This is a genomic window from Nocardia sp. NPDC002869 (genome assembly GCF_046764065.1).
In the GTDB taxonomy this organism is placed as follows: Bacteria; Actinomycetota; Actinomycetes; order Mycobacteriales; family Mycobacteriaceae; genus Nocardia; species Nocardia rhamnosiphila.
The window spans coordinates 1-55,009 of sequence record NZ_JBKOOL010000002.1 but is presented as its reverse complement, the minus strand read 5'-3'; the positions used below and the strand labels follow the sequence as shown (position 1 = coordinate 55,009).

Here is a 55,009-nt window from a genome sequence, read left to right as displayed (position 1 = left end):
GCTCATTTCGCGCCAAATTTCTTCGGTCGTAATCGCTGAATCACACGTCGGGAGTCGAACAACCCAGCCGGCGGCGCAATTCGACCACGCACGGAATCCCGCTGGAGATGTAGGAAAACCGTTGCGCTGCTATCGTTGGCGGTCACCATATCCAGAAAGACGGGCGATCCCGCACGCCACCAACTCCAGGACGAGCGGCGGTGTATCCGTATCTATTCGGGCTCGACCCTGTCGTCAGTGATCGGAAAAGCTCATCGTGAGTATTCATCGCGTCATTGCTGATCGTATTCAGCGGCGTGTCGACAGGTTCCACACCGAGAGAATCGCCGGTGACTGGGGCGGACAGAATATTTTGTACGGCCGCGCCGCCGGGACATCCGATGTGATCTTGATGAGCAACGACTATCTTGCATTGGCACGGGATCCGCGGGTCACCGGTGCAATGTCCGCGGCGCTGGACGGAAGCGGGGGAATGTTCGCCTCGGGTGCGCTCCTGCACGGTGAGCACCCACAGCTGTTCCTGGAGAAGGCCCTGGCCGGACATATGCGCGCGCCAGCGGGTGTCCTGTGTCAGTCGGGATGGGATGCCAATGTCGGCTTGCTGCAATCGATCGCGGACGCCGAAACGCCGGTTTACCTCGATCATTTCGCGCATATGTCGCTGTGGCAGGGCGCCAGGATCGCCGGTGCGCGAATACATCTGTTCCGGCACAATCTGTCCGACCACCTGCGCCGGCAGATCGGTAAGTACGGACCGGGAGTCATCGCGGTCGATGCGATCTACAGCACCAACGGCAGCCGCTGTCCGTTACCGCAGTTCTGCGATATCGCGGACGAGACCGGAAGCGTGCTGGTGGTCGACGAGTCGCATTCGCTCGGTATCGACGGCCCGGACGGCGCCGGCATGGTGGTGGACCTGGGACTGAGCGACCGCGTGCACTTCAGAACTGCCAGCCTGTCCAAGGCGTTCGCGGGCCGGGCCGGGTTCGTCGCCGCGAATTCCGCGGAATTCGCCGCGTACTTCAAGATGGAGTCCTACCCGGCGATCTTCTCCTCCACGCTGTTGCCGCACGACATTGCCGGATTGGCCGCCGCCCTCGATGCCATCCGGACCGATGAGTGGCGGAGGAACCGGCTCCGGGAGGTGTCGACCGTGCTGCGGCAGGAAATGAGCGCGCTCGGCTTCGACCTCGAGGGATCGGCGAGCCATATCGTGGCGCTGCAGACGGGACCCGACGTGCGTGCCATCGCCATCCGGGACTTCCTGCAGGAACGCGGGATCTTCGGCGCGGTGTTCTGCCCGCCGGCCACCGCTCGCCACCGCACGCTCATCCGCTTCTCGTTGCACGCGGAGCTGCGGGACTCGCAGATCGCCCGAATCGTCAGCGCCTGCGCGGGTGTCCGTGACACATTCGGTGTCGCTCCCGCCGCACCCACCGGAATCTGAGACGCACGCCACCTCCGGCATCGGCGGTTTGGAGATTCTCGGCTCGCCGGCGCGCGCGGTGTGGCACTGCGGGCTGCGATGGCGGCTGGCCGCCTGCTGCTTCGACGCGACGGGCGTGAGCAGGCTGTCGACGGTCCAGCCACCGTCGGATCAGGAGTAGATCGCTGCCATCTTTTCCTGGTACCACTGGCCGGGCGTGGTACCGGGTCCCGATTTCTCGTCGACCGATCGGAGCCGCGGCAGCGGCTCGATCCGCGCGTCGTGGTTGGGGAGGTGGAAGAACGGGATGGATACCCGAGCGTTGGAGGCGCCCTGCGGGGGGTTACACACCCGATGCATCGTGGAGACCCACCTGCCACCGGTCCAGAACGCCATCATGTCACCGATATTGATGACGAAGCTGCCAGGGACGAACGGTACGTCTTGCCAGCTGTCGCCGTGGCGTACCTGCAGGCCGCCGATGTCGGCCTCGTAGAGGATGGTGAGGCTGCCCCAGTCCGTGTGTGCGCCTTTTCGCAACTGACCGGGCAGCGGGGCGCCGGTCGGGGGGTAGTAGTAGTTCGCGACGATTGTGGAGATGTGCTGGTCGATCTTGTCGGCGAAGAATCCGCGGTCCAGGCCGAGGGCCAGGGCGAATAGTTCCATGAGGTCTGCGGCCAATCGCTCCATGGCGTCGGTGTACTCCGACCAGGTCTCGCGAAAATCAGCGGGAGTGTTCGGCCAGAGATTGGTTCTGGTCCACGGCAGGGTGTCGTCGCCGAACTGTGCCCGGAACTCGGGGCGGCGATCGCCGAGTACGTTGCAGCTGAATATTTCGCAGAGGTCGGTGGGGGTATCTTCGCCGATGCTCTTGGCGGCGCTGCCCGCTTGATACCGCAGGCCACCTGTCCCGGCGGCGGCCGAGACTTGATCCTTCTCCGCGCGGGGTAGTTGGAAGAATTCCAGCGTGGTCGCGTACATGCGGTCGATGAGTTCGGGGGCGATGCCGTGTTCGGTGATGACGAAGAACCCGGATGTCTCACACGCCGTTCCGATGGCCTGGGCTATCGCTGCCCGGCCGTCGGTGGTGTGCCTGGCGGACAAATCGATTACGGGTACGTAGCCGTCGGCGATGGTGATCGGTGACGAGTTACCGGTATCGGTATGCACTGATGTCTCCTTGTGGGTTGAAGGGTCGGGAGTAGCAGTGGGTTCAGTTCTGCAGGGTCTCGAGCTCCCTTCCGTCGGGATCGGTCGTCGGTCGGGTCTTGTCGGTGTCGAGGGTCAGCCATCCGATCAGCGCGGCGGCGATCAGGACACCGACGGCGACGGTCAGCGCCACCGAAAAGCCCTGCACCGTCGCGGAATCGGCAACTTCGGCCTGACCGCCGTGCCGGATCAGTGCGGCGGCGGCGACCGAGGCGGCCACTGTGTTGAGCAGCGCCGTGCCGAGAGCTCCGCCGAGTTGCTGCGCGGCATTGAAAGCCGCGGATGCGATACCCGCTTCGGCACTGGAGACCTGTGCGGTCGCCAAACTGGTCGCGGGAGTCATGACGCAGCCGAGACCGAGACCGATCAGCAGTTGCGCGGGCAAGAGGTACAGCAGGAAGACATCGTCGGTCTCAGCGGTGAGACGGGTCGGGATCAGCATTCCCGCCGCGGTGGCCAGCAACCCCGACACGAGCAGCACCCGCGGTGTAGTTCTGGGTAGCAGAGATCCCGCGACGACCGTAGCGCCAACGGCGATACCTGCTGCGGTGAGCAGAAATATCACACCTGCCTGCACAGGTGAGTACCGCAGAATTCCCTGCATGTAATAGGTCATGAACAGGTAGAAGCCGAACATGGCCACCTGGGCGAGCCCGATGGTGAGAAGCGTGCCACCGCGAATGCGGTGCGCGACGATCCGCAGTGGTAACAGCGGATGTCTCGTGCGTGATTCCACCAGCCCGAACAGCGCCGACAGGGCCGCGCCGCCGGCCAGTAGAAGCAGCACGACGCGATCACTCCAGCCCCGTCCCTCCGCCAGCGTGAACGCGTACACCAACGCCACCAGGCCGGCGGCGCTCGAGATCGCACCGGGTATATCGAGACTTCCCGTACTGGACCGCGGCGCATCACCCGGCAGGAAAACGGACCCGGCCAGCGCCACCGCCGCGATGGGCACATTGACATACAAGCACCACCGCCAGTCCGCATGCTCGGTGAGCAGCCCGCCGGCCACCATGCCCACAGCCGATCCACCGGCACCGACGGCAGCGAACACCCCGAAGGCCCTGCTTCGTTCGCGCGTCTCGACGAATGTCATGGTCAGCAACGACAGCGCTGCGGGGGCGAGCAGCGCGGCGAACATCCCCTGACCGGCCCGGGCGGCGAATAACAGTGCCGCACCGTTGGCGGCGCCACCGAGTACCGACGCGACCGCGAAACCGATCAGCCCGATCACGAAAGCGCGTCGGTGACCGATCGATCCACTGATCCGTCCCCCGAATAGCAGGAGGCCCCCGAAAGCCAGCGCGTACGCGGTGATCACCCACTGCCGATTCGCGTCGGACAAACCGAGCTCCGATTGCACCGACGGCAGCGCGATATTCACGATCGTCGCGTCCAGCACCACCATCAGTTGTGCTACTGCGATCACCGCCAGAGCCCACCAACGATGCTCGCCGTCAGTACTCCCGCCTGGTCTTGCTGCTGGTTCCATCTCCACCTCTCGAACATTGGTCTATGTCTGAAACGTTGGTCTAGTGATTGATCAACGTACTAGAGTGGAGGCATGGACGCGGCCATCAATGAGACACAGATCACAAAAAGCGCGAGGGGCGCTGGCCGGAAGGCAGATACGGCCGCCCGCAATGTGTGGCTCAAGCCCGCTCGCACACCACGAGACGAACCCACGCTCAATCGGGCCCGGATCGTAGAAGAAGCACTCGCGCTACTCGACAACGAAGGCATCGAACGGCTGACCATGCGGCGCTTGGCCGAACGCCTGGGACACGGCTCGACAACTCTGTATTGGCACGTCGACACCAAAGACGATGTGCTCGACCTGTGCCTCGATGCCATCTACGGCGAGGTGTCATTACCCGAGCACACTCGAGATTGGCGCAGCGACATCACCGTCATGCTCACCGGCTGGCGCACGGTCATGTTGCGGCACCGATGGTCGACCACCCTGGTAGGGCGTCCAATGATCGGACCGAACATCCTGGCGCACATGGAGTTCCTGCAGGCCGCACTGCTACGCGCCGGACTCACCGACGCACACCTGGCCGCGGCGACCTGGGGGTTGTACAACCTCGTCATGGGCTCGGCAGTTTCGCGTGCCGGCTGGCTCATGCCGGCCGAAGAGCAGGCTCGAGCGCAGCAGTACCTGTCCGCGCACGATGACCGCTATCCGACCCTCGCCGCACACGGCTACATGCTCGACGACGACTGGGACGGTGCGTTCGCCCGGAGCCTGGACTACCTACTCGACGGCATCCAAGCGCAAATCGAGCGCGGCGGAGCCTGAGCAGCGCGTGCCTTGCGAAGGCCGGCTAAGCGCTCGGACTGGCGTAGACGTCCGCTACGTGTGCCGGTATCTCATCGCCGCCGCTGAACTGACCTCAGATAAGTTGTTATCTGCTCGGTTATCCCAGTTGTCGCATTCATTGCGCTCGAGCTCGGCGGGCGACGGGCGGGGGAGTGGTCTCCACCGACCCGCGGATTGTGGCCCTGCGTCCACAGGGTGAAAGGGCGCGTGTGGTCGATGGCGGTGCCGCTGCGGGAATACGTTGACAGGTGACGAGTTCGATCGACGAGCGAAGGGGGCTCCCGGAGCCCTGCTCCGGGAGCCTCGCCGGTTCGCCGCCCGCCCATTGGGAACCATTCCCGATATGGCGCCGGTCCATGCCAACACGCGACTATCAAACAAGATCGAGATCTCTAGTGGTGTCTCGCGGCTGACGTCAGCGAGTTTGCTGGTGGCCAGCATTTCTCGTAGTTTCGACAGGCTCCAGGTCGAGAACGGCCGGCCGAGATCACGAGGGCAGCACCGGGCGATGCAGGCGATGCGTTCACCCGTCGCCCGATCCACCTTCGACGACCTGCCCCCGCTCCATTTTGGGTCCAATGCCTCGAACCCCCCGTTCGTTGAAGTCATGGATCACGTGCCGCACATAGCCTTCCGAGACCTGCATCAACCTTGCTATCGCCGGGACGGGTTGATGCTGCGCTGAGGCCATCACCACAATCGCGCGACGGGCGCTGATCGGCTGCCGGCTCGTTTTGGTGATCTTCTGCAACCGGCGTCCCTCCGCCGGAGACACCTCCCGCACAAACACTTCTGGCTTCCGAGCCATCGACACCACCTCCACCGGCAGCATCGCCGTCGGCGAACGCACGATCAAACCGATACCCCGGATTACCGACACGACCTATCTGGACGGGGCACTAGGTGGGCACGCCAGGGCGGGCCAGTGTGGCGTGCGGCGCAATTGCGAGCGCGCCGTGGCGATCATTCCGGGTGCCGCCCATCGGGTGAGGTGGTCCCATGCCGAGGCCATGTCGGGTTCCAGGATGAACAGTCGGCCATCGCAGCGGGCGAGTTGCGTTTCGTATCGGTCGTTTTGGAACTCCAGCCGCCAACCCGGCCACAGCCGTGGCCAGCCGGAGCGCAGACCGGCGAGTTCGCGAATGGTCCACACCATCGCGTGCCGCGCACCCAGGTCCAAGTGCAGTCCGCTGGTAGGTGGATATGGCAGCTCGGTCACCACAGCGGTGGAGGACAGTGCGGTCGTCAGCGTCACACCGATCCCGAAGGCGGAGTTGTCGAAGTTGTACAGGTGGTATGCCCGTAACGGCGCACCAGGCTCCACGGCAAGCGTAACGAGCAGGGAATCGTCCGGCTCGTCCGATTCGGGGTCGAAGTAGACCGGTGACCTGTCGTGCCAAGGCTCGCTGAATGTCGGTCCTGAACCGTAGTTGTCACCGCGGTACCGATCTCCGAGATACCGCACAATGTCGTCGATACCTTCGTAGGCCCATCGGAGCTCCCATCCCGGCCATGCTTGTGCAAGCAACGCATAGTATGCGGCGCGGTAGGCATACTGCAGCTCGCCTGAACTCGGAGTCAGCACGTCCTCGAACCACGACATGCCCAGCCGCCCGGACAACGCAAGCACCCGACGTCGCACATCGATCAGCACCACGGCTTCGCACCAGGGGTCGAAGTCCTCGACCGACTTCTCTGCCCGAGCCCACCGAATCGTGTTGTCCGGCCCCACAAGCAGGATCTGACCTATATGCCTGGCAGCGTGCGGCCCGCAGTACATCGTCGCCGTAGGTCCGTCGACAATAACGAAATCGGCGGGATCTCTCACCCATCTGATGGTATGCGCTCCGTGCCACACCAGCACAAGCCTGGATCCACGCCTGGAACGAAGACCCGAAACCGTTTGTATGGACCAAATCTGCCGACCAGATCCTCCGACAGCCTCGCCCACTACTGCCAGAAACTTACGGCGCTGAACAACGACTCAGATCACTAGCAGAGTTGAAGCCTCACCGTTCCGATGAAGCTCACGAGTGCCGAATTGCTTCGAAATCATGGATCGGGTGGGGGAAGTCGTTCGTTGTTACCTTGACGATGGCGAAGGGCTCAACCTCGGCAGTCGACCGGAGTTCGGCTGCGCGAGGATCGGCGGCCGGGCTCGGCCACCCATCGGGGAAGTCGGGATGGACTTCCTGGAAGTACCGCCTGTCCAAGACGTGCACATACCCCGTGTATTCGCCCAGGCTCGCGGTATCTGCGCCCTCGACGCCGTAGGAGACACCGCCGTCCTCGGTGGCACGGTATACACAGCGCGCCCGTCCCTTGAACAGCGACAAAAACATCGGGATGTCATAGCCGGTGTCGACGCAGATGGCAGGTTCGCCATCGGGATACCGGCGCCCCCCGCTGTCCACCCAGGCCATCTGCCGGGGTTCGAGCCGGTGAATCGGTTCGGCGCTGCCGTGGAAGACGATACGGTCGCCGTACCGTGAGATGAGACCGTCCAACGCCTGCCGGCCGCCGAGCATGACCGGCCCGTCCTCTCCAGGCCGGGGCACCTCAGGATCAGAGGTCGCTATGCCGTGAAAACTGTGTGGTCCCAGGCCCTCCGGGAAGGCCGGCCGTCCCGAAAAGTCTCGGTCGACAAGGATCTGCCCGACTTTCCGCGAACCGTCCGCCGCCCCGGCGGTGATCTCATGAAGCCTGTCGGCCAGCTGACGGAAATCACCGGCCAAGCGGGCGGCAATCTCCTTGCAAGCAGGGGGGAGCCCTGACATCTACGTACGCGGCTTCCTGCTTCAAAGTTCAGCTCGGACCTTGGCGCTGAAAGTATATTCCTCCGCCCGACCCCCTCAATCAGTTCAGAATAAGCTTCCGGAGGCAGATGACCGAGCAGGCCAGGCTCAGTAGTGCTTGGTGGATATCGGCGCGGCGTTCGCAGCGGGTTCGTAAGCGCTTGAAGGCGTTCAGCCATGCGAAACCGCGCTCGACCGGCCATCGGAGTTTCCCCGATCCGGAGCCGTGGCCGGTGCTGCGGCGGGCGATGACCGGGTGATGCCTCGGGCCCGGAGCATGCGGCGGTATTTGGCGTGGTCGTAGCCGCGGTCGGCATACAGATGCCGGGGCCGGCGCCAGGGGCGGCCACGACGGCCGCTGATCGCGACCAGCAACTCACTGCCCTACACCTATGTCTGACGGCCCGATTGCGTTGCGGTCGCAGGTAGGGGAGCGTCTGTCGATGTTCGAATTCGACTGCGCGGCGTCCGCTCTACACATGGGCGCAGGTGCAAGGCCATATCCGTAGGGTTTTCGGGCGACTACCATTTTCGCCATCATTTTCATGGGACACGAACTGACGACGAGATGCACATCGATCGGTTCGAGGGTGGGCAAATCCGGCCGATGTGAAGGTGCGCTGACGCCGAGTCTCATCGGCGACGGTGTTCACCGGAACTCCGGCCCCGGCGGCGTGCGGTGGCGTGGATGGTGCTTATCGAGGGCAGCTCGGTCCAGGGATCGCCGCTGCCGACCGACACCCTGGACCGGGGCCGGCAGCAGAACAGCAGTGAGCGCTGAGGGCTGTTCCAGTGCCGTCCGCGCAGAGCGCGCCAGCGCCGGCCCCGGGCAGATGGCGGGCACCGGGTGCGGCGACGTGCGGCGAACTCGGTTGCGGTCATCCTCATCGTCACCGTGTACTTGATCGCACCGCGCGACACGTCGGTATCGCGCGAGCGGTCGATTTCGCGGAATCCCAGGACCCCGTGCAGGCACAGGGAACCGAGATTGCCACTGTGGACGGTTACCTCACATCGACGGAAACGGTCCTGGTTGAACATGTTTCCGAGCAGCACGGTGATCGCGTCGGCGGCGTAGCCGCAGCGGACCGATTCCAATGCTGTAGCCGAACAGGCCGGCAACCGGATCGGTGTGCACAGACATCGACCCGACCAGCATCCGGCCATAACGGGTTTCGATCGCCAGCTGCGGGTGCTCGCAGTCGGTGGCCGCAGTGCGGTGCGCCGCCCCATGCCGCTGCCCGCCGACCTCGGGGACTGCGCGCCCCGCGGCAGAGTGCCGATCGAATCGGGCCAGGGTACGAACATCAGCGGCGTCGACCCTGCGCAATCGGATCGTGTTTCCCGTCCGGCTCGACGAACCTGATGATACCCGGCGGCCGTGATCCACCGGATCGCTGTAGCATGGCCCGGTCGACATCGGTTCCGCCATACCGGGGTAGAGCTGACGCACTCAACACAGCACCGACGCCGGCAAGCGACAAGCATGGGCCGGGCCGGCCGTCGACACAGATCACGTAGAGGTCGCCGCGGCGGCAAGATACGATCCCGGCCCCGCGGTGCCTGCCCCGAGCCCGGAGATGCTCCGCGACCTGCGGAGCTCCCGGGCTGCGACCTCCCGGCCCGCCGTGCAGGGCCGCATCCACCCTGTCCGTCATCAGCGAGCTGCCAGGTCGAGTAACCCGTGCAGCCGGGGTCGGTTGCGGTTTCGCCGCCGCGCGCGCGATCGGGTCACAGGAAATCGGCGAGCACCTGGTTGAACCGTTCGGGCTCCTCGGAGAACGGGGCGTGACCACTGTCCGCGAAGCGCGTAACGGTCGCGTTGGGCAGTTGCGTGGCCATCCACTCGTCGAGCGGGCCGGGGAAGATCTTGCTCTGGGCGCCGTACACCAGCAGGGCCGGCACCGTGACCTCCCGCAGGACCGCCCGGAGATCGACGAAGGCCATGTCATACCAGATGGCACAGGCGGCAGCCGTGGACATCTTCATCGTTTCCGCGTAGATCGCATCGATCACGTCCTCGGGCGGTGTCTGCGCGAAACACGCGGCGATGAACGGCTTGATCACCAGCGGGCGGGCATGCCGGACGGCTTGGACGAACAGCGCCAGGTCATTGTCCGAATAACCGCCCTGCAACGGGAACTCCCAGTCCGGACCGTCCAGGAAACGCGGCGACTGGTCGATGAACACGACCGAACGCAGGCGCGCGCAACCGAACTGCTGCACATACGCGAGCGCGACGGCGACCCCCATCGACCATCCGGCCAGCGAGACCTGTTCCAGCCCCAGGTGTGCGATCAGGCCGTGCACGTCCCGGGCGTACTGGGCGAGCGTATGCCCGTCCTCGGTTTTGCCCGAGGCACCGTGCCCGCGCAGATCGACCGTGATCACCCGGTGCTGCTCGGCCAGGGCAGGCACATTCTGCGCCCAGAAGGTGGAGTTCATGGTCCAGCCGTGGATGAGCACGACGGGTCGGCCGGAGCCGTGGTCCTCGTAGTACAGCGGCACTCCGTCGGGCAGTTCAAGGTACGGCATCGATACCTCCGGTTCGTGGGTGGGCTCCTACGATGACCGGACCCCGACCTCCGGGCCAGCCCCGGCCGCACGGTTGCAGCAACGTTGCAACGTCGTTCCGGGTGTTTGTCCACCATCCCGCTCCGTGATATTCCTCGGAGGAGGCCCCGGCAACGCGATCGCCGCCGGGCGCGGATCGCACTATCCCGAGGCAGGCGCATGGTGGGGACAGAAAAGAGTCGGGCGGTGCGGCCGGACGTGCGGGCTTCGTGGGACCGGGCCCGACATCGCGGTCTGCATCCGGACCGACATCTGCCCGAAGTGCGGCTCAGCACAGACGAACTCAGATCCGGGCCGCGTGACCGGCGGCTGGCCGCGGCATGGCCGGTGTTGTTCGCGAGCCTGGAGGCGGTGGCCACCGAACCGGGCCATGTCCTGTTCGGCGGCGACGCGGAGGGGCATCTGCTCTGGGTGCACGGTGACCCCGCGGCCCGCCGGACCGCCGAACGCGCCAATCTCGTACCCGGCGCGCGCTGGCACGAAGCCGAGGCGGGCACCAACGGAGTAGGTACCGCGCTGGCGCTCGGCCGGGCATTCCAGGTACGCGGACCCGAGCATTATCTCTCGGTCGCCGCCGATTTCACCTGTACGGCCGCCCCGATTCGCGATCCGCGCAGCGGCGCGGTGATCGGTGTCGTCGATGTGACCTGCCGGACGAGCAGTGCGAATACATTGGCCCTGCCTCTGGTGACCGCCGCCGCGCGGCTGGCCGAGGCCCATCTGCGTGAGCTGGCAGGACGCCGCGACGCCGAGCTGCGGACCCGCTATCTCGACCGAGTACTATTGCGGTCCGGTGACCTCGGGGCACTGATATCGCCGGACGGCCATGTCCTCTACGCCGCTCCCCCGGGCTGGCTGCCGTCGGTGTGGCCCGAACCGGTCCGGGACGGTGAGACGGTGCTGCCCGGCGGTCGCCGGGTCGCGGTGGAACGGCTGGCGCCGGGCGGACCGTACGCGGTCCATGCACTGCCCGAGGACGCCACCGAGCAGGTGCCGCAGGTGGTCGCGCTGGGCCGCAACCGGGTCGCGCTGTGGATGGACGGCACGGTACACGAACTCAGTCCGCGGCACAGCGAATTGCTGGTGTTGCTGCTGGCGCACCCGGCGGGTTCGACCGCGGCGGACCTTGCCGGGGGTCTGTACGGCGACACCAGCAAGACGGTGACCGTACGCGCCGAACTCGCGCGCCTGCGCCGAATTCTCGGATATCGCCTGTCCTCCGATCCCTACCGGCTGGACCCGCGGATCTACTGCGATCTCCTTGCGGCGATATGCGACAACAGTTCCGCCGAACCGTTCCGAGGCGGCACCGATATGCTCCCGGGCTCCACCGCACCCGGCATCCAGCGGCTACGGCAGCGGCTCCAACACTGGGCCCCGGCCCCCGTCAGGACGGCACCAACGAACTGAGCCGGACAGCAGGGCTCACCCCAGCGTGATTCTCTGTATGCCGAGGAGGCCGCCCTGAAATGCCGGTCTCGATGATCTGCCCGCCGAAGGTGAGCTCGAAGATCCGCTTGATCGTGTGCCGCTGCTTGCGGAGCGCGTCCAGGTCCGCCCGCAGTGTCTCGTCGATGAATGGTTTGAACGGATCCAGCTTCGACGCCCGCGCCGGATATTCCTTGCGCTTCTCAGGGAACGCCGAGGTCAGCGCAGCATTGACCGTGTGATAACCGATAAACCCACTCACTACAGGCGAGTCACCATATTATTTTCGGTCAGGACAGCGGTTTCTCGAAGGGGATCAGACCTTTGTCGCGGGCCTCAGCGCCGCGACTGTCTGTGATTTGAGAGAATCCGTTGGCTCGATACAGCGCGATGGCCTCGGGTTGCTTTGGGCCGGTAGTCAGGTAGAGCCGACGGTATCCGTGTTCACGCGCAGCGGCTTCCAGCTCGAATATGACTTTGCGCGCCAGCCCTTGGCGCCGGTATTTTTCCGACGTCCACATACGCTTCAGTTCCGCTGTTTCGCTGTCAAATCGCTGGAACCCTCCGCTCGCTACGGTCGTACCGTTTGGATCCACTAGCACCAGCATCCTTCCGTGCGGTGGTTCAAGACTCTTCGCAGGATGGCGTTTGAGATGGGCTAGCACCTCGGGGGTGGTAGAGCCTGGGTAACCGAGCCCGAGTAGCGTGTCTCCGTAGCGTTCCGAGTATTCCTTGGCCAGCGCTTCCAGAACAGGCTCAAACAATGGGTCGGTCTGGCTGACATATCGTGTTTCGACCCTGTCGGCAAGCCTGTCCTTCTCCGTGCCCTGTTCCGGCGTTCTCGGTCTCTCACCTGGTTCATTGGCCTCGTGCGGACCACTCCTGTCGAGCTCGGATACGATCTGCTCTTCTTTGTGCGTGACCCGTTCGAGGCCGCCCCGTATCTCGTGCGGGAATTCTTGGTGCATTTCGCGGACTCGCGGGGCTCCTCTGCCGACAAGCGCGTCGACGAGACGCTTGGTTGCCTGCAGCATTTTCGCGATTGCCTCGCCGCCGCCCAACCCGGTCATCGATGTTTCCCGTCGCCGTGACTGTCAGGCAGCCAGATCAAAGGTGGTGAAGTCGACCTCGGTGAGCGCCGGGTCGAACGGGTCGGGTTGGCGGGTGAGTTCGTCGGTGGCGTAGGCGCCGAAGCGGCTGATATGGGCACGCAGGTACGGCGACAGCGCCGCCAACTGGTCGGCGGTGATGGTCCAGCCCTCGGCGACCAGGCTGTGGACGACATCGGTGATATCCAGGGTGTTATGGAAGATGACCAGGTTGGCCAGCAGGGTGTTGAACTTGATCAGCTTCTCCGGGCGCAGCCATGGGCTCACATCCACCGCCAGCACGATCCGCCCCTCACTATCACGCGGCACCGGCAACCCCGCCACAGTCCGCCGCAGCCGAGCCGCATCGATCCGGCCGACGGACAACCCGTCGTACAACCCACCGTGACCACGGCGATGCTCGGCGGTCAGCGATAACCCGACCAGCGTCGGCACCGGCCCCTCGGCGCACAACACCGCATCACACAACTCGAACAACGCATCCGCCCGCACCGACAGGTCCCCGCCCACACCCACGCAACCGGCATCGTGCACACTGGTCAATTGAAGCCCTTGGTTATTGATTTTTCTTCTGTTGCGGGATGCATCATCAACCAATGGCTTCACCCATGATCAACCGGGGTGCAATCGACCCCGCTCAAACCTTAAATCTCAAGCTGAGAATGCCCCGGAGTGACCCGCTCCCAATAGATGTGACCAGTCGGAATTAGAGTCCCATTGGCCCTGGTGAGGGCCGGAAGGGACGATAGAGACCTGGATCACCACCCGCTCGCGACTGTGGGCCGACGGTCCTGTCGTCTACGAGGCCGCTTTCTCCACGATCCAGGCAGCACGTGGGCGCAAAGGGGGCCGAAAATCGGCCGAGGTGCGAAAAAGCCGTGTCGCCGACTGTGCCGCGATGATCACTGTGAGGGACGAATGAGCGAACCGATTCGTGGCCGGCGCACAGAGTCGGCGCGCGAACTGGCCGCCCGCCTGGGGGTCAGTCCGCGCACCATTCAGCGGACCGCGGCCGAAGCCGGGGAGGATTTCGAGGCCCGGGCCAACGACCGCCGCGAACGCATCATCGAGCTGGCTCTTGCTGGTATGACCTACGCCGAGATCGCTGCGGAGCTGAGGATCGCTCCGGCACTCGTTGCCACTCGGGTCGTCGAGGCCCGAGCCGCGGGAATCGACATTCCCCCACGCCGCCGCGGCCGCCGGCCGAAGAAGACAAGCGGCTAGCCACGGCCCTGTTCGCTCATCTCACCGCTCCGCCGTAGACAAGCCGTGGGATTCCGCAGCCGAACATCGGATGCAAAAGGATCCGGGACCCCGAGGTGTCACCAGGAGTTCGTTCCGGACCACCTCAGCACCATCACATCTCTTGCATTCTGTCCGTTCACTTCCGCATCCGCACGAACGCTGCGCCGCGGCGCCGGCACATTCCGGATGACGCCGAGGTCTGCCCGCGCCCCTCGAATCTCGCGCGCTGTACCGGTCATACCTCTCGCATCCGCGATAACTTTTCGATAACGGCGGACGTGTACCGGCTGCATATCTGCCGATCTGCCTCACTCGGGACATGCCCCGGCCCGGAAGTTAACGACCAGAATGCAAGAGATTTGTCGTGCCTGAAGTACTGCCTGCGGTAACTCCCGGAAATCCGCGACCCCATACGGGAAGTTGTAGGCGGGCAATACGCTCACGGCGTGAAACTCACCGGAGACCTGCTGGACTCGCGGGCGCGCTGATCACCGCGTGCGGCCTGCTGTTGCCTGGCAGCAGATGACGGGCCATTGTCGATAGCCGGCGTCGGCAGCTTGTGAAGTTCGGCGAAGACTTGAAGGCCAAGATCACCGGTCGGCGGTCGGTAACCGTTCCTGCCGCTGCGGCCACGGCTTCGGCCGGGGTACTCACGGCGACTGCGCGGGCCGAATATCCGGTCGATACGGCCGCACCCCTGGAAGATCAGGTCGCACGGGCTGATCGAGGTGACGAAGTATCTGCGGCGCGATGTCGAATCCACCCAGCGGAACATCGAAGAGGTCCGCGGCAATCCGGCCGTCACAGCGGACGACGTTGAGACCGCGATCGCCGAAGCATTGTCAGGCCTCGAGGACACCCGGAAAATCTCGGCGATTCGAGACCTCCGTTTCGCGCTGTTCGGCATCGGTGTCACCGCTGTCGGACTCTTCCTGGGTCTGTTCGGGTAGCCGCAGCTCTGCGGGATCCGGGGTGGCTTCGGTCGTGAATTCCGGCATCAGGTAATCGCGAATCTCGGCATCGGCCCGGGCAGCTACAGCTCGTCTTCTGATCGCGAAATTCGGCACCACTCGAGCGGGGCATCGACCGGGTGATGCCTGGTCGGTTTCGATTCTCATCGCCCGGGCATGAGAAGGACGAGAAGCCCGGTCGAGGGCTCGGTGTCAGTAGGATCCTCGGCAACGATAGGAGTTGCATGTCGGAGGTTTCGCAGCTGACGGCGGTTGATTCTGCGGGCGTGCTCTGGCCGGTCCTGCTTCGTCCGGGGGAGCTGTCGGTGACGCGGGTCGAATTGGTGGGTCAGGGCGTGTTCGGATCGGTCGATGACGACTACCTGAGCCGTCTGCTCGCGGTCCGCGAGTACCTGGAGGAGCGGGGGCAGCTGTTGTGTTGTCAGGGAGCTCGGCCGGATGTGTGGCCGTCGGGCATGTTGCGGCAGTTCGATAATGGTCGGCGGGCATACGTTCTCGGCCACGATCAGCGTGGTGACGAGCTCGAGACAGTGGACATCTTCGCGCCGGCGCCGGCCGAGATGGTCGTGAGCGTGGCTGAGCAGGGCAAGGCCGTCTTCGCGTTCTATGGTTTGCCCTGGCGGGGAGAGTAGCTGCTCGTCTGGACTGCCATGCTCGACGCTCCGATTGCCTGACGGTGATGTTCGGATTCGTGATCGTAAGAATCGCTCACTCGGCGGCGGTGTCGAATTCGCGATCAGCCGCCGCCGAGATTCACGATCAGAGCCACCGGGGAGTTGAGCACGGAGGAAAGCGCTGCCGCGTCGTAGTCCGGCGTATCGGGCCCAGCGATTTCGACCCCTCTCCTCCTCGGCGGCCGTTCATACCCCCGATCCGTGACTGTTCAAAAACATGTCGTTGAGCCTGGTTGTTCAACAACAGATGAACGCCCTTTTATGTACGATTGCCGAGTGACGAAGACCGATGCGCTCGAACCGCTTTCCCTCGACGGCGATGCCCTGGATCCGATCGGCGGGGGAGGGGCCTTGATCGGGTACGCCCGCGTCTCGACCCGCGACCAGACCCTCGATCGGCAGACCCGGGCCTTGAAGGCCGCCGGGTGCAAGAAGGTGTTCGCCGACAAGAAGTCCGGCAAGGATGTCGAGCGCGAACAGCTGTCGGCGTGCCTGGACTATATGCGCGTCGGCGACACCCTCGTCGTCGCCTCCCTGGACCGGCTCGGCCGCTCCCTGCAGGACCTGATCTCGATTGTGGCCGATCTCCGCCGCCGCGGTATCGGGTTCCGGTCGCTGCACGAATCCCTCGACACCACCACGCCGGGTGGGCGATTGGTGTTTCATGTGTTCGCCGCGCTGGCCGAGTTCATCCGCGAGCTGATCGTCGAGGGTACCCATGAAGGCCTGGCCGCGGCGCGGGCCCGCGGGCAGCGCCTCGGCCGGCCACCGGCCATGAGCGAGGAGCAGGTCCGGCAGGCCCGGGCGCTGCTGACCCGGCCGGATGAGTCGGTGTCCTCGATCGCGCGGCTGCTGGGGGTCTCGCGGACCACGTTGTACAAGTACGTGCCCGAACTGGGGCACGCTTCACCGATCCGGTGAAGGGCGCAGGCGACAGTGCCTGGGAGCTGATCGCGCGCCTGCGTGATGATCTGCGGGGGCTGCTTCGCCTGCGGTCCGAAGGTCACAGCGACTGGATACACCGTCGAGCCGATGGCGTCCGAGAAGCCGACCGTGTCACCGAGCGCGCCGCCGCGGAGGGAAGCGCTGGAGCCACCGGGCATGCGGATGAACTCACCGACAGCCCGGCTCTCACTGCCTCGCGGTCTGCGCGGACATCGCTCACCGACCTGTCGCATATGCCGCCGCTGGGAAACCTTTACGACGGCGCCCACCGCGGTGACCTCGACGACTACGACCTGACCGATATGCTGCGAGGGCTACAACGCCGATACGGCCCCTACCAGGTCGAAGACCTCAGCGCCTGGTATGAACGCCCGTGGGTTCGAGAGGACGGAAGCATCCACCCCGCGAACGTGGGATTCACCGCGGAGATCCGAACTCCCGACGGAAAAGACGCCGGATCGCTCATCTACAGCTTCACCCGCGACAGCCGGGGAGACCTGGTCGTCACCCACGACCTCACCGAACTCAAGGAAGGCTTCACCGGCAAAGGGTTCTCCACAGCGTTCGCCGCGTCCACCGAGGACTACTTCCGCCGATCAGGCGTCGACAGAATCGAGCTGACAGCGACCAACCTGCGGCAGGACGACTCGCTCGACGGCGCGGTCGCCTGGGCGAAAGCCGGCTACGACTGGAACACCGACCCCGAAAAGCTGGCGAAATCGGTCAACAACATGAAATCCCGCATCGATCTCCTGCTCGACGGAGAGGTCGGCGCCTTGAGCGACCGCGACATAGCCCTACTCGAAGATATGCGCACACGATTCGACCGCTCACCAGTGGAGTTCCCTTCACCCCAGGAGCTGGTCATGCTCTCCGGCGACAACACCAAACTCGGCGAAGCACTGATGAAAGGATCAACGTGGTACGGGATGAAGAAACTGTGACCCCCACCCCAGAAGAACGTGAGTTCATCCGGGCTCGCAGCAAGGCCACCTCCGACCACTTCATGCGTTTCGTCACCGAACGCGGCCTCGACACCGACCCCGACACCTGGCCCGAAGCCGACCGGCAAGAGTTCGACCGGCAAGCACGCCAACTCGCCGAAGAATGGAAAACCCGCGCCCGCGACACCTTCGGCCTGTAAACAGCCCTACACACCGCCTGGGCTTATGTCGATCCCTGCTGAACTTGCGTGCGTATAGCATCGCAAGAGCAAACTGTGAACCCGCCGCCGACCGGTTCAGGTCCGAGCGCAGGTGTCCGCTTTGCACGCGGGACTTCATAACCACGCTATGGAGGTGATCGTGTCGAACGTGGTGCCGACCGTGGTCGCGATCTACGACATCGGATTTCCGGAATCACGAAAAGTGGCCGAGTTCCGGTTGGCCGCCGACGGGGCGGTTGCGCTCACAGTCACCGATCCTGATGGTTGCCTCGTGGCCGAGCAATGGCACGAGCGAGGTATCAAGGTTTATAACCCACTCGGCCGGATCCGGCCGGCACAAGGCGCGCGGTTTCTTCGCGCCCTGCTGGACCTGCCTGCGATGAGCTACTACCGCGTCGTGGACGAGAGCCCACACCAGCCACCCGGCCTGCCACAACAACCACGACCATGAGAGGCAGCGTCACCCCAGTTCTCATCAACATCGCGGACCGGTTGACCGGCACGCTGGGCCGGGTTACCCGCTCGGTGTCGAGCACCTATCGCCGCACCAGCAGCACCGCGAGCGACGGTGCCCAAGTGCTGAAAAAGGCAAACGCGAGCGGTGCGCAACATCTGCTCGAAGAAACCCGTACAGTGCGCCAACCACATCCGTTGCGGGCGCAGAGACCAACACACAATACGAACTACCGCCCCAGCAATACCGAGTCGGCAATGGCAGCGCGACGGTTGAAAACGGATGTCGGGTTCACCGGGGATATGCGCGCGGCTGTCGGACGCAGTTCCACGAAAGTGTTCAAAATGCGATCCACCGACGGCGAGCTCAACATCTACAAACCCATCTACGGCGAGGATAACGAGGTCGGCCTCCCGTTCCTCCGCTTACCCGGTTCCCTGACCAGCAGGGAGATCGCCGCGTACCGGGTCGACGAGATCCTAGGATTCGGCCGTATTCCCCCAACCGCACGAACCGACGGCGTCATAGGCCCCAACGGGCGCCCCGCCGGCCCCGGCATGATCCAGCAATTCGTCGACTCCACACCATCCAGACCAGTCACCGACTACCCCGAGATCCAGCAACAACAAGTCGCCGTCCTCGACTACATCATCGGCTCGATGGACCGCCACCCCGGCAACTACCGCACCGTCGACCGCGGTGACCACCTCGACGTCGTCGCCATCGACCACGGCCGATCCTTCCCCATAGCCCACAAGCCCCTCGAGATCGAGATCGACTCCGACTTCGTCACCGCCCACAAAGGCCGACAACTCGATCCAGAAGTTCTGGACGCCCTACACAATGCCGATACCGACCGTTTACGTGCAGCACTCGAAGACGCGGGAAACATACATCCCAACTCCATCGACGGCGCATTGGCCCGACTCGAGAAAGTGCGAGAACTGGGCCGCATACCCGCCGACGTCAAAGTAAAGTTCTACCCCCCCTGACCATCTGGCCGGATATGGCGCGGGCCTCTGGGTCGCTACCGGGCCCTGACGGCCGCGGACCCTGCCCCTTGCCGAATTCGACTTCACCAGCATCTGGGTCGTGCACGCCCACCCACCCGGCCCAGCGTGCTCGTGCACGGTCGCCGCGGACCGGCCCACACCGAACGACGCGGGGTCGCGCTGCGACACAAGGAAGAGCTGCTGTTCGCGCCAGCACTCGACAGCATGCACGCCCCGACCGGACAGGCGGTCGCATAGATGGACCTCGGCTACGCCCGCGTCTCCACCACCCACCAAGGCCTCGAACGCCAACTCGTCGCACTCGCCGAACACGGGATCTCCGACGAGCGGATCTACGCCGACAAGAAGACCGGCGCCACCGTCGACCGGCCCGAGTTCACCATGATGCTGAAGTACGCCCGGGAGGGCGACACGATCGTGGCGACCAACCTCGACAGGCTCGGCCGCAACCTGCGTGAGTGCCTCGACCTCGTTCACGAACTGAGGGAGCGCGGTATCGGGGTGAAGACGCTGCGGGATCCCCTGCCGTTCGACACCACCGACACCTCGGGCATGGCCGAGATCGCCGTAGCGATGCCGGCGCTGTTCGCCCACATGGAGCGAGTTTTCATGCGGGAACGGGCCCGCTCACGCCCGTGAAGTCGCTGCCGCCCAGGGCAAGCAGCCCGGCCGGCCGCGCAAGCTCAGCCCCGCCAACTCGCCGCGGCACGGGCCGCGCTGCACGAGGAGCAGCCCGTCGAGCAGGTCGCCGAGGCCTTCCGAATCGGCACACCAGGGCTCGCGACGATGCATTCGCCACACGGATACGCCGCCGTCGAGCGTGATGTGTTCGACCATCGCGAACCCGAACCTCTGATAAAGCGGAAGGTTTCGTTCGGTCGAGGTATCGAGCCAACAGGCGTGCCCGGCTCCGTCCAGTTCGGTCAGGCCATGTTTCATCAGCGCCGTGCCGAGTCCGGTTCCCCTGGATTGTGACGTGGTACCGATGGTGGCCAGCAGCCATGCGCCGTCGGGCACCGGCAGCGTCGATATCCGTTCTTCGGCCGCCATCAGGCGATCGAGTCGGTCGCCGTGCAGTTCCGCGATTCTGGCCGACACCTCCGCGGTCGGTGCTGGGGTGTCGGGAGGGAGGAAGGCGATCACGCCGTGGCCGGTGGTGTCGATGTAGGCGCTCCCGTGCGGGATTGCCATGTGCTCGAGGTAGAGGCGCTGTAGCGAGGAGATGCGTGCGAGGTGAGGGCTTACCTGGCCCGCGCCGCGCGCCGTCACTCGATTGTCGAGGCGGCCGCCACGGTGGTGGCACGAGATGGACTGAGCGCGGTGACGGCGCGCGCTGTCGCGAGCGAACTCGGCGGCTCACAAGGACAGATACACCATCACTTCTCTTCGACCGATGATCTTGCGGCCGACGCGTGGCGGCAGTACGCGGCCCGCGAGGTAGAGGCCTACCGGCGCGCGGTCGTCGACCTCGACCCGCCCACCGCGCTGGCACTGTTCTTCGCCGACCTGATCGGCGGGAGCGGTGACGAGGGGCACGCGCTGGCGCGTTGGGCCGAGGCCGGTGCGCACGCTCAACTACGCGGCGCGGTCGCGATCAGCTATGTCGAAACCCTCGCTCAATTAACCGACGTCCTCACAGCCGTGCTGTCCGGCGCGCTCTCCGACGCGGCGGAGGCGCGAGCGGCCGCCGGTCGCCTCCTGATGCTCGGCGTCGGACTCGCCGGAATGACCCGGATCACCGACGACCCGCCAGTGGCAGTGCGGACGGTCATGCTCTCCGCGATTCGAGCCGAAATCCATTGACGGATGCCTTGGCCTCGATCCACCGAAGGAGTTGCTCAGTGGTCCGGACGCCGCAGGCGCGCGACACACTGGTTTTTGGGTAGCGGGTAGCTGCTGGTCTGCCCGGCCTTTCCACTGTTGCTCCTGGTCGTGGGGGTGTTTCGTGCACGACGCCATCGCCGCACTCGCCGCGCTACTGTCCGGCACGTTATGAGGCGATCAGTGCACCCGCCAGGGCCAGGATGGTCACCCAGAGGGTCGACCCGGCCGCCAGCACGAGTGGGCGGGCTCCGACTCGGGCCAGCGCCCGCAGCCGCACGCCCGTACCCAGCGCGAACATGGCAGCGGTGAGTAGCACCGTCTGCACCTCGCGTGCCACGTCGAGTGCCGTGGAAGGAATCACGCCGGTCGAGCGGACCGCCGCGCAGGCGAGGAATGCCAGCACGAACAACGGCACCAGCGGAGGCTTACGCACCGAGGCGGAGGACGCGTCGGTCTGCCCGCGCCGGATATTCCAGCTGATCGCCGCCAAGACCGGCGCGAGCAATACGACTCGGGTGAGTTTGACGACCACCGCGATAGTGAGCGCGGTACCGCCGAGCGCTCCGCCGACGGCTACCACCTGCGCGACTTCGTGGACTGCGGCGCCGGCCCACACACCGCTGGTCGCCTCGTCCAGTCCGAGGGCATGCGATGCGGCCGGGATGATAGCGATCAGCATCGTCCCGAACACCACGACCAAGGCCACCGAGGTCAGGACCTCTTCTTCGTCGGCGTCGACGACTCCGTCCACTGCGGCGACCGCGGCGGCGCCGCAGATCGAGAACCCGCAGGCGATCAACAGTCGCTGCGTCCACCCGATGCCGAGCAGCCGCCCGAACAGCATGGTGCCGGCGATTCCCGCGGCCACGATGACGAATACGAGAAGCAGAATCGCGGGCCCGAGTCCGAGGATGTCGGTAAACGTCACCTGCAAGCCCAGTAGCGCGACGCCGATCCGCAGCAGCCGCTTGGAACAGAACTGGAGTCCAGGCCGGATGCGCTGTGGAATATCGACGATATTCGCAGCGATCGCACCGACCAGGATGGCTGCCAGTAGTGGACTGAGAAAGGAAGTCCGCCGGGTGAGCAGCATGATGCCTGCAACCACGACGGCCGCGAGTATCAGGCCGGGCAGGTACTCGCTACTCCATCGTCGCGCTCGGCTCATGCGCGATCGGCGCATCGGTGCCGTCGGCGAGAGCGGTTCGCTCATCAGGTCGGACGTATTGGGCTGGGGCATGATCGCGGTGTCCGGTGCTTTCGGTCTCGGCAACCGTCCGACAGTGGCCGACGGTCGACAGGTATGACGGTTCGTGCGCCGGCGCACCGGAGTCGCTCGACTCCGATATGCCGGCCGACGATGCGGAACTACTTGGCCGGAGCCGGTGCCGGAACCTGGGCCGGGTCCTTGCAGTACGCCAGTTCCGGCGGGCATGGAGCGAGGATGGTGGAGAAGTACTGAATCGCGGAGAACAACGTGATCGGCCCGCCCGCCAGTACCACGCCGGCCATCGAGCCCACCGCGCCCAGCGTCGCCATGCCGAGTACGCAACCCGCGATCGTGGCACCCACGAACGGCAGCAAGAGGGCGATGAGCGGGCTGGAGATCGTGGCACCGATCGCCCCGCCCACCAGGCAGCCGACTCCGGCGCCGAGCACGGCACCGAGCACGGCGCTGACCGCTGCGCTGATGGCCGCACGCTGGGCGAAGACACCCAGTGCCTGGGCATCACGCGGTGTGAACGACTCGCCGATCTGCGCGGCGGCTTGTTCGACTGTGATGACCTCGGCCTGCGACGCGGGGACGACACGCTCGCCGCCATCCTTGGAAGGGGTGAGGGTTGCCGTCGTCCCGTCGATACGTGCGGCAATGGGATAGGCCATGGCGTCGATCTGGTAGCGCAACGGAATGGCGGCGATCGGCTGATCGGTGGCGTCGCGGATCAGCAGCTGGGAATCGAGCTGCTCGACCGTGCCGCCGTCGATACGCACCACGGCCGAGTCACCGTTCCTGGTTACCTCGTACCGCACCTCTGACGGCTGCGTGGGAGGCTGCGGAGCGGCGCCCGCTGTGGCGGCGGTAACGGCGACCGCCGCAGCGGCAATCACGGCGGTCGCCGCCGCTGACTTCATTCGCATAGTGGATCCTCATCTTCAGTGGTTGAGACCGAGACCGGACACTGGCAGTGACCTGTCCGGCCCGCCGGGGCACACTGCGCCCTGGGTTCCCGGTGCTCGATCAGCGACCGGAGACTGTGACCCCGCCGCCTGCCGAAGCGGCCTCGGTCCGTGTGACGAGTTCGCGTTTCAGGATCTTGCCGCTGGCGGTCATCGGCAGATCTGTGGTGAATTCGATGACGCGCGGGTATTTGTACGCAGCCAGCTGCTCCCGGCACCAGGCGATGAGATCGTCTGCGGTGACGGCGGTTTCGCGTTCCGGCACGACGTAGGCTTTGATCTCCTCGCCGTAATGCGAGTCGGGTATGCCGATGACCGCGGCCAGGGATACCGCGGGATGGGTGAGCAGGACTTCCTCGATCTCGCGGGGGTAGACGTTGAATCCGCCACGCACGATCATGTCCTTGGCTCGGTCGACGATGTAATAGAAGCCGTCGGCATCACGGCGCGCGAGATCGCCGGTGCGGAACCAGCCGTCGCGCGTAACCTCTGCGGTGGCGTCGGGGCGGTTGTGGTAGCCCTTCATGACGTTGTGCCCGCGCAGCGCGATCTCCCCGATCTCCCCGACGCCGGTGATGGTGTTCCACACCGGGTCGATCAGCCGGGCTTCGATGCCCCACACGGGGATTCCGATAGATCCGGGCCGGGGATCGCGGCCGGGGTCGGCGAACAGCGCCAGCGGAGAGGTTTCCGACAACCCGTACCCTTCGAGGATCTGAACCCCGAATCGCTGCGCGAACCGGGACAGCATCTCGACCGGAAGCGCGGCGCCGCCGGATACGGCCTTACGGAGTGTACCGGCGATCCGGTCGACGTCGACGCTGTCGTCGAGCGCGTTGAGCAATCCCCAATACATCGTCGGCACCCCTGCGAAGAACGTGACGCCCTCCTCCGAGAGGATTCGCAAGGCGGTGACGGCATCGAAGCGTGGTAGGAGCACCAGGGTGGCGCCGACCGACAGACCGGCATTCATGTTGATGGTCTGGCCGAACGAATGGAACAGCGGCAGGACCACCAGGTGGGTGTCGCGGCGTTCGGGCCGGTTGTCGAACAGCCGGTTCGCGGTCAGGGCGTTCATCACCATGTTGGCATGGGTGAGCTCGGCGCCCTTGGGGCGACCGGTGGTACCGCTGGTATAGAGGATGACCGCGGTGTCATCGGGACCGCGGGTGATGGTGTCGAAGGTGGCCGGCTCCTCCGCCATGGCCTGCGACAGGGTGTCGACCCCGTCGTACGACGCGCCGGCTCTGGGATCGGCGGTGATCAGCACCATGTTCCGGCAGCCCGGTACCTGCCGGAATCCCTTGTGTCCGTACTCGCCCATCGGAAGCTCGGGGCCGCCCTCGTAGCAGACGTAGACGCTCGCTCCGGAATCGGTGAGGTGGTAGGCGATTTCGCGTGGGCGCAACAGGATGTTGAGCGGGACGACGACCGCGCCTGCCTTGAGGATGCCGTAGTACACGATGACGAACTCCGGCAGATTCGGGCACGACAGCGCGACCTTGTCGCCGGGCCGCACTCCGCGCGTGACCAGTAGACGCGCTACCTGGTTGGCTCTGGCGTCGACTTCGGCGAAAGTCAGTCGCTGGGCGCCGAGCACGATCGCATCGTTGTCCGGGTGGCGGCGCGCCGAATCCTCCAGTAGAACAGCGAGATTGAGCACGAAATGACCTTTCGGGATTGTCCGGGCCGATATCGCATCGGCGTCGAGGGAATGCCGGGCCGGATCAGTCCGTCGTGATCAGCGGCGCGGCGGTGGCCGCCTGGATCTCGGCCGTGGTGACTCCGGGCGCGCATTCACGCAATGCCAACCCGGCGGGGGTGACGTCGATGACGGCCAGGTTGGTGATGATGCGCTGTACAACCCGCTCACCGGTCAGCGGGAGTGTGCAGCGGGACACGATCTTCGGCGCGCCGGACTTGTCGGTGTGCTCCATGAGAACGATCACCCGCCGGGCACCGTGTACCAGGTCCATCGCCCCGCCCATGCCTCTGACGAGGTGTCCCGGAACCATCCAGTTGGCCAGATCGCCGGTGGCCGATACCTGCATTCCACCGAGGACGGCGGTGTCGATGTGGCCGCCGCGGATCATGCCGAAGCTGCTCGCGGAGTCGAAGAAGGAGGCCCCGGCCTGCACGGTGACCGTTTCTTTGCCGGCATTGATCAGGTCGGCGTCGACCTCGGCTGCCGCCGGGTAGGGGCCGGTGCCGAGGATGCCGTTTTCCGAGTGCAGGGTGACGTGCACGCCGTCGGGCAGGTGGTTCGGAATGAGGGTCGGCAAGCCGATCCCGAGGTTCACGTACTCGCCGGGCCGTAGTTCACGTGCGGCGCGGGCGGCCATGGCGGTCCTGGACCACCCGAGAACCGTTGTGGCAGCGGTCATATCAGCTCTCCTGGGCGACGGTGCGTTTCTCGATGTGCTTGTTCTGCCGACCGGTGTGCACCAGGCGGTCGACGAAGATGCCCGGCAGGTGCACCGCGCCCGGGTCGATCTCCCCCGCGGGGACGAGTTCTTCCACCTGCGCGATACAGATGCGTCCGGCCGTGGCGACCGGCGGGTTGAAATTGCGGGCCGACTTGTCGAACACCAGATTGCCGTCGGTGTCGCCGACGAGGGCGTGCACCAGGGCGTAATCAGCGGTGATCGCCTCCTCGAGCACGTAGCGCCGGTCCCCCCACCGGCCGCCGAAGGTACGCACCTCTTTGGGCGGCGAGGCCACCGCGACCGAACCGTCGGGCGCGTACCGCCAGGGCAAGCCGCCTTCGGCGACGGGAGTGCCGACGCCGGCCGGGGTGAAGAACGCCGGGACCCCCGCTCCGCCCGCGCGCAGTTTCTCGGCGAGAGTCCCCTGCGGTGTCAGCTCGACTTCGATCTCACCGGCCAGGTACTGGCGGGCGAACTCCGCGTTCTCCCCCACGTACGAGGCGACGATTCGGCGAATTCGCTTGCCTCTCAGGAGGATGCCCAGTCCGATCCGATCGGTCCCGCAGTTGTTGGAGATGACCTCCAGGTCGGTGACATCGCGTTCGGCCAACGCCTCGATGAGCGCGTCGGGGATACCGCAGACTCCGAATCCACCCACAGCCAGGCTCGACCCGGAGGCCACATCGGCGACGGCGGCCGCGGCCGAGGAGACGACCTTGCTCACCGGGCCGCCTGCACGCCGGTCGCGGTGGCGGCGAGTAGTTCGTCCAGCAGCTCCTGCGCCCGGGGCCATTCGCCATAGCCGGAGGCCGGATTGAGGTGACCGACATCGCCGAGATCCACCAGGCGGCTGCCCCAGGCCTCGGCCATGCCCGCCACGCGCCGATACGCCGCGAGCGGGTCGGTGGTGGAGGCGGCCACGATGCTGGGGAAGGACAGTTGTCTGCGTGGAATCGGCAGCCAGCCACCCGCCGCCAGTTCTTCCGGTGTCGGATACCCGCTCGGCATCGGTGTTTCCACATCCGCCGGGGTTGCCAGCAACGCCGCACGCACCGGTCGCGGGTGGTGCTGCGCCCAGTGCACGGTGATCATGACGCCGGCGCTGTGCGCGACCAGGACCACCGGACCCTCGACGTCCGCGACGACAGCATCGAGTGCGGCGATGCGGGCGGCGAGGCTGAGCTTGTTGCGCTCGAGCGGCGGGACCGTGCGGACCTTGTCCAGGCGTTCGGCAAGCAGGGTTTGCCAGTGCTCGGCTACGTGGTCGCGCAGCCCCGGCACGATCACGATGGTGGGGTCGGCGGTGTCAGGCATGGTTTTCCCTTTCGAGTTCAGTGCGCGGGTCCGGTGCGACGGCGGCGAGTTTGCGCAGGCCGGCGGGGTAGATGCGTCTGCCGAGCACCAGTGCCGCGATAGCGGCCAGGTAGGTCAGCGGCGCCAGCCGCAGTGCGGATCCCAATCCGATGTGATCGGCGAGGACGCCGACGACGAACGGACCGAGGGCGAGCCCGAGCAGGCTGTTGGCCAGCGTCAAGGTGCCGAACGCGGAGGCGCGTACCGATGCATGGGTCAGGTTGGCGACCATGGCCGCGGTAGGACCGGACGAGCCGCCGGAGAAGAAGGCGCCGATGCCGATCAGCAGTAGCTGCAGCGGGCCGGTGCCGAGACTGAAGCCGGCCCCCAGGCACACAAGTGAGATACAGCAGAAAGTGATCGCCGCGGTCCATTTCCGCGACATGTCGGCGCGGCCGACGCGGTCGGTGATCATGCCGCAGCTCACCATCCCCGTGCCGACCAGCAGCACGAACACCGAGGCGACCGCGCCCGCCCGGTCCGGGGCCAGGTCGTAGTTGCGGTGGAAGAAGCTCGGCATCCACGACAGCAGCACCGCGGCGGTGAAGATCTGCAAGCCACTGCCCACGTAGGCGCACACCACCGCGGGGTTGGTGAACAGCGTCGACACCGGCGCGCGGAACCCCTCGATGTGTGGCCCCGGTTCCGTGTGCTGGTCGGCGGCGTTCCTGGCAAGCTTCGCCTCGGTCACGACCATGCTGAACAGAGCCGCCAGCAGCAGGCCGAAGATGGCCATGGCGGCGAACGACCAGCGCCATCCGAGGTGGACGGCGATGACACCACCCAGGCCGACGCCGAGTACGGAGCCGAACGAACCGCCGGCCATGAACGCGCCGCTCAGCGCGGCATGCATCCGGGGGGCGAACACGCTGATCACCACGGCGATCCCGACGCTGCCGTAGGCCGCCTCGCCGACGCCGACGAGAAAGCGGGCGGCCAGCATCTGCTCGTAATTCGCCGCCAGGGCGCACAGCAGCGTCGCGGCACTCCACAGCACTGCCATCAGCACCAGGCTGCGCACTCTGCCCCACTTGTCGGCCAGTACCGACAGCGGCAGGGTGAGAATACCGACCATCAGCGCGACCACGCTGGTGAGCGACGCCAACTGCGAATCGGTCAGCGTCCATTCAGTTTTCAAAAAAGGGAAGACCGCGCTCAGCACCTGCCTCGACATGTAGTCGGCCAGCAGCAGACCGAACGCCAGCAGGAAAACGACCCACGGGTAACGCGGGCGGCGGGGGTTTCGGTCCGCCTCGACCGGGGCGGCGACCACATGGTCGTCCGCCCCGCCGACGGTAGTGTGCAACTCCATTGGTGCTCCTACAAATCCGGTGCGCCGAGACGGTGTGCGACGCACCGGAGCCGATGAGTTCGGAGACGTTGCCCTCTCGGCTACGTCAGGACGTGGGCGGGGAAAGGTCCTTCCCCGGCCCATTGGCGCCTGTCTCAGGCGTGCTGGGTGAAGCCGACCTGGCCGGGCTTGCGGTTGGGTGCGTAGCCGAGCTTGGCGAGGGTCTCATCGACGCTCGAGTACTGCTCGCCGATCCGGTAGATGTCGCGCGCCTCCTTGCCGTCCGCGACACCGCGGCCCAGCTCCTCGGCGATCCGCACCAGCTGCTTCACCTGGTCCGCCGACTTCATCTTCTCGCCCTTGCGGCCCCAGAGGGTGTCCTCATTGCCGCAGCGGGCGTGCAGACCGAACGCGATCGCCATCGCGTTCACCGGAAGCACGCTGCGCATCAACGTCTCCAAGGTCAGGCACGCACCGTCGGGCACCCGCTGGATGAAGTTCATGATGTTGTAGGGATTGGGGCCGTCGAACCCGCCGCCGATACCCACCCAGGTCAGGTTGAGCGGACCCGAGTACTTGCCGCGGCGGATCAGCCGCTCGACCGTCTCGAGCTGCGGGATGCTGGAGAGCTGGAAGTGCGGCTGGATGCCGTTGGCGGTCAGGCGCCGCAGGTGTTCCTCGACCCACGCCGGGCCGGCGGGCACGGTCATTTCGCGGTAGGTCTCGTAGAGGTCGGGGCGCTGGATCGACGTTCCGGCGATATCGTCTTCGGTCATCAGCTCGACGATGTTCATCTGGCTGGTGTTGATCGCGATGGTCACCTGGTCCGGCTTCGGGTCCAGTTCGGCGAGCATGTGCCGGGTGTCGTCGGACAGCCACTTCGCGTCGGCGCCTTCGCCTTCGGGGGCGAACGAGATCGACCCACCGACCTGCAGGATCATGTCCGGCACTGCCTCGCGCAACCCGACGAGCAGCTCGTTGAACTTCGACAGCCGCTTGGAGCCCTTGCCGTCGAGCTCGCGAACGTGGATGTGCAGCACGGAGGCGCCCGCCTCGTAGCAGTCCACCGCGGCCTGGACATGCTCGTCCATGGTCAGGGGCAGGTCCTCACGGAAATCGTCCAATTCCCATTCCGGGCCGTAGGGGGCTGCGGTGATGACCAGCTTCTCCTGGTTCTCCGGGAAAAGCGCGTCGTCGTGGAAATGCATGAAATGCTCCGTTCTGAATCCGAGGAAAGGGTTGGTCGAACTGCTGTCAGAAGGTCGCGTCGCCGACGATCCCGGCGCGCTCCATCTTTCGCACCCCGGGCCAGTAGTCCTGAACCGCGTAATGCTGGGTGGACCGGTTGTCCCAGATCGCGAAGCTGTTCTCCGTCCACCGCCAGCGCACCTGGTATTCGGGAATGGTGGCCTGCCGCATCAGGTAGTGCAGCAACTCGGCGGCCCCGGGCGCGTAGTCCGCGCCGAATCGCACGTTCTCCGGCGTGTGGTAATTGACCAGGTGGGTGGTGAACGAATTGACGAACAGAATGCGCTCGCCCGTTTCGGGATGGGTGCGCACCACCGGATGCTCGGCGTCGGGATAACGCCGCGCGAGATCGTGGCGCTTGTCGTCCGGCATCGCCGCGCCGAAACTGGCCTCGATGCTGTGGCGAGCGCGCAGGCCCTCGATCCGCTCCTTGACCCGCTCGGGCAGGCGCCGATACGCCTCGACCATGTTCACCCAGATGGTGTCGCCGCCGACCGGCGGAGCTTCCACACAGCGCAGAATCGAACCCATCGGCGGGTTCGCCCGCCAGGTGGCGTCACAGTGGAAGGCGTTCTCGTAATGCTCAGGGGGGCTGTCGAGGTCCTTGTAGATGCGCACGAGTCCGGGGTTGTCCGGGTCGCTCCCCAGGACCGGGTGGTCTTCCAGCGGACCGAATCGCTGTGCCAGCGCGACGTGATCGGCGCGACTGATGTCCTGGTCGCGCACGAACAGCACCTTGTACTCGAGCAGCAGGGCGCGTAACTCGGCGAAAAGCGCGTCGTCATGGGCAATCTGCGCGAGGTCGACATCGACCAGCTCCGCACCGATCGAACAGGTGAGTGGCGTGGCGGTGATCGCGCCGCGCGTCACCGAACCATGGGATGGTGCAAAGGTTGTCATCGTTGTCCTTCCAGGTGTGGAGCCGGTGTCAGACGGTGAAGACCGAGGAACCGACGCTGCGACCCGATTCCATGTCGCGGTGGGCCTGGATCGCATCGGACAGCTTGTAGCGCTGGTTGATCTCGATCCGGATGCGACCGGCCCCGACATGCGAGAAGAGCTCGCCGGCCAGCTCGGCTCGCTCCGCGGGATCAGCGATGTAGTCGGCGAGCGCGGGGCGGGTGACGAACAGCGAGCCTTTGACCGCCAGTTGCATCGCATTGATGGGCGGAGTCGGCCCGGAGGCGGTGCCGAAGCACACCAGCAGCCCGCGCCGCGACAGCGAATCCAACGACGTGTCGAAGGTGGTCTTTCCGATGCTGTCGTAGACCACCGGCACGCCCGCGCCACCGGTGAGCTCACGCACTCGGGCAGCGACGTCCTCGCGGGTGTAGATCACCACGTGATCGCAACCGTTGGCGCGGGCGATCTCGGCCTTCTCCTCGCTGGAGACGGTACCGATCACGGTGATACCCAACAGCTTTGCCCACTGCACGAATATCGACCCGACCCCACCGGCCGCGGCGTGGAGCAGGACTGTATCCCCCTCGCGCAACGGATGGATGCGGCGCAACAGGTAGGCCGTGGTCAATCCACGCATCGTCATCGACGCCGCGGTGTCGAATCCGATCCCGTCCGGCAATGCGATCAGATGCTCGGCAGACATCACCCGTTCGGTGCTGTACGCCCCCAGCGGGCTACCGGTATAGGTCACCCGATCTCCCGCATCGAACCCCTCGACACCCGGGCCTACCGCCTCGATCACACCGGCCGCCTCGACACCCATACCTGCTGGTAGCGCGGCCGGGTACAGGCCGGAGCGGAAGTAGGTATCGGCGAAATTCAGTCCTACCGCCTCATGCCGCACCCGCACTTCACCGGGCCCCGGCTCGCCCACCTCGACATCCTCCCAGCGCAGCACCTCGGGGCCACCGGTCTCGTAGAAGCGAACAGCTTGTGCCACAACAGATCTCCTCTTCGGTCGACCGCACTCACCGGTGCGATCGGCAGTCGTGTCCGACGAATGGGTGTCCGGACAGTCGCCGCGTGCCGCGGCGTCACAGTGCGGACCATCCGATCGCGTGCTGTCAGTGGAGGGCCGCGCCGGGTGCGCTCACCGATCACGACTTCCCGACCACTGATCACCATCGCTGTGATGGGACCCACTGTAATCCGGATCACCCCGCTATGCTTATCATCAGGGGACTAGTTGCTGTTCAATTCGGGACAATGGAGTATCTGGTGAGACCACTCGCCCGCTACGCGGCAATACACGGATTCGTGGAACTCGGCCGCTCGCTGGGGCTGGACCCGGTCGCTCTGATTCGCGCGAGCGGGCTGGATCCCGCCGGTCTGAGCGTGCAGGACCGCTGGGTTCCCGCCGCCGCTATCGCGGATCTACTCGAACGCTGCGCGATCAGCTCCGGCCGCGATGACATCGGCCTACGCCTGGCAGAACGTCGCCGCCTGGCCAATCTCGGCCCGCTCAGCATGGTCATCCGCGAGGAACCCGACGTCCGCAGCGCACTACGGACGATGTCCCGCTACGAGCACATGTACAACGAAGCGCTGCACACCCGACTCACCGAACACAACGCCATCGCCACCATCCGCCTGAGCATCGACCTCGGCGGACCAGGACAAACGCGGCAGGCCATCGAACTGGCAGTCGGCATCCTGCACGGACTCATGCGCGGGTTCCTCGGAACCACCTGGCAACCGCTGGAAGTCCGATTCGCCCACCCGGCGCCCCGAGACCTCTCAACCCATCAGCGCATCCTCGGGACCCACGTCAGGTTCGACCAGGACTTCAATGGCTTCCTCACCTACACCACCGACCTCGACGCACCCAACGCCATGTCGGACCCCCAGCTGCGCGCCTACGCGCAGCAGATCTTCAACGCGCCACGAGCAACCTCGACCGCGACGACCGTGGACCGCGTCCGGGAACTGATCGAACTGCTCCTGCCGACCGGACGATGCTCGGCCGACCAGATCGCGCAAAGCCTCGGCGTCGACCGCCGCACCATCCACCGCCGCCTCGCCGCCGAGGGCGAAACCTATACCTCTCTGGTCGATTCCACCCGAGCCGAACTCGCCCAGCACATGGTCGCCAGCCGCCGCCACAGCCTGACCGAGATCTCCGAACTGCTCGCCTTCTCCTCGCCTGGCAACTTCTCCCGATGGTTCCGCACCCGCTTCGGCCACAGCCCAAGTCACTGGCGCGCCGCCCGACCCGCAGCCCCGGCCCAGCCTTTCCCGAAAACATAACTATCGACGGATCCGCTCGGTCGTCAAGGAGCTGGTCGTCGAAATAGTCGCGCCGACAGCGCAACGCGGCCTTGGTGGACACGAGGGCCGGGTTCGGCCCGGATTCGGTAGGGGGCCGGGGAACATCGGTCAAGGTAGATACCCGAAACCCGAACGGTGGCCTGGTCGGACGCCGATTGATCGGCGGCGAGCCGGAACCGGTCGGTGACCGCAGTCTGCTGGGACCGACGCGTCCACCACCGCCGGCGGGACATGCCTGCGAGATAGCCCCTGTCATACGAAATGATGATCTCCACAACTTCTTTCGGCCGATGGACTGCACCCGAGGTGGCGATAGGCTCGCAGCATGCAGATACGACTTGCGGTCGGCGTCGGGTTGTTGCTCGTCGTCACTGGGGCAGCATTATGGCTCTTCGCGAGTGACACCGAATTCTTCTGGTTCCGGGGTGGGCCACTCGGCGCCGTCCTCGTAGTGATAGGGACGATCGATATCGTAAGCGCGTTCAGGACCGGCCGGCGGAAGCTTTGACGTGAAAGCGTTCCTCTCGATCACGACTGCAGTAGTAATGGCGCGGGCGAAACTGCAATGGTGTCGGAATTCGCGACCAGGATGTAACCAGGATCCGCGTTCAAGTCAGGTCGAAACCCCACTGCAGTACTAATCGCTGGGGGCGGCACGCCGTGGGGCTGGACCTGTAGTCCCTCGCACCTCGAGACGGACGGGGAACACTCGCGGACCGGGTTGTTGGGTCGCGTTGTCGTCCAATCGCGCGAGTAGCAGACGGACTGCTTCGGCAGCCATATCTTCGATCGGCTGGTGGACGGTGGTGAGGTTGATCATCGACCATCCTCCCTGAGGGGAATCATCGAAGCCGACGACAGACTCTAGAAGAGGAAGGCTCCGAAATCGGCGCACGCAGGCCATCCCACGGTGTCGGCTCTCGCGCAGCGCAGCACAGAATCTACGGCGCAGGAATGCCGAAGCGGCAGAGAGGCTGTGCCGAGAGGCCCGGCAACGCGGGCCCGGTGCGCCGGACGGGACCGTCGGCTCGACCGGCCGAGCCGACGGCGGCTACGCCGGCCTCAGTGCGGTATGTCGCCCTCATAGTCCATCTCCGCGGCCTGTCCCTCGGTCGTGGTCGGGTTCGGCTGCTCCGAATCGGGGAGTCGGTCCACGTCCTCGTCGGTCGTGGTGTCGTCGTCGGTCCGGCCGGTGTCGCGTGGTGAGGTCATGGTCACTGGGTAGACCATGTGGCCGTCATGAAACAACCCGCGCTCGGAGCGCCTGCCCCGCCCGTAGGGTGGGGACCGGTTCGGGACCAGGGCGGCCCTCGCCGGTCGGCCACCATGACCAGGTCGACGTTGTCGGCGTGACTGCCCGCGACGATCGTGGCTGCGACGTCCGTGGCGGGCAGCATGTCGGCGTGGTCGCGGCAGATCATGATGAGGTCGGCCTCCTTGCCCGTAGGCAGGCTGCCGGTGCGGTCGTCGATCCCGCGATCCCTTCGGTGATCGAGCGGGGTGAGGGCGGAGCGATCGTACTCACCAGCTCTACCGGTCGACGCCGGCCAGCTGAACAAACGATAGCCCCGCAGGGTCCTCGTCATGAATACTTCGAGGAGTCCCAGGGGATCGCGGGTGGGATCGAGGCAGGATTGGATGCGCAGGCCGTCGAGCTACGACGAGGACATGGTGGGCGCGGCCGAGGCGGGGCGGTTCAGGTCGCCGAACTCGCCGTTGACGCTGCGCACCCGGAGCCCGGACGCGGTCACTCTCCTGGCAGTCGCTGGAGGGCTCGATCCGGATGTCGAACATGTGGGCCGGGCTGGACAAAGCAGTCGGCAATATGGACCTCGGGCGGCACAGTGCCCTCGTCGAGGCCATCGAGACCGGCAACGCCGACGCGGCCGCGGTGCGGCACCATATGATCGGCGCCGCGGAAAGTCTCGTCTCCTGACGGGCCGACGCGCCCCTGTGGACGAGTGGGTGGAGGCGCTCGCCGGCTGTCCCCGGGGCAACGACGGTCCTGTCTTCACAGGAAGGCAGGACCGGGAGCGCCGAAACGAGAGAAGTAGCTGCGTCGGCGAAGTCTCCGGCCTGGGCAACCGTGGTGAGCAATGCGGGGCGGTCGAGTAACGGGTCGAGATCGTCGCGGCGTTGCTGGGCCACCGATAGCCCGGCTCCGGCGCTCAGGGCCCTATTCTGGGCGTGTGACAGGGGAACCGGAACCCTCGGCGCGATCATTCCGGCGGCGGATCCCGCTGCCGGCCGTCGGTGCTGTGCTGGCGGCGGGTGGGGCCGCCACCCGACCGTTCGGTTGGCCGGCGACCCTGCTGGTGGTGGTGCCGGTGATCGTGGCGTCGGTGCTGGCGTTGCGCGCGAGGCCTGAGCAGATGCCGTGCACCGCCCGGCTGCGGCGCGGCGTGGCAGTCTGGTCGACGCTGCTGGTCACTGCATCGGTGTGGGAAGTGTATGCCTTCGCGCGACAACCTGATCGGACGCGGCCGAGCGACATACACCCGACATTGTCGACGCTGTTGGATCCGGTACTCGAGCAGGGGCCGCTGCGGTTCGTCGGATGGCTGGTGTGGCTGGGTGTCGGCTGGTGGCTGGTGTCGAGATGAGCGATCGGGTGATCGTCATCGTCGGGTTCGTGCTGGTACTCGTGGTCACGCTCGGCATGGTCGCGGTCACGTATGTGCGCCGGGATCTGGTCGCGCCGCTGGGTGAAACAATCGCGTACCTCACGCGCACTCGGGTTGCGAGGATTGCCGGTGTGCTCGTGTGGGCATGGGTCGGCTGGCACTTTCTCGCGCGGTAGTGCCGCAAGGGGATCGGACGCCGCGAGCCGGACTGCCGCTGCCAGCCGGCCCGGGGACCGGGCCCGTCCACGGCCGGCCGGGTGAGCAGCACTCCGGGCTGCGGGTAGACCGTTCATCTGGATCGACGACCGGTCTCGCGGATGGCGGTCGTCTCGTCACGAACCCAGGCGTCGGACTGGGTGAGCCAGAAAAGGTAGGCGAGTGCGGGGAGTACTGTCACCGCCGCGATGGCGACGACCGCGAGTAGAGCCAGGAGCGTGGAGCGCGCGCCTGCGGCGTCGGCGATCAGCATTTCGTCGACCAGCATCCACGGAGTCTGGGCCACGGCCCAGCCGATGACGATCGCCGCTACGGCGACCAGCGCGGAGACTCTTGCCCACCCGAACCTGCGGCGGAACACCAGGACCAGGGTGAGCACACCGGCCGTCGCGGATAGTGCGATCAGGGGCAGCGCTCGCCCGAGCAGTTCGCCACCGAGGGTCGGTGCGTCGTGCCGGATCGGTGCGATCGCGGCGACCGCGATCGCGCCGGTCACCGCCCCTACCACCAGGGTGCGGGGCCGCAGATACTCCGCGAGCCGGCGGTCGCCGGACCGTGCGGCATCGGCGGTGAGAAATACTCCCGCCAGAAATGCCGAGGTGCCCACCGCCAGGGTGCCGCCGAGCAGTGAGGTCGGGTTCACCCAGGAGCTCACCCGGTCGCCGTATCCCTGCGCCGGAACGCGGCCCGAGGCGATCGCGCCGACGACGGTGCCGAAGAAGAACGGGGTGATCAGGGACGCCCCGGCGAACAACGCGCCGAACAGGCGCGCCTGGGTCATCGTCGCGGAGTACTTACGGAACGCGAAGTTCGCCCCGCGCAGCACGATTCCCAGTAGGGCGAGGCTCATCGGGATGAACAGAGTCGTCATGATGGCGGCGAAGGCCGTGGGATAGGCGGTCCACAGGAAGACCAGTATGTAGATCAGCCATACATGGTTGGCTTCCCAGACCGGCCCGATGCTGTGGTCGATCAGCACCCGCAGGCGTCCGCCGCGGCGCGGCCCGCCCGCGGTCAGGTCCCAGAACCCGGACCCGAAGTCCGCGCCGGCGAAAAGCGCGTACAACACCACCCCGGTGAACATCGCGGTCGCGACCACATCCGACAGGTCCACCGGTCACCGCTCTCCGACGGAGAGAGTCCGTTGTGCCTGGTCGGCGGGTGAGGCTCCGGGACCGTAGGGAGCCGCGATCGTCTCGGTACCGGCGCGCCAGCGCCGGGCCATGGAACGCAACACGACCACTGCGCCCGCCGTCATACCGAGGTAGACGGTCAGCACGCCGGTGTAGCTCCACCACAGTCCGGTGCTCGTGCTGGCGGCGTCGCCGGTGCGCAGAATCTGCCACACGGTCCACGGTTGCCGGCCCACTTCGGTGGCGATCCACCCGCATTCGAGCGCCAGTACCGCCAGTGGTGCCGTGACGACGGCCGCCCGCAGGACCCACCGGTTGTCCAGCGGGTCGCGCCGCCGCCACCGCATCAGCCAGAACACGATCACTCCGAGCGCCAACACGGTGCCGACGCCGACCATGGTCTGGAACGCCAGGTGGGTGATGTTGACCGGCGGCCGGTCTCCCATGGGGACCGAGTCCATACCGGGGACGGGCGCGGTCAACGAATTGCGGGCAATGATCGAACCCAAGCGTGGGATATCGAGCGCCCAGCGGACCTCGCCGTCCACCAGCAGTCCGCCCAACCGCAGCGGCGCCGGGCCCTCGGTGGTGGTCGCCAGTTCGAACGCGGCCAACTTCGCCGGCTGCGTATCGTGCACGCGCATCCCGAGAATGTGCCCGACGACGGGCTGCAGCAGCGCGGCGACGGTCGCGAAGACGAAGGGCACCGTGAAGCCCAGCCGATGGTGGGTATCGTGGCGGCCGCGCAGCAGGCCGGCGGCGTAAACACCCGACACCACGAACCCGACCACCATGAACGCCCCCACCCACATGTGAGCGAATTGCAGAAAAGCCCCGCCGTTGAACATCGCGCGCCACGGGTCGACGTCGGTGACCTCGCCGTCGACGATCCGGAAGCCGGTCGGGTTGTTCATCCACGCGTTGACGCTGACGACACAGAATGTGCCCACCACGCCCGCCACCCCCATCGGGACGAGCATCGCGAGATGGCGCCGGGGCGGCATACGTCCCCAGCCGTACAGGTAGATCCCCAGGAATATGGCCTCGATGAAGAACGAGAGTCCTTCGAAGGCGAACGGGAGGCCCAGCACGTCGCCGTAGCGCCCCATCAGTCCGGGCCACAACAGCCCCATTTCGAAGCTGAGCACCGTCCCGGAGACAGCGCCGATGGCGAACAGAATCGCCGAAACCGTCGCCCATCGCTTGGCCAGCCCCAGCGCAACGGGATCCTCGCGGGTCAGGCCTCGCCGATGGACGACATAGATCATGGCGGGGAAGGCGACACCGAAGCAGGCCAGCACGATATGCCAGCCCAGCGAGAACGCCATCTGCTGACGAGCGGGCAACAGACCGGGCGGGCTGTCCGCGCTCGCCCCGAGGAGCGCGACCACTGTGCTCGACACCATCACAACCCCTTCCGCCACCGGTGAACAGACCGGTCGATCCGCTCGGCCCCTGCCCGGTCGACCCTCGCGCGCAACGCTAACCGTTTCGCGCGTCGCGGTGTCCCCACCGCGCCGATACCCGCCCGGCGAGCCGAGCTCCGGACCCGGCCATGGCGGAGTTCAACAATGTCGCGGTGGCTGCATGGAAGAGTCGGCTCACCCCGTACTGGTCCGAAGCGATCACCGCGGGATAGCTCCCCGATACCGACCTCGGGATCGGCGTGGAGTCACTGATGACGATGATGATCGGACCCAGGCGACGGCCGTCCTCGCCACGGCCGCGTCGACCCGCCGGGCCCGGCTCGCAATGGTGGACTCGCTGCTCGGCGTGACACCCGTATAAACCGGCGGGCGGACCGGCCCGGAAAATACGCCGGACCGCCCCGAAGATATCGGCGGCGGTCCGGCGGATGAGTCCGGTGGCCGGTTCAGGGCACCGGGTCGATCGCGGAGGGGTGGGTGGTGAGCGGCAGAACGTCGATCGTCATGTATGGGAAAAGGGGCAGGTTCCACAGGATTTCGTGGAGTTCGGCGGGGGAGTCGACGGCGAAGACGCTGATGTTGCTGTACTGGCCGACGATGCGCCAGATATGGATCCACTTCCCGGCCCGCTGGAGTTCCTGGGAGTACTTCTTCTCGCGAGCGACGATATCGGCGCGGACGGCGTCGTCGAGATCGCGGGGGATGGCGACGTCCATCCGGACGTGGTAGAGGTGCATGGGTCTCGTTCCTAGTTCCGGGTCCACCGTTTGACGGCGTCCATGTTCAGTTCCACGCCGAGCCCGGGGCCGGTCGGCAGGTGTACCTGTCCGTCGCTGTAGTGCAGCGGTTCCTGCAGTAGTTCCTCGTTGAACAGCAGGGGGCCGAAGAGTTCGGTGCCGAAATCGATTCCGGGTTCGGCGCAGGCGAAGTGGATCGAGGCGGCGGTGCCGATGGGGCCCTCGATCGAGGTGGCGCCGTGGCAGGCCAGCCCCGCGGCGCGGGCGACGGCGACGACTTCGCGGCTGCGGCGCAGGCCGCCGCATTTGGTGGTTTTTACCGCGATGACGTCGGCGGCGCCGCGGCGGGCGACTTCCAATGCGTCGTGCGGGGTGTGCACGCTCTCATCGGCCATCACCGGGATCGGTAGCAGGGCGTTCAGTTCCGCGAGGACTTCCAGTTGCTCACCCGGGGTGGGCTGTTCGATCAGCTGGACGCCGCCGTCGGCCAGCCAGGGCAGATGGCGCAGGGCGGTGAGCCGGTCCCAGCGGGCGTTGATATCGACCCGGACGCCGGCTTGCCCGGCGAGGGCTTCGGTCACCCGCAGGACGCGCTCGGTATCGACGGCCGGGTCGAGTGCGCCCATTTTGAGTTTGAAGCTGAAGTGTTCGCGATTCTCGATCTTTTCCCGGGCCTCGGCGATGATCTCCTCGACCGGCGCCGATCCCAGCGCCCAGGTGACATCCACACTGGAGCGGAATGCACCGCCCAGCAGCGTGTGGACCGGGACGTCCAGGCAGCGGGCCCAGGCATCGTGCAGGGCGACGTCTACGGCGGCCTTGGCGAAGCGGGCAGCGGCCACCACCCGCTCGATATCGGCCATGATCGCGGTGATCTCGTCGACCCGGCGCCCGAGCAGCACCGGGACCAGGTACCGCTCGACGACGGCCTGCATCGTCTCGACCGATTCACCGCCCCACCACGGGCCGCCGGGTACCACGCCCTCGCCGTAACCGGTGACGCCGCCGCCGGTGGTGATCCCGACCAGCAGTACAGGCTGGGCGTCCATCGAGGTGGTGGCGAATTTGTGCGGCCGCACCAGTGGTACGTCCAGGATGGTGGTCTCGACCGAGACGATCGACAGGTCCGGCATCGGAACTCTTTCTCGCGGCGGTGCGGTTCAGGCGGGGTCGAGCGCGAAGTTGTAGGTGACGCGGTTGACGCCGTCGGCGCCGGTGACCGGGTCGAGGATCAGGTCGGGTTTGGTGGCCGAGGCGACATCACTGTCCAGCCACTCGCCGCCCCGGAAATAGAGCTGGGTGGTGACCGATTCCCGGCCCGGGGCCGACACGATGAGGTGCAGATGCGCCGGCCGCCACGGGTGACCCTGCTGCGCGGTGATGAATGCGCCGGTCGGGCCGTCGGTCGGGATCCGGTACGGCGCCGGCTGGATGGTGCGGATCGAGTACCGGCCCGCGCTGTCGGCGATGATGGTCCCGCGCAGGTTCCATTCCGGCAGGTGCGGGGCGAACTGCGAGTAGTAGCCGTCGGCGTCGGCGTGCCACAGTTCGACTTTCGCGCCGCCGAGTCCGTTGCCGTCGAGATCGGTGATCTGCCCGGAGAAGATCAACGGTGTCTGCTCGCGGTCCTGCGCTCGCATCGGCAGCTCGCATTCGGCCGGTAGTTCGGGCGCGTCCGGGACGTAGTAGGGGCCTTCGATACTGCCCTTGGTGCCCTTGCGGCTGCGCGCCAGCACCTCCTCGACCGCGTGTTCGATGAAGACATCGAGGAACAGCGGCCACTCGCCGCCTTCGCCCACGTCGATCAGCCACTGCTTGAACACGCGGTACTCGGGATAGGTGACGCCGTGGTCGAGGATCACCTTGTGCAGGGCCCCCAGGGCGTCGCGGGCGATGGCCGCCAGGCGTTCCGGGGAAGTGTCGGCGGTGACCCGCTCGCCCTTGAATTTGTCGGTGGCGGCGGTGCCCGAGCCGAGCGCGGTGGGCGAGACGGATTCGGTGGTGGTCATGTCGTGCTCCTCGGAGAGAACCGGGGGAATGGGAGAAATGAGTACGCTATGCGTACTATCCTGACGCTGTGCGTACCGATTACTGTGCGCGTGGTCACTTGGTTTGTCAAGAAGGGAACGGATCGGGCCGTATGAGCGAGAACGAGCGCGACTACATCCAGAGCATCGAACGGGGTTTCGCCGTGCTCACCGCGTTCGACAGCGACCGGCCGAATCCCACGCTGGCCGAGCTGGCGCACGCCACCGGGCTGGCCAAGCCGGTGGTCCGCCGCATCCTGCTGACCTTGCAGCGGCTCGGCTACGTGGCCGGTTCCGGTCCGCGCTGGATGCTCACCCCCCGCGTCCTGAGCATCGGGCAGCACTACTCCGCCACCCATACGCTGCTCGAACAGGCCATGCCGCATCTGCTCGCGGTCGCCGACGAGCTGCACGAGTCCGCATCACTCGGCGTCCTCGACGGTGCCGAGGTGGTGTACGCCGCGCGGGTTCCGGTACGCCGGATCATGAGCATCAATGTCTCGGTCGGCACCCGCGTGCCGGCCTATGCGACCTCCATGGGCCGCGCGCTGCTGGCGTGGGCGCCGCGCGCGACGCTCGACGAGGTGATCGCCCGCACCGAATTCCGCCCACTGACCGCCACGACGATCACCGATGCCGGACAGTTCGAGCGCGAGCTCGCCGTGGTCCGGGAAAAAGGCTATGCACTCACCTCCGAAGAACTGGAGAAAGGACTGATCTCGATCGCCGTTCCGGTGCGGGACCAGTCCGGCGCGGTCGTCGCGGTCATCGCCTGCTCGACATCCACCGGCCGGACGACGGCCGAGGAGTTCGAGCGCACCGCGAGCGCCTGTGTGTCGGCGGCCGCCGCCGAACTCGGCCGCGGCCTCGGTTGGACGCCCTGATCCGGGTCAGACCGTGACCCGGTAGGCGAGGATGTCGCGGACCAGTGTGCCTAGGCTCTCGGCGCCGGTCTTCGCCTTGATCCGGGCCCGATGCACGTCGACTGTTTTCACGCTGGTTCCCAGCCGGCTCGCGATCTGCTGGCTGGACCTGCCCTCGATGACCAGGTGCAGCACTTCGCGTTCGCGGGGTGTCAGATCGGCCAGCCGGCGCTCGACGCGCAGGCGTTCGGCGCGCTCGGCGAAAGCCCGGCCCGCGGCCAGCAGTTGCTCCTGCACCACCTCGAGCATGCGCTGCGGCTCGTAGGGTTTCTCCAGGAAATCCACCGCGCCCGCGCGCAGGGCGCGCACCGACATGGGGATGTCGCCGTGTGCGGAGCAGAAGATGACCGGCGCGGGGTAGTCGCGCCGGTTGAGTTCCTCCTGTAACTGGAAACCGCTCAGTCCGGGCATCCGGACATCGACGATGAGCACACCGGCCTCGTCCAGGTCGGCCTCCTCCAGGAAGGAGGCCGCCGTGGCGTAGGTCAGCGCGTCGATCCCGACGCTCTGCAGCAGGAAGGCCAGGGATTGGCGCAGGTCCTCGTCATCGTCGACGATATGGACGACGGGGGAGAGCGCACCGCCGGTGGGCTGTTCCCGGGGCATGGACGGGGGCCCTGTGCGGTGACGCTTCGCTCCCGCGTCCGGGCCCGACCCGTTCATGCCGATCGATTCTACGGAACCGCAGCTCGGCGGGCGGCTCGTGTGATCGCTGGGCGAATACCTCGTGACAGCCTCCATCACGGCCTCATCACTACCGAACCGGCCGGGAAACTGTCCGCGAAGGCGTGCGGCAGTGGGGCGACGAAGACATTCTCGGTCCGGGTGCGCGTGATCTTCCACGATCCGTCCACCCGGCGGAAGGCATTGTTGAGCCGGCTCGACCGCAGGAGTCCGGTGCCGTCGGAATACAGCCACGGTTGCATGTGGATCCACTGCCCGGTGGCCGAATCGCCGTCCACCCGGATCTGTTCGGCGGTGAGGTAGTGCGCGTTGAGCACCAGGGCGGGATCGCGATCCGGATCCCAGAACCGCTCGAAATGGGCGCGGATGGCGGCACGCCCGGCGAGCCGGCCGAACTGGTCGTCGTAGTACTCGCCGACACCCTCCCAGACCGCGTCCTCCGCGTAGAGCTCCATGATCAGGTCGATCCGGTGCGCGTCGTCGGTGACTCCGAACTCGGGGCAGGGGGTATCGCACAGGAACATATAGCGCGCCTGCAGCCGGCGTATCTCGGCCTCACCCTCCAGCGCCGCGATCCGGCGGGTCAACCGCTCGATGGTGTCGATTTCGGTCATGACGGCCCTCCGGTGATCACACCGCTCGCGGCCGCGATCTCCGCCAGTTCTTCGCCGGTGGACGGGTCGACCGGGGTGAAGGTGCCCGCGCCACCACGGGTCCACGACCCCGCGAGACAGAGATCGGTGGTGAGTTCGGGAAGTGCGGTCATAGGGGTCTCCTGGTGCCGGAATACTCCGCGGGCGGGGCAGCGCCCGCGCCGATGGTTCGGTGCGGTGGCCACGTCATCGCGTGCGGACCGGCCTGGTGCGGTCCTGGATCCACGCGGCCGTCCGCAGCAACGCGGCCTCCGACCGTGGGGGCCCGATGACCTGGACGCCGAGCGGCAGTCCCTGCGGCGTGCGCAGGCCGGGAACGGTGACCACGGGTAACCCGAATGCCTGCCAGGCGCGGCTGAGCACCGGGTCGCCGGTGGCGGCCAGGCCGGCCGGAGCGGGACCCGGGGCGGCGGGGCCGACGACGGCGTCGTAGCCGGTGAACAGGTCCAGCACCGTGCGCCGGGTCCGGCCGACGATCCCGCGCGCCTGCTCGTAGTCGTGCGGATCGGTGGCGGCGCCGGTCCGCAGCAGTTCGGCCAGCGGAGCGCTCAACGCGTCGGCGCGCGCGAGCTCGGTGGCCCGGGTGCGTGCGGCCTCGTAGGCCATGACCACCCGGTGCGCGGCGGTCGTATCGGCGACGGCCTGCTCCGCGGCGAAATCGGTGACCGTGGCACCCTCCGCGCGCAACCGCTCCCGTAGCGTCCCGATCGCGTCGGCCATGACCGGCTGCACAGCGTCCAGGGGTGCCGCGGTCCAGAAGGCCACCCGCGGCGGCCGGCCGGATCCGGCCGCCGGGTCCGGCGCCCCGCGCAAGGCCGCCCACGCGCAGGCCAGATCGCGGACCTCCGCGGCGTAGTAGCCGTGGCTGTCCAGGCTGTGCGCGAGTCCGGTGACACCGGTGGTGGGCAGCAGGCCCCGGGTCAGGACCAGGGCCGCGACACCGCAGTAGGCGGCGGGCCGGGTCACCGAGGCCGCGGTCTGCGAACCGAGCGCCAACGGCACCTGACCGGCGGCGACCGCGGCGGCCGACCCGCTCGACGAACCACCGGGCGTATGGTCCGGCGCCGCCGGGTTACGCGTGGGGCCCGGGGCGAAGTAGGCGAATTCGGTGGTGACGGTCTTGCCGGCGGGAAGTGCCCCCGCGGCTCGCCACAGCCGGACGATCTCCGCGTCCTGATCCACCGGTCCGCTGTCCGCGCGCAGACCCGAGCCGCATCGGGTGGGATATCCGGCGACGTCGATGATGTCCTTCACCCCGATCGGGACGCCGCCCAGCGGTCCACTCTCCGTCGGGATTTCGGGCTGAGGGCCACGGGCCACCCAGGCCGCGAGAGTGCGCTCGGTGGCGGCGATCCGGGCGGCGGAACGCTCCCACGCCGCCGCGGCGTCGGTGCGCCCGGCGGCGATATCGTCGACCAGGTCCTGTAACGACCACGGGGCGTACAAGGGTTCGGCGGAGGTCATGATTCCACCCACATCGCATCGGCCGACCAGTAATCCATACCCGCGGCGCTCACCCCGTGCCGCCATTCGGAGGTGCGGCGCAGGCCGGGTTCGGCGACCGCGGTGATCCGGTCGGCGGCGTCCGGGCCGTCCTCGGTGACCTGCCAGTGCACCCAGTTGAGTTCGCGACCGTCCGCGTCGTGCAGGAACAGGTCGACGTGGCGCCAGCCGTAACCGTGGGTGTCGTTGTAGCACATCAGCGTCATGCGGTGGTCCGCGTCGTCCATCCGGTGTTCTCCTGCTCGGGGTGCGATCGATGGTCGTTACCGATGCGGTGGAAGCGCCGCTGGAAATAGACCAGCGCGCCGGTGTTCTCCTGGACATCGACGCGCTGCACACTCACCAGGAAGATCGAATGCGAACCCTGGGTGTGGTCGCTGATGATCCGGCCCACCACCCGCGCCGCCGCGGTGCGCAGCATCGGGATGTCCTCGGTGTCGTGGTCCCAGATCGGCCACTCGAACCGTTCGGCCATGGGTATACCGGTGACACCGGCGAAGTGCCCGGCCAGCTCCTCGTCGCACGGACTCAGGATGTTCACGCAGACCCGCTGATTGCGCTGGAAGATCGCGTGGGCGTAGCTGGACTGATTGACGCACACGATCATCGTGGGCGGTGCGTCGGTCACCGAGCACACAGCGCTGACCGTAATACCTGCGCGACCACGCGGTCCGTTGGTGGTGACGACGTTGACTGCGGCCGAAAGATTCGACATCGCAGCCCGGAAGTCACGCTGCTCGGCGGTCAATTGCTTGGTCATGGCATCGACGCTACGAGTGATCTACGCCTCGAGGTATCGAGATTTCCTCCGAGTGTGCTGAAGGTTTTACTTATCCGGCCCGGGCGCCGGCAGCGCGAAACCGAATACCGATCCACCGCCGTCCGCGGGCCGGCACCAGATGCTTCCGTGCTGCCGGGTGATGATCCGGTAGCTCAAGGCCAGCCCGATCCCGCTGCCGTGTGATTTCGAGGTGAACGAATCCGAGAACGGGTCCCGGGGCACCCCGCGGCCGTGATCGCGGACGGTGAAGCATCCGCTTCCGTCGCGCAATGCGGTGGTGAGCACGATGCGCCGGGACTCGGGCGGGCACTGCCCCATCTCGTCGATGGCGTTGAAGCACAGATTGACGATGACCTGCCCGGTGAGCACCCGCTCACAGCGGACCGCGACCGGATCGCCGGACAGCTCCAGTTCGACCCGGACCCCGGTCTCCTGTGCCCGTAACCGGACGAAATACAGGCATTCGGTGACGATGTCGTTCAGATCGGCCACCTGCTCGACCTGCTCCAGATGACCGACGAACGCGCGCAGCGTGGCGACGATGGTCGCGGCCCGGTCGATCTGTTTGCGGGCCGCGTCCAGACCGAAGGTGACTCGGTCGTCGAGGATTTCACCGGGCGGCAGATGCGAGCGGATCCCCGCCACATAGTTACCGGCGGCGGCCAGCGGCTGGCCCAGTTCGTGGGCGATGGCCATCGCCATATCGCCCATCGCGTTGTAGCGGGCCAGATAGTTCTCCCGCTGCAGTTCCAGTCCGCGTTTCTCCTCGTCGCGGATCCGGTCGGATACGTCGTGCACCAGCATCAGGTACGCGGGCACACCGGCTTCGTCCAGCCGTTCCAGGCTGCCGTCGAGCCAGGAGGTGGCCCCGTCCGGGCGGCCGATCTCGAGCCGCACCGAGGTGACCGGGTCGGCCTCCCCGGCCACCACCTCCCAGTCGGTGCGCCGGTTGTCGCGGTGCAGGTGGGCGTAGTGGGTGAGCCGCGGCCCGGCCGGTAACTCGACGGCCGGGTCGAGACCCAGGCGGGTGAGCGCGGTATCGGTCGCGAAACGGATCTCGCCGGCTTCGTCGAGCACGAACGCCATGGTGGAGGTGTGCCGGGCCAGGGCATCCACATAGGTGGTGGTCAGCCGCAGCGCGCGCTCGGTGCGCTGCTCGCGTTCGATATCGCGGAACTGCACTATCACCGCGGGGCCCTGCGCGAGCTCGACCCGGGTGGCCACCGCGTCGGTCGGGATGACCCGCCCCGATTTGGACCGGTAGTGCCATTCGACCCGGCTGGTGCCGTGCTCGACGGCGTCCTGGAGCCAGGCGCGCCCGATCACCCGGTCGTACTGCTGGGCCGAACTGCTCATATCGTGGGCCTTCAACGGCCGGATCTCGGTGAGGTCGAAACCGAGCATCGCGCAGGCCGCCGGGTTCGCCCAGAGAATGTTCTTGGTGGCGGCGTCGTGCACCAGGACGCACACCTCGGTGGCGTTCATCATCGTGACGAAATCCGAGACGACCAGTTCAGGGGCTCGCGGATCGACGGACATCGCGCCAGCGTAGCTTTTCCGAACCGTGGATCCGCGATCGTCCGGGGGCAGCTGAAGGTTTTCCCTACAGAGGTGGTGGTTGACACCCGTCCGGGCGCGGGCATTACCGATGTTCGTGTGACCGCGATCTCCCTACCGTCGAAGAACAGCCCATCGACGACAGGAGCAGGTGATCGTGACCACCTCGCAAGCCACGGTCCGGTCCGCCACCGGCGCGGCGGATCTCGACGACGTCCTCGCCGAGCTCGCCGTGCGGCGGCAGGAGTTCGGCGAGCAGAAGTACGTGCCGCGGGATTTCGTCGCACGGCTCAAGGACACGGGCGTCTATCGCGCCGCGACGCCGCGCCGCTTCGGCGGCGAGCCCTTGCCGCCCGCCGAGTTCCTGCGCATCGTCGAACGCATCTCCGTGGTGGACGGCTCCACCGGCTGGGTGGCCAGCTTCGGTTCGGCGCTGGTGTATCTCGCGGCCCTGCCGCTGGACACCCAGGCCGCCCTGTACGCCGACGGTCCCGATGTGGTGTTCGCCGGTGGATTGTTCCCGATCCAACCGGCCCCCGAGGTCGAGGGTGGTTTCCGGATCGACGGACGGTGGAAGTTCGCCAGCGGATGTATGGGCGCGGACGTGCTCGGCGTCGGTATCCCCGGTGACGCGAGCACCGAGGGCAAACCCCGCACTGCCGTGCTGCGGCCCGAGCAGGTGGAGATCGTCCAGGACTGGGACGTGATCGGTATGCGCGGCACCGGCTCGTTCGATCTGGTGGTGCGCGAGGTGGTGGTACCGCGGGAGTGGACCTTCATCCGCGGCGGCGAACCGACCGTTGACGAGCCGCTGTACCGGTATCCGGCCATCGCCTACGCCGCCCAGGTGCTCGCGGTGGTCGGTGCCGGGGTGGCCCGGGCCGCCCTCGACCATGCCGTCGAGACCGGGGCGGGCCGGTCGGGTATCACCGGTGCGCCCAAGCTCGCCGACCGCCCGTACTACCGGACTGCGGTCGCCCGGGCCGAAGCCGACCTGCGCTCCGCCCGCGCCTACTTCTACGAGGTCACCGAGGAGGTGTGGGAGACGGTGTTGCGCGGTGATCCCGTCACCGCCGAGCAGAACGCCCATCTGCGGCTCGCGGCGTCCCATATCGCCGCCACCTCCGCCTCGGTGGTGAACCGGCTGGTGGAGATCTCCGGTACCGCCGCCATCTTCCACGGCCACCCACTACAGCAGTGGGCCGGCGACGCGCTGGTACCGCAGCAGCACGCCTTCCTGGGACCGGGCCTGGTCGACGCCGCCGGCGCCGTCCTGATGGGACAGCCCCCGACTGTGCCCGGGTTCCGCTGACCAACAGCTCATTTCGACGACAGGACCTTCCGTGACCGACAGCCCGTTGCGCGTTCTCTTCTGTATCGGCATCAACCAGAACTTCTTCGACCTTCCGGAGGGCGGTGTCACCACCGGCGACGTGTGGACCGCCTTCGTGGGCCTGATGGACGGCATCAAAGCCCTCGACGGTATCGACTTCATCGGCGATATCGACGACGACTCCACCATGGTCGGGCCATCCGACAGCTGGCCGTGGACCTGCTATCTCCTCGCCGACGCCGACAGCCACGACACCGTGAAGGCGGCCTGCAACCTGGTGCGCACCCTCCCGGTCGGCACCAGCGACTGGAAGCTCTGGAAATTCCTGAAAATCGAGGCCCGCATCGGCCGCGCGCTCACCCCGCGCCAGTACTGACCAACCCGCCAGGAGGCATCATGACCGCGCACAGCGCAGCGCTCCCGCACCGGCCACCCGCCGATCTGGTCCGCGAGGACCGGGTCGCGGCCCGGATGTACACCGACCCGGAGGTCTTCGAGCAGGAGATGACCCGGATCTTCGAAAGCACCTGGATCTGGGTCGCTCACGAATCCGAACTCCCCAGGCCCGGCAGCTTCAAATCCACCCATGTGGGCCGGCAGCCGGTGATCGTGACCCGCAACCGCAAGGGGCAGATCAACACTCTGCTCAACCGCTGCCGGCATCGCGGCGCGAGCATCTGCGAGCAGAAGACCGGGGTGGCCAACGGCTTCACCTGCCCCTACCACGCCTGGTCCTACAGCCTGGACGGACAACTGCGTGGCATCCCGTACCCCGACGGTTACGAGGGTGTGGTCGAGAAGGGCGACCTGTCGCTGCGGACACTGCGCACGGAATCGTACGGCGGCATGGTGTTCGCCACGTTCGCCGCCGATATCGAACCGCTCGCGGACTTCCTGGGCGACGCGAAGCTCTGGATCGACCGCTTCATGAAACAGGGCGGCGGCTACCCGATCAAGGTGCTGGGCACCCACCGGTTCACGTTCCACGGGAACTGGAAGATCCAGCTGGAGAACACCACCGACGGCTACCACTTCCCGATCGTGCACCGTTCCTGGATGGCCTCGGTCGATGCCGAGACCGCCGACATGATGTCGTTCATGACCGACCCGGCAGCGGTCACCCACGACCTCGGCAACGGTCACAGCGTCATGCAGATGGTGCCCGAACACTCCGATCTCGACGCCGACGACGGCAGCGAACCGCTGCAGGCCCGGTTCGACGATCTGGTCGCCGAACTGAAGACCACCGGCCTCGACGACGCCGCCATCCGCAAACTGGTACGCGCCATGCACGGCACCGGGTTCAATCTCAACCTGTTCCCGAACGTCTCCATGTCCGCGGCCTTCTTCCGGGTGCTGCGCCCGATCTCGGTCGACGAGACCACGATCGAACACCTGGCCATCGGCCCCGACGGGCCCGCCGAGATCGTGAACCCGGTCAACCGGGCCCGGCTGCGCGTGCACGAGCACTTCCAGGGCCCCTTCGGTTTCGGCACCCCCGACGACGCCGAAGGCTGGGACCGCGTCCAGCGCGGTGCGCAGGCCGACCCCGATATGCCGATCCTGGTCAACCGCGGGCTCGCCCGCGAGAAACCGAGTCCGGAGGGCTGGCCCACCTCCCATGTCACCGACGAGACCGGCATGCGCGCCGCGTATCAGCAGTGGAAGCAGATGATGAGCGATGACTGACACCCGCACCGCGACGGCGGTGTTCACCGACAGCCGGGTCGCGCGGGCCATCGAGCTGATCTGGCACGAAGCCGACCTGCTCGATCGTAAGGACTATCACGTCTGGCAGGCGCTCTACACCGACGACGCCCACTATGTGGTGCCGATCGATCGGGGCACCGACGATTTCGACAACACGCTGAACATGATCTACGACGATGCCCGTATGCGCGGAATGCGCGTCGTCCGCATGACCGAGGGTTACGCCCTCGCCGCCGTCGATGCCGCGGTCACCACCCGGACCGTCTCCCGCTTCGTCCCCGAGCACGTCACCGACGACGAGGTACAGCTGCGGGCCGCCCAGATCCTCGTCGCCTACAAACGCGGCCGCCACGATATCTGGGCCGGCGAGGTCGAGTACCGGATCCGGCTCGGTGCGTCCCCGTCCGACGACCGGATCGCGCGCAAGGTGATCCGGCTGGTCGACAGCGAGGATGCCGTGCCCGCCGCGGGGTTCCTGCTGTGACCGCGCCGGTTGCCGTCGTCACCGGCGCCGCGGGTGGCCTCGGCGCGCATATCGTCCGCCGGTTGCACGCCGGCGGGCATACCGTCGCCGTCGCCGACCTGGACGGCACCGCCGCCGCCGCGCTGGCCGCTGAACTCGACGGCCCGGTCGGGGCGCGGGGCTACGCGGTGGATGTCGCGGACAAGGGCTCGCTGGAGAAGCTGCTCGCCACCGTGGTCGCCGACTTCGGCGACGTGCAGGTGCTGGTGAACAATGCCGCGCGCACTCAGGCCCGGCCACTGTTCGAGATCGCCCCCGAGGAACTCGACGGTGTCATGGCCGTCGGGTTCCGCGGCACGTTCCTGGCCTGCCAGCTGTTCGGGGCGCATATGGCCGCCCGGGGTTACGGCCGGATCGTCAACATGGCCTCGCTCGCCGGGCAGAACGGTGGCACCGCCACCGGTGGGCACTATGCCTCCGCAAAAGGCGCGGTCATATCGCTGACCAAGGTGTTCGCCCGCGAGCTGGCCGCGTCCGGGGTCACCGTGAACGCCGTATCGCCCGGCCCACAGGATTCGCCGGTCGTGCACGACATCGTCGGTGCGGACAACCTCGAAAACTTCGCCCGATCCATTCCCGTCGGGCGTCTCGGCGATCCGGCGTTCATCGCCGAGATGGTCGCCCTGCTCGCGTCACCGGCCGCCGCGTCGGTCACCGGGGCCTGCTGGGACGCCAACGGCGGTCTCTACATGCGTTAGGAGTACGCCGTGACCGATATCAAAGTGGTGGTCGCCGAAATCGTGACGGAGACACCGAGCATCCGCTCGCTGCGCCTGGTACGGGAGGACGGCGCCCCCCTGGGGCCGTACCGGGCCGGTGCGCATATCGACGTCACTGGACCGACCGGCGTCCTCCGGCAGTACTCGCTGTGCGGACCACCCGCGGAGACCACCTCGCTGACCATCGCGGTGAAACGCGAACCGGAATCGCGCGGTGGCTCGGCGGCACTGCACGAGCTCCGCGAAGGCGATATCGTCGAGATCGGCGAGCCGCGCAATATCCTCACCGTCGTGCCGGACGCGGACCGGCACGTGCTGATCGCCGCCGGTATCGGTATCACCCCGTTACTGAGCATGGTCTACGAACTGCACTCCCTCGGTGCCGAGTTCACGCTGGTCTATTTCGGCCGCAGTCGCGCGGAGACCGCCTTCCTCGATCTCCTGGAGAACCGCGCCGAGTTCCGCGACCGGGTGCGCCTGCACATCGGGTGCACCCGCGCGGAACAGCGCACCGCGCTGACGGCCGTCGCCGCCGGCCTGACCCCTGACAGCGCGGTGTACACCTGCGGCCCGGCCGGATTCATGGAAACCGTCGCCGAGCTGATGATCCCGGTGGTCGGTATCGCCAACGTGCACATCGAACATTTCGAGGCGGCCGCGGCCGACACGTCCGGAGATACCGCTTTCACCGTCGAACTCGATACCGGGGAAAGCTTCGAAATCCCCGCCGACCGCTCGATCCTCTCGGTTCTCGAGGAAAACGGTATCGATGTCTTCAAATCGTGTGAGGAAGGAATCTGCGGTTCCTGTGTCTCGAATGTCCTCGAAGGGGAGCCGGATCATCGCGACAACTGTCTGTCCGCCGCGGACAAGGCCGGCGGCGAACAGATGGCGCTCTGTGTCTCCCGGTCGAGAACTCCGAAACTGGTCATCGAATTGATCTGACCCGCCGGGGCCGGATAAAGAAATTCCGTATTCGAACCGGGAATTCTTCCGATGTTCCACGTCACATCCCCGCCTTAGCGTGTAGTAAATCACACAGCCGAAAGACGATGTCTCATGGAACAAACTCATTCCGATCCCCCCGTACCCGGCGGGAATTCCGCTCTCGACGATCTCGCCCGGGAACGCGCCCGCCTGGTGTTCCGGCTCGGCGCGGTGGTCCTCGTCCTGTTCTTCCCCCTGCCTGTGCTGGGCGGTTTCACCCCCGTCCTGGACACGGTGGTGGCCGGCGGCGTGACGGTCGCCTGGCTCTACGCCTTCTTCCAGTTCGCCGTGGCCATTGTGGTGGCCCGCTACTACATGACCCGCGCCGCCGAGCTCGAGGCCCGCGTCGCACAGGAAGGCACCCGCGCATGAACGTCGTCTCCGCCTCGCTGTTCGCGGCCTTGGTCGTGGTGACCCTGGTGATCACCGCCTGGGCCGCGCGGCAGAACAAATCCGCCGCCGACCACTATGTCGCCGGTGGCGCGCTCACCGGCCGGCAGAACGGTGTCGCCATCGCCGGAGATTTCATTTCCGCCGCCTCGTTCCTCGGGGTCACCGGAGCCATCGCGCTCACCGGCTTCAACGGGTTCTATCTCGCGGTGTTCGTCCCGGTCGCATTCGTCCTGGCGCTGCTGCTCATCGCCGAACCGCTGCGCAATCTGGGCCGCTTCACGCTGGCCGATGTCCTGGCCACCCGGTTCCCGGGCAAGGACGTCCGGTCGCTGATGGCGGTCAGTACCGTGGTGATCAGCGTGGTCTACCTGGTCTCGCAGCTGGTGGGCGCGGCGCTGCTGGTATCGCTGCTGTTCGATCTGGACTACGCGGTCGCGGTGCTGATCATCGGCGCACTCACCACCGCCTACACCCTGGTCGGCGGCATGCTGGCCACCAGCTGGATCCAGATCATCAAAACGGGCCTGCTGCTCGTGTGCGCGGTGGTGCTGTTCGTCCTGGTGCTGGTGCGCTTCGATTTCAACCCGTTCGGGCCGTTCAGTACCGCGCTCGCCGAATTCGGGCAGCAGTTCGTCGCCCCGCGGCGCTCCGGTGACGCGGCGTCCTTCGACCAGTTGTCGCAGACGGTCGGGCTGGTGCTCGGTGTTCTCGGCCTCCCGCACGTGATGATCCGATTCCTCACGGTGCCGAACGCGCAGCAGGCCCGCACCTCGGCCTACACCTCCATCTGGATCTTCTTCGGGTTCTATCTGATGATCCCGGTGCTCGGGTACGGTGCCGCCGTGCTGGTCGGACCCGAGGCCGTCGCCGCGGAGAACAAGGGCGGTAACCTCGCGGTCGCGCAGCTCGCCGAAACCCTCGGCGGCGGCGTTCTGCTCGCGTTCGTCGCCGCGGTCGCGTTCGTGACCATCCTGGCCGCGCTGTCGGGGCTGGTCATCGCGACCTCCGGCGCCATCGCTCATGATCTGTACGGTCAGGTGCTACGCAACGGCGAAGTATCGCCCACCGCTCAGCACCGCGCGGCCCGGATCGCCACCGTCGCCACCTGCCTTGTCGGCGTCGCCATCGCCTTCGCCGCGCAACGCCAGAATGTGGCGTTCCTGGCCTCGCTCGGTATGTCGATCGCCGCCTGCGCCAACCTGCCGGCTCTGCTGCTCACCCTGTACTGGCGCCGGATGACCGCGCGGGCCGTGATCTCGGGCATCGTGACCGGCCTGGTTCTCTCCATTGCGGTGATCGTGCTCAGTCCCGCTGTGCAGGGCGCCGATTCGGTGCTGCCGTTCTCCAATCCGGCACTGGCGGTGGCGCCGATCTCCTTCCTCGTCTCCATCCTGGTGGCGCTCGTCACCGCGCCGAAGGCCGCGGAGGCCGCGGCCGCCGTCACCGAGTTCCGCGCGTTGCGCATCCGCGCACTGACCGGTCGTACGGCCGAACCGCCTGCGAGGGAAACCGTTTCGTCCTGACAACGGTTCGTCGATGCCGGCCACATCGTGATGAGGGGTGGCCGGCATCGACACGTCCGACTGGGTGTTCATCTACTCGACGGCCCCAGCGGAGTCGCATCGGCCGGGAATGCATCATGCATACATTGGGCGGCAGTTACCGGTTCGACCTTGTGCGCCTGGACGGTGCCCGGCGGATCCGGGGGCTGGTGACGACCGTGGCATGGGGGCGGCAACAGGCGTCGATCGCCGGCGTGACCCGAACTCGGTCGGCGCGATGGGTTCCTGAACCACGCGAAGGATGTGTGATCGGGTCGAACTCGTCGGCGGCGGGGTCGAACTCGTCGGAAACTCTTCGTGCCCGACGCCACGGCACCGGCGTCGGCGTGATGCTCGGCGGGTACCTGGACCAGTGTCGGGGGCCGCGGATTTCGCCCGCTTCACGCGGCGCGGCGGGGCCGGGGTGGGGGTGCACCGTCCATGACCTCGGTCCACCAGTGGTGTAGCGGGCTGGGATCGGGCCAGTGCACATCGGCTGCGGGGCCGTCGCCTGTGCCACTTGCGGCAGGGTTTGGAACGCGACACGGGGCGGGCGTGTGCAGCACCTGGGCGGCGGCGAACATGGCCAGATAGTCGGCACCGATCAAACCGAAAACCGGCGTCAGTGCGGCGACATTGGCCACGGCGTCGAT

62 protein-coding genes and 3 pseudogenes are annotated in these 55,009 nt (G+C 66.6%); 26 read left to right on the top strand and 39 right to left on the bottom strand.

Translation table 11 applies throughout. The annotated features are described in order from the left end of the window. Positions 1-256: 256 nt before the first annotated feature. Positions 257-1,447: an alpha-hydroxyketone-type quorum-sensing autoinducer synthase gene (cqsA, locus tag ACLML9_RS00480; RefSeq protein ID WP_411943575.1), complete on the top strand. Its 1,191-nt coding sequence runs from the start codon at positions 257-259 to the stop codon at positions 1,445-1,447. Positions 1,448-1,597: 150 nt separating this feature from the next. Here the strand turns inward: cqsA and ACLML9_RS00475 are convergent, their stop codons facing one another. Both ACLML9_RS00475 and ACLML9_RS00470 read right to left on the bottom strand, forming a co-directional pair. Beyond that, a complete protein-coding gene (locus tag ACLML9_RS00475) occupies positions 1,598-2,596 on the bottom strand; it encodes an isopenicillin N synthase family dioxygenase (protein WP_411943574.1) in 999 nt (332 codons plus the stop codon). Between the two features lie 43 nt (positions 2,597-2,639). Beyond that, positions 2,640-4,067, bottom strand: a complete 1,428-nt coding sequence (locus ACLML9_RS00470; protein ID WP_411943573.1) for an MFS transporter — start codon at positions 4,065-4,067, stop codon at positions 2,640-2,642. A gap of 135 nt (positions 4,068-4,202) precedes the next feature. Here ACLML9_RS00470 and ACLML9_RS00465 point away from each other — a divergent pair, with 135 nt between their 5' ends. Then, positions 4,203-4,940, top strand: a complete 738-nt coding sequence (locus ACLML9_RS00465; RefSeq protein ID WP_411943572.1) for a TetR/AcrR family transcriptional regulator — start codon at positions 4,203-4,205, stop codon at positions 4,938-4,940. Between the two features lie 544 nt (positions 4,941-5,484). Here ACLML9_RS00465 and ACLML9_RS00460 read toward each other — a convergent pair. Then, complete coding sequence (locus tag ACLML9_RS00460; protein WP_411943571.1) at positions 5,485-5,811, bottom strand: helix-turn-helix domain-containing protein; 327 nt, start codon at positions 5,809-5,811, stop codon at positions 5,485-5,487. A 33-nt stretch (positions 5,812-5,844) separates the two neighbouring features. Further along, positions 5,845-6,789 carry a hypothetical protein gene (locus ACLML9_RS00455; RefSeq protein WP_411943570.1) on the bottom strand — a complete coding sequence of 315 codons (945 nt, stop codon included), beginning with the start codon at positions 6,787-6,789 and terminating at the stop codon, positions 5,845-5,847. 35 nt (positions 6,790-6,824) lie between these two features. On the opposite strand from ACLML9_RS00455, the pseudogene ACLML9_RS00450 reads away from it, so the two are divergent. Further along, a pseudogene (locus tag ACLML9_RS00450) lies at positions 6,825-6,957 on the top strand (IS630 family transposase); the annotation flags it as partial. Between the two features lie 31 nt (positions 6,958-6,988). Here ACLML9_RS00450 and ACLML9_RS00445 read toward each other — a convergent pair. The 3 genes and pseudogenes from ACLML9_RS00445 to ACLML9_RS00435 all read right to left on the bottom strand — a co-directional run bounded on the left by ACLML9_RS00445 (position 6,989) and on the right by ACLML9_RS00435 (position 10,291). After that, positions 6,989-7,696, bottom strand: a complete 708-nt coding sequence (locus tag ACLML9_RS00445) for a hypothetical protein (protein WP_411943569.1) — start codon at positions 7,694-7,696, stop codon at positions 6,989-6,991. 121 nt (positions 7,697-7,817) lie between these two features. Further along, a pseudogene (locus ACLML9_RS00440) lies at positions 7,818-8,119 on the bottom strand (transposase); the annotation flags it as partial. Positions 8,120-9,487: 1,368 nt separating this feature from the next. Beyond that, positions 9,488-10,291: an alpha/beta fold hydrolase gene (locus ACLML9_RS00435; RefSeq protein ID WP_411943568.1), complete on the bottom strand. Its 804-nt coding sequence runs from the start codon at positions 10,289-10,291 to the stop codon at positions 9,488-9,490. A gap of 300 nt (positions 10,292-10,591) precedes the next feature. Here ACLML9_RS00435 and ACLML9_RS00430 point away from each other — a divergent pair, with 300 nt between their 5' ends. Beyond that, positions 10,592-11,740 carry a GAF domain-containing protein gene (locus tag ACLML9_RS00430; protein WP_411943567.1) on the top strand — a complete coding sequence of 383 codons (1,149 nt, stop codon included), beginning with the start codon at positions 10,592-10,594 and terminating at the stop codon, positions 11,738-11,740. Here ACLML9_RS00430 and ACLML9_RS00425 read toward each other — a convergent pair. From ACLML9_RS00425 to ACLML9_RS00415, 3 genes are read right to left on the bottom strand one after another with little or no spacing between them, the layout of a single operon-like run. Continuing rightward, the gene (locus tag ACLML9_RS00425) at positions 11,718-12,020 is read right to left on the bottom strand and encodes a hypothetical protein (protein ID WP_411943566.1); all 303 of its coding nucleotides are present in this window, start codon (positions 12,018-12,020) and stop codon (positions 11,718-11,720) included. The two genes, ACLML9_RS00430 and ACLML9_RS00425, sit on opposite strands and share 23 nt — an antisense overlap. 28 nt (positions 12,021-12,048) lie before the next feature. After that, positions 12,049-12,828 (bottom strand): GNAT family N-acetyltransferase, encoded by a 780-nt coding sequence (locus tag ACLML9_RS00420; protein ID WP_411943565.1) that lies wholly within the window; start codon positions 12,826-12,828, stop codon positions 12,049-12,051. Positions 12,829-12,852: 24 nt separating this feature from the next. Further along, positions 12,853-13,401 (bottom strand): transposase, encoded by a 549-nt coding sequence (locus ACLML9_RS00415; protein WP_411943605.1) that lies wholly within the window; start codon positions 13,399-13,401, stop codon positions 12,853-12,855. 384 nt (positions 13,402-13,785) lie between these two features. Between ACLML9_RS00415 and ACLML9_RS00410 the strand changes: the two genes are divergently transcribed. Then, positions 13,786-14,091, top strand: a complete 306-nt coding sequence (locus tag ACLML9_RS00410; protein WP_411943564.1) for a helix-turn-helix domain-containing protein — start codon at positions 13,786-13,788, stop codon at positions 14,089-14,091. A 460-nt stretch (positions 14,092-14,551) separates the two neighbouring features. On the opposite strand, the gene ACLML9_RS00405 is transcribed toward ACLML9_RS00410, so the two are convergent. After that, the gene (locus tag ACLML9_RS00405; protein ID WP_411943563.1) at positions 14,552-14,917 is read right to left on the bottom strand and encodes a hypothetical protein; all 366 of its coding nucleotides are present in this window, start codon (positions 14,915-14,917) and stop codon (positions 14,552-14,554) included. Between the two features lie 37 nt (positions 14,918-14,954). Next, entirely contained in the window at positions 14,955-15,110 is a 156-nt protein-coding gene (locus ACLML9_RS00400; protein ID WP_411943562.1) for a hypothetical protein, read from the bottom strand. Between the two features lie 197 nt (positions 15,111-15,307). Between ACLML9_RS00400 and ACLML9_RS00395 the strand changes: the two genes are divergently transcribed. The 7 genes from ACLML9_RS00395 (at position 15,308) to ACLML9_RS00365 (ending at position 19,973) form a co-directional block, all read left to right on the top strand. Further along, positions 15,308-15,715, top strand: coding sequence for a hypothetical protein (locus ACLML9_RS00395; protein WP_411943561.1), 408 nt, complete (start codon positions 15,308-15,310; stop codon positions 15,713-15,715). Positions 15,716-16,090: 375 nt separating this feature from the next. After that, a complete protein-coding gene (locus ACLML9_RS00390; protein WP_411943604.1) occupies positions 16,091-16,678 on the top strand; it encodes a recombinase family protein in 588 nt (195 codons plus the stop codon). After that, positions 16,675-17,646: a hypothetical protein gene (locus tag ACLML9_RS00385; RefSeq protein WP_411943560.1), complete on the top strand. Its 972-nt coding sequence runs from the start codon at positions 16,675-16,677 to the stop codon at positions 17,644-17,646. Before ACLML9_RS00390 ends, ACLML9_RS00385 begins: the two co-directional genes overlap by 4 nt. Next, entirely contained in the window at positions 17,643-17,846 is a 204-nt protein-coding gene (locus ACLML9_RS00380) for a hypothetical protein (protein ID WP_411943559.1), read from the top strand. The genes ACLML9_RS00385 and ACLML9_RS00380 overlap by 4 nt, the downstream gene beginning before the upstream one ends. A gap of 148 nt (positions 17,847-17,994) precedes the next feature. Then, positions 17,995-18,318 carry a hypothetical protein gene (locus tag ACLML9_RS00375; RefSeq protein WP_411943558.1) on the top strand — a complete coding sequence of 108 codons (324 nt, stop codon included), beginning with the start codon at positions 17,995-17,997 and terminating at the stop codon, positions 18,316-18,318. Further along, positions 18,315-19,313 (top strand): hypothetical protein, encoded by a 999-nt coding sequence (locus ACLML9_RS00370; RefSeq protein WP_411943557.1) that lies wholly within the window; start codon positions 18,315-18,317, stop codon positions 19,311-19,313. The genes ACLML9_RS00375 and ACLML9_RS00370 overlap by 4 nt, the downstream gene beginning before the upstream one ends. A gap of 258 nt (positions 19,314-19,571) precedes the next feature. After that, a complete protein-coding gene (locus ACLML9_RS00365) occupies positions 19,572-19,973 on the top strand; it encodes a recombinase family protein (RefSeq protein ID WP_411943556.1) in 402 nt (133 codons plus the stop codon). On the opposite strand, the gene ACLML9_RS00360 is transcribed toward ACLML9_RS00365, so the two are convergent. After that, a complete protein-coding gene (locus ACLML9_RS00360; RefSeq protein WP_411943555.1) occupies positions 19,962-20,525 on the bottom strand; it encodes a GNAT family N-acetyltransferase in 564 nt (187 codons plus the stop codon). The genes ACLML9_RS00365 and ACLML9_RS00360 overlap by 12 nt on opposite strands. A 42-nt stretch (positions 20,526-20,567) precedes the next feature. Between ACLML9_RS00360 and ACLML9_RS00355 the strand changes: the two genes are divergently transcribed. Continuing rightward, a complete protein-coding gene (locus ACLML9_RS00355) occupies positions 20,568-21,137 on the top strand; it encodes a TetR/AcrR family transcriptional regulator (RefSeq protein ID WP_411943554.1) in 570 nt (189 codons plus the stop codon). 187 nt (positions 21,138-21,324) lie between these two features. Here ACLML9_RS00355 and ACLML9_RS00350 read toward each other — a convergent pair whose 3' ends face one another. The 10 genes from ACLML9_RS00350 to ACLML9_RS00305 all read right to left on the bottom strand — a co-directional run bounded on the left by ACLML9_RS00350 (position 21,325) and on the right by ACLML9_RS00305 (position 31,557). Further along, the gene (locus tag ACLML9_RS00350) at positions 21,325-22,341 is read right to left on the bottom strand and encodes a YeiH family protein (RefSeq protein WP_411943603.1); all 1,017 of its coding nucleotides are present in this window, start codon (positions 22,339-22,341) and stop codon (positions 21,325-21,327) included. 185 nt (positions 22,342-22,526) lie between these two features. Further along, positions 22,527-23,189, bottom strand: coding sequence for a hypothetical protein (locus tag ACLML9_RS00345; protein ID WP_411943553.1), 663 nt, complete (start codon positions 23,187-23,189; stop codon positions 22,527-22,529). 208 nt (positions 23,190-23,397) lie between these two features. Continuing rightward, entirely contained in the window at positions 23,398-24,999 is a 1,602-nt protein-coding gene (locus tag ACLML9_RS00340; protein WP_411943552.1) for a long-chain-fatty-acid--CoA ligase, read from the bottom strand. A 64-nt stretch (positions 25,000-25,063) separates the two neighbouring features. Then, positions 25,064-25,720 (bottom strand): 3-oxoacid CoA-transferase subunit B, encoded by a 657-nt coding sequence (locus ACLML9_RS00335; protein WP_411943551.1) that lies wholly within the window; start codon positions 25,718-25,720, stop codon positions 25,064-25,066. 1 nt (position 25,721) lies between these two features. Further along, a complete protein-coding gene (locus tag ACLML9_RS00330; RefSeq protein WP_411943550.1) occupies positions 25,722-26,486 on the bottom strand; it encodes a CoA transferase subunit A in 765 nt (254 codons plus the stop codon). After that, positions 26,483-27,076, bottom strand: a complete 594-nt coding sequence (locus ACLML9_RS00325) for an RBBP9/YdeN family alpha/beta hydrolase (RefSeq protein ID WP_411943549.1) — start codon at positions 27,074-27,076, stop codon at positions 26,483-26,485. The genes ACLML9_RS00330 and ACLML9_RS00325 overlap by 4 nt, the downstream gene beginning before the upstream one ends. Beyond that, positions 27,069-28,427: an MFS transporter gene (locus tag ACLML9_RS00320; protein ID WP_411943548.1), complete on the bottom strand. Its 1,359-nt coding sequence runs from the start codon at positions 28,425-28,427 to the stop codon at positions 27,069-27,071. The genes ACLML9_RS00325 and ACLML9_RS00320 overlap by 8 nt, the downstream gene beginning before the upstream one ends. A gap of 134 nt (positions 28,428-28,561) precedes the next feature. Next, complete coding sequence (locus tag ACLML9_RS00315; protein ID WP_411943547.1) at positions 28,562-29,614, bottom strand: 3-keto-5-aminohexanoate cleavage protein; 1,053 nt, start codon at positions 29,612-29,614, stop codon at positions 28,562-28,564. Positions 29,615-29,660: 46 nt separating this feature from the next. Continuing rightward, positions 29,661-30,554 carry a TauD/TfdA dioxygenase family protein gene (locus ACLML9_RS00310; RefSeq protein WP_411943546.1) on the bottom strand — a complete coding sequence of 298 codons (894 nt, stop codon included), beginning with the start codon at positions 30,552-30,554 and terminating at the stop codon, positions 29,661-29,663. 28 nt (positions 30,555-30,582) lie between these two features. Then, on the bottom strand, positions 30,583-31,557 hold the full coding sequence (locus ACLML9_RS00305) for a quinone oxidoreductase family protein (protein WP_411943545.1): 975 nt from the start codon (positions 31,555-31,557) through the stop codon (positions 30,583-30,585). 278 nt (positions 31,558-31,835) lie between these two features. On the opposite strand from ACLML9_RS00305, the gene ACLML9_RS00300 reads away from it, so the two are divergent. After that, the gene (locus tag ACLML9_RS00300; protein WP_411943544.1) at positions 31,836-32,864 is read left to right on the top strand and encodes an AraC family transcriptional regulator; all 1,029 of its coding nucleotides are present in this window, start codon (positions 31,836-31,838) and stop codon (positions 32,862-32,864) included. A 658-nt stretch (positions 32,865-33,522) separates the two neighbouring features. Here the strand turns inward: ACLML9_RS00300 and ACLML9_RS00295 are convergent. From ACLML9_RS00295 to ACLML9_RS00285, 3 genes are all read right to left on the bottom strand, one after another. Beyond that, the gene (locus ACLML9_RS00295; RefSeq protein ID WP_411943543.1) at positions 33,523-33,789 is read right to left on the bottom strand and encodes a substrate-binding domain-containing protein; all 267 of its coding nucleotides are present in this window, start codon (positions 33,787-33,789) and stop codon (positions 33,523-33,525) included. 158 nt (positions 33,790-33,947) lie between these two features. Beyond that, positions 33,948-34,097, bottom strand: a complete 150-nt coding sequence (locus ACLML9_RS00290) for a hypothetical protein (protein WP_411943542.1) — start codon at positions 34,095-34,097, stop codon at positions 33,948-33,950. A 2-nt stretch (positions 34,098-34,099) separates the two neighbouring features. Next, the gene (locus tag ACLML9_RS00285) at positions 34,100-34,471 is read right to left on the bottom strand and encodes a hypothetical protein (RefSeq protein ID WP_411943541.1); all 372 of its coding nucleotides are present in this window, start codon (positions 34,469-34,471) and stop codon (positions 34,100-34,102) included. 197 nt (positions 34,472-34,668) lie between these two features. Here ACLML9_RS00285 and ACLML9_RS00280 point away from each other — a divergent pair, with 197 nt between their 5' ends. The 3 genes from ACLML9_RS00280 (at position 34,669) to ACLML9_RS00270 (ending at position 35,685) form a co-directional block, all read left to right on the top strand. Beyond that, a complete protein-coding gene (locus ACLML9_RS00280; protein WP_411943540.1) occupies positions 34,669-34,821 on the top strand; it encodes a hypothetical protein in 153 nt (50 codons plus the stop codon). Between the two features lie 253 nt (positions 34,822-35,074). Next, positions 35,075-35,488 carry a hypothetical protein gene (locus ACLML9_RS00275; protein ID WP_411943539.1) on the top strand — a complete coding sequence of 138 codons (414 nt, stop codon included), beginning with the start codon at positions 35,075-35,077 and terminating at the stop codon, positions 35,486-35,488. Then, entirely contained in the window at positions 35,485-35,685 is a 201-nt protein-coding gene (locus ACLML9_RS00270; protein WP_265807529.1) for a DUF6186 family protein, read from the top strand. The genes ACLML9_RS00275 and ACLML9_RS00270 overlap by 4 nt, the downstream gene beginning before the upstream one ends. Positions 35,686-35,798: 113 nt before the next feature. Here ACLML9_RS00270 and ACLML9_RS00265 read toward each other — a convergent pair whose 3' ends face one another. From ACLML9_RS00265 to catA, 5 genes are all read right to left on the bottom strand, one after another. Beyond that, positions 35,799-36,839 carry a cytochrome d ubiquinol oxidase subunit II gene (locus ACLML9_RS00265; protein ID WP_411943538.1) on the bottom strand — a complete coding sequence of 347 codons (1,041 nt, stop codon included), beginning with the start codon at positions 36,837-36,839 and terminating at the stop codon, positions 35,799-35,801. 3 nt (positions 36,840-36,842) lie between these two features. Beyond that, positions 36,843-38,264, bottom strand: coding sequence for a cytochrome ubiquinol oxidase subunit I (locus ACLML9_RS00260; protein WP_411943537.1), 1,422 nt, complete (start codon positions 38,262-38,264; stop codon positions 36,843-36,845). 467 nt (positions 38,265-38,731) lie between these two features. Then, positions 38,732-39,022 carry a muconolactone Delta-isomerase gene (catC, locus tag ACLML9_RS00255; RefSeq protein WP_411943536.1) on the bottom strand — a complete coding sequence of 97 codons (291 nt, stop codon included), beginning with the start codon at positions 39,020-39,022 and terminating at the stop codon, positions 38,732-38,734. 11 nt (positions 39,023-39,033) lie between these two features. Continuing rightward, positions 39,034-40,155 carry a muconate/chloromuconate family cycloisomerase gene (locus tag ACLML9_RS00250; RefSeq protein ID WP_411943535.1) on the bottom strand — a complete coding sequence of 374 codons (1,122 nt, stop codon included), beginning with the start codon at positions 40,153-40,155 and terminating at the stop codon, positions 39,034-39,036. Between the two features lie 27 nt (positions 40,156-40,182). Then, on the bottom strand, positions 40,183-41,031 hold the full coding sequence (gene catA, locus ACLML9_RS00245; protein WP_411943534.1) for a catechol 1,2-dioxygenase: 849 nt from the start codon (positions 41,029-41,031) through the stop codon (positions 40,183-40,185). Positions 41,032-41,162: 131 nt separating this feature from the next. On the opposite strand from catA, the gene ACLML9_RS00240 reads away from it, so the two are divergent. Beyond that, a complete protein-coding gene (locus tag ACLML9_RS00240) occupies positions 41,163-41,933 on the top strand; it encodes an IclR family transcriptional regulator C-terminal domain-containing protein (RefSeq protein WP_411943533.1) in 771 nt (256 codons plus the stop codon). 6 nt (positions 41,934-41,939) lie between these two features. On the opposite strand, the gene ACLML9_RS00235 is transcribed toward ACLML9_RS00240, so the two are convergent. The 7 genes from ACLML9_RS00235 to ACLML9_RS00205 all read right to left on the bottom strand — a co-directional run bounded on the left by ACLML9_RS00235 (position 41,940) and on the right by ACLML9_RS00205 (position 47,132). Next, entirely contained in the window at positions 41,940-42,578 is a 639-nt protein-coding gene (locus ACLML9_RS00235; RefSeq protein WP_411943602.1) for a response regulator transcription factor, read from the bottom strand. 134 nt (positions 42,579-42,712) lie between these two features. Further along, entirely contained in the window at positions 42,713-43,270 is a 558-nt protein-coding gene (locus tag ACLML9_RS00230; RefSeq protein WP_411943532.1) for a nuclear transport factor 2 family protein, read from the bottom strand. Further along, positions 43,267-43,422 carry a hypothetical protein gene (locus tag ACLML9_RS00225; protein WP_411943531.1) on the bottom strand — a complete coding sequence of 52 codons (156 nt, stop codon included), beginning with the start codon at positions 43,420-43,422 and terminating at the stop codon, positions 43,267-43,269. Before ACLML9_RS00225 ends, ACLML9_RS00230 begins: the two co-directional genes overlap by 4 nt. Positions 43,423-43,495: 73 nt before the next feature. Next, entirely contained in the window at positions 43,496-44,773 is a 1,278-nt protein-coding gene (locus tag ACLML9_RS00220) for an amidase (RefSeq protein ID WP_411943530.1), read from the bottom strand. After that, on the bottom strand, positions 44,770-45,039 hold the full coding sequence (locus ACLML9_RS00215; protein ID WP_411943529.1) for a hypothetical protein: 270 nt from the start codon (positions 45,037-45,039) through the stop codon (positions 44,770-44,772). The genes ACLML9_RS00220 and ACLML9_RS00215 overlap by 4 nt, the downstream gene beginning before the upstream one ends. Further along, entirely contained in the window at positions 45,015-45,572 is a 558-nt protein-coding gene (locus ACLML9_RS00210) for a flavin reductase (RefSeq protein WP_411943528.1), read from the bottom strand. Before ACLML9_RS00210 ends, ACLML9_RS00215 begins: the two co-directional genes overlap by 25 nt. Before the next feature lie 66 nt (positions 45,573-45,638). Further along, positions 45,639-47,132, bottom strand: coding sequence for an ATP-binding protein (locus ACLML9_RS00205; protein ID WP_411943527.1), 1,494 nt, complete (start codon positions 47,130-47,132; stop codon positions 45,639-45,641). Between the two features lie 169 nt (positions 47,133-47,301). Between ACLML9_RS00205 and ACLML9_RS00200 the strand changes: the two genes are divergently transcribed. The 8 genes from ACLML9_RS00200 (at position 47,302) to ACLML9_RS00165 (ending at position 54,338) form a co-directional block, all read left to right on the top strand. Further along, positions 47,302-48,462, top strand: a complete 1,161-nt coding sequence (locus tag ACLML9_RS00200; protein WP_411943526.1) for an acyl-CoA dehydrogenase family protein — start codon at positions 47,302-47,304, stop codon at positions 48,460-48,462. 31 nt (positions 48,463-48,493) lie between these two features. Then, positions 48,494-48,859: a hypothetical protein gene (locus tag ACLML9_RS00195; RefSeq protein WP_411943525.1), complete on the top strand. Its 366-nt coding sequence runs from the start codon at positions 48,494-48,496 to the stop codon at positions 48,857-48,859. Positions 48,860-48,879: 20 nt separating this feature from the next. Further along, positions 48,880-50,172 carry an aromatic ring-hydroxylating oxygenase subunit alpha gene (locus ACLML9_RS00190; RefSeq protein ID WP_411943524.1) on the top strand — a complete coding sequence of 431 codons (1,293 nt, stop codon included), beginning with the start codon at positions 48,880-48,882 and terminating at the stop codon, positions 50,170-50,172. After that, positions 50,165-50,677: an aromatic-ring-hydroxylating dioxygenase subunit beta gene (locus ACLML9_RS00185; protein ID WP_411943523.1), complete on the top strand. Its 513-nt coding sequence runs from the start codon at positions 50,165-50,167 to the stop codon at positions 50,675-50,677. Before ACLML9_RS00190 ends, ACLML9_RS00185 begins: the two co-directional genes overlap by 8 nt. After that, positions 50,674-51,414 carry an SDR family NAD(P)-dependent oxidoreductase gene (locus ACLML9_RS00180; RefSeq protein WP_411943522.1) on the top strand — a complete coding sequence of 247 codons (741 nt, stop codon included), beginning with the start codon at positions 50,674-50,676 and terminating at the stop codon, positions 51,412-51,414. Before ACLML9_RS00185 ends, ACLML9_RS00180 begins: the two co-directional genes overlap by 4 nt. Positions 51,415-51,423: 9 nt before the next feature. Next, complete coding sequence (locus ACLML9_RS00175) at positions 51,424-52,380, top strand: PDR/VanB family oxidoreductase (protein WP_411943521.1); 957 nt, start codon at positions 51,424-51,426, stop codon at positions 52,378-52,380. 114 nt (positions 52,381-52,494) lie between these two features. Then, complete coding sequence (locus tag ACLML9_RS00170) at positions 52,495-52,794, top strand: DUF485 domain-containing protein (protein ID WP_411943520.1); 300 nt, start codon at positions 52,495-52,497, stop codon at positions 52,792-52,794. Then, a complete protein-coding gene (locus tag ACLML9_RS00165; RefSeq protein ID WP_411943519.1) occupies positions 52,791-54,338 on the top strand; it encodes a cation acetate symporter in 1,548 nt (515 codons plus the stop codon). The genes ACLML9_RS00170 and ACLML9_RS00165 overlap by 4 nt, the downstream gene beginning before the upstream one ends. A 419-nt stretch (positions 54,339-54,757) precedes the next feature. Here the strand turns inward: ACLML9_RS00165 and ACLML9_RS00160 are convergent. Next, positions 54,758-55,009 (bottom strand): annotated as a pseudogene (locus tag ACLML9_RS00160) (hypothetical protein); the annotation flags it as partial.

Excerpts from the sequence above, each read along its gene's own strand:
- ACLML9_RS00465 (WP_411943572.1), top strand. The coding sequence starts at position 4,203 with ATGGACGCGGCCATCAATGAGACACAGATCACAAAAAGCGCGAGGGGC.
- ACLML9_RS00435 (WP_411943568.1), bottom strand. The coding sequence starts at position 10,291 with ATGCCGTACCTTGAACTGCCCGACGGAGTGCCGCTGTACTACGAGGAC.
- ACLML9_RS00420 (WP_411943565.1), bottom strand. The coding sequence starts at position 12,828 with ATGACCGGGTTGGGCGGCGGCGAGGCAATCGCGAAAATGCTGCAGGCA.
- ACLML9_RS00410 (WP_411943564.1), top strand. The coding sequence starts at position 13,786 with ATGAGCGAACCGATTCGTGGCCGGCGCACAGAGTCGGCGCGCGAACTG.
- ACLML9_RS00400 (WP_411943562.1), bottom strand. The coding sequence starts at position 15,110 with ATGCCGGAATTCACGACCGAAGCCACCCCGGATCCCGCAGAGCTGCGG.
- ACLML9_RS00395 (WP_411943561.1), top strand. The coding sequence starts at position 15,308 with ATGTCGGAGGTTTCGCAGCTGACGGCGGTTGATTCTGCGGGCGTGCTC.
- ACLML9_RS00375 (WP_411943558.1), top strand. The coding sequence starts at position 17,995 with ATGGAGGTGATCGTGTCGAACGTGGTGCCGACCGTGGTCGCGATCTAC.
- ACLML9_RS00370 (WP_411943557.1), top strand. The coding sequence starts at position 18,315 with ATGAGAGGCAGCGTCACCCCAGTTCTCATCAACATCGCGGACCGGTTG.
- ACLML9_RS00365 (WP_411943556.1), top strand. The coding sequence starts at position 19,572 with ATGGACCTCGGCTACGCCCGCGTCTCCACCACCCACCAAGGCCTCGAA.
- ACLML9_RS00360 (WP_411943555.1), bottom strand. The coding sequence starts at position 20,525 with ATGGCAATCCCGCACGGGAGCGCCTACATCGACACCACCGGCCACGGC.
- ACLML9_RS00350 (WP_411943603.1), bottom strand. The coding sequence starts at position 22,341 with ATGCGCCGATCGCGCATGAGCCGAGCGCGACGATGGAGTAGCGAGTAC.
- ACLML9_RS00335 (WP_411943551.1), bottom strand. The coding sequence starts at position 25,720 with ATGACCGCTGCCACAACGGTTCTCGGGTGGTCCAGGACCGCCATGGCC.
- ACLML9_RS00325 (WP_411943549.1), bottom strand. The coding sequence starts at position 27,076 with ATGCCTGACACCGCCGACCCCACCATCGTGATCGTGCCGGGGCTGCGC.
- ACLML9_RS00320 (WP_411943548.1), bottom strand. The coding sequence starts at position 28,427 with ATGGAGTTGCACACTACCGTCGGCGGGGCGGACGACCATGTGGTCGCC.
- ACLML9_RS00315 (WP_411943547.1), bottom strand. The coding sequence starts at position 29,614 with ATGCATTTCCACGACGACGCGCTTTTCCCGGAGAACCAGGAGAAGCTG.
- ACLML9_RS00310 (WP_411943546.1), bottom strand. The coding sequence starts at position 30,554 with ATGACAACCTTTGCACCATCCCATGGTTCGGTGACGCGCGGCGCGATC.
- ACLML9_RS00295 (WP_411943543.1), bottom strand. The coding sequence starts at position 33,789 with ATGGCCTGCGTGCGCCGATTTCGGAGCCTTCCTCTTCTAGAGTCTGTC.
- ACLML9_RS00290 (WP_411943542.1), bottom strand. The coding sequence starts at position 34,097 with ATGACCTCACCACGCGACACCGGCCGGACCGACGACGACACCACGACC.
- ACLML9_RS00285 (WP_411943541.1), bottom strand. The coding sequence starts at position 34,471 with ATGACGAGGACCCTGCGGGGCTATCGTTTGTTCAGCTGGCCGGCGTCG.
- ACLML9_RS00280 (WP_411943540.1), top strand. The coding sequence starts at position 34,669 with ATGTCGAACATGTGGGCCGGGCTGGACAAAGCAGTCGGCAATATGGAC.
- ACLML9_RS00270 (WP_265807529.1), top strand. The coding sequence starts at position 35,485 with ATGAGCGATCGGGTGATCGTCATCGTCGGGTTCGTGCTGGTACTCGTG.
- ACLML9_RS00260 (WP_411943537.1), bottom strand. The coding sequence starts at position 38,264 with ATGGTGTCGAGCACAGTGGTCGCGCTCCTCGGGGCGAGCGCGGACAGC.
- catC (WP_411943536.1), bottom strand. The coding sequence starts at position 39,022 with ATGCACCTCTACCACGTCCGGATGGACGTCGCCATCCCCCGCGATCTC.
- ACLML9_RS00250 (WP_411943535.1), bottom strand. The coding sequence starts at position 40,155 with ATGCCGGACCTGTCGATCGTCTCGGTCGAGACCACCATCCTGGACGTA.
- catA (WP_411943534.1), bottom strand. The coding sequence starts at position 41,031 with ATGACCACCACCGAATCCGTCTCGCCCACCGCGCTCGGCTCGGGCACC.
- ACLML9_RS00240 (WP_411943533.1), top strand. The coding sequence starts at position 41,163 with ATGAGCGAGAACGAGCGCGACTACATCCAGAGCATCGAACGGGGTTTC.
- ACLML9_RS00235 (WP_411943602.1), bottom strand. The coding sequence starts at position 42,578 with ATGCCCCGGGAACAGCCCACCGGCGGTGCGCTCTCCCCCGTCGTCCAT.
- ACLML9_RS00230 (WP_411943532.1), bottom strand. The coding sequence starts at position 43,270 with ATGACCGAAATCGACACCATCGAGCGGTTGACCCGCCGGATCGCGGCG.
- ACLML9_RS00225 (WP_411943531.1), bottom strand. The coding sequence starts at position 43,422 with ATGACCGCACTTCCCGAACTCACCACCGATCTCTGTCTCGCGGGGTCG.
- ACLML9_RS00220 (WP_411943530.1), bottom strand. The coding sequence starts at position 44,773 with ATGACCTCCGCCGAACCCTTGTACGCCCCGTGGTCGTTACAGGACCTG.
- ACLML9_RS00215 (WP_411943529.1), bottom strand. The coding sequence starts at position 45,039 with ATGGACGACGCGGACCACCGCATGACGCTGATGTGCTACAACGACACC.
- ACLML9_RS00210 (WP_411943528.1), bottom strand. The coding sequence starts at position 45,572 with ATGACCAAGCAATTGACCGCCGAGCAGCGTGACTTCCGGGCTGCGATG.
- ACLML9_RS00205 (WP_411943527.1), bottom strand. The coding sequence starts at position 47,132 with ATGTCCGTCGATCCGCGAGCCCCTGAACTGGTCGTCTCGGATTTCGTC.
- ACLML9_RS00190 (WP_411943524.1), top strand. The coding sequence starts at position 48,880 with ATGACCGCGCACAGCGCAGCGCTCCCGCACCGGCCACCCGCCGATCTG.
- ACLML9_RS00185 (WP_411943523.1), top strand. The coding sequence starts at position 50,165 with ATGACTGACACCCGCACCGCGACGGCGGTGTTCACCGACAGCCGGGTC.
- ACLML9_RS00170 (WP_411943520.1), top strand. The coding sequence starts at position 52,495 with ATGGAACAAACTCATTCCGATCCCCCCGTACCCGGCGGGAATTCCGCT.
- ACLML9_RS00165 (WP_411943519.1), top strand. The coding sequence starts at position 52,791 with ATGAACGTCGTCTCCGCCTCGCTGTTCGCGGCCTTGGTCGTGGTGACC.